This is a genomic window from Clostridium sp. AF34-13, from assembly GCF_003477845.1.
Lineage (GTDB): Bacteria > Bacillota > Clostridia > Lachnospirales > Lachnospiraceae > Butyribacter > Butyribacter intestini.
This window is the reverse complement of sequence record NZ_QUEB01000013.1, coordinates 1155-58825: the sequence shown is the minus strand read 5'-3', so window position 1 is coordinate 58825 and position 57671 is coordinate 1155. Positions and strand designations below refer to the sequence as shown.

At 36.7% G+C, this 57671-nt stretch carries 44 protein-coding genes (1 of these 44 only partly in view); 37 read left to right on the top strand and 7 right to left on the bottom strand.

The annotated features are described in order from the left end of the window. The 3 genes from DWZ63_RS11690 to DWZ63_RS11680 all read right to left on the bottom strand — a co-directional run. Positions 1-141, bottom strand: partial view of an HAD family phosphatase gene (locus DWZ63_RS11690; protein ID WP_118499991.1) — the 5' end (the start) only. The gene continues 516 nt to the left of window position 1, outside the view; the window shows 141 of its 657 coding nt (coding positions 1-141); the start codon lies at positions 139-141; the stop codon falls past the left edge of the window. A gap of 20 nt (positions 142-161) precedes the next feature. Then, a complete protein-coding gene (thiE, locus tag DWZ63_RS11685; RefSeq protein WP_118499990.1) occupies positions 162-800 on the bottom strand; it encodes a thiamine phosphate synthase in 639 nt (212 codons plus the stop codon). 212 nt (positions 801-1012) lie between these two features. Beyond that, the gene (locus DWZ63_RS11680) at positions 1013-1750 is read right to left on the bottom strand and encodes a DUF1653 domain-containing protein (protein ID WP_118499989.1); all 738 of its coding nucleotides are present in this window, start codon (positions 1748-1750) and stop codon (positions 1013-1015) included. A 335-nt stretch (positions 1751-2085) separates the two neighbouring features. Here DWZ63_RS11680 and recA point away from each other — a divergent pair, with 335 nt between their 5' ends. The 6 genes from recA to tuf all read left to right on the top strand — a co-directional run bounded on the left by recA (position 2086) and on the right by tuf (position 8491). Next, positions 2086-3180: a recombinase RecA gene (gene recA / locus DWZ63_RS11675; RefSeq protein ID WP_055944175.1), complete on the top strand. Its 1095-nt coding sequence runs from the start codon at positions 2086-2088 to the stop codon at positions 3178-3180. Between the two features lie 8 nt (positions 3181-3188). Then, positions 3189-3689 (top strand): regulatory protein RecX, encoded by a 501-nt coding sequence (locus tag DWZ63_RS11670; RefSeq protein ID WP_118499988.1) that lies wholly within the window; start codon positions 3189-3191, stop codon positions 3687-3689. 208 nt (positions 3690-3897) lie between these two features. After that, the gene (rpsL, locus tag DWZ63_RS11665) at positions 3898-4311 is read left to right on the top strand and encodes a 30S ribosomal protein S12 (protein ID WP_022015427.1); all 414 of its coding nucleotides are present in this window, start codon (positions 3898-3900) and stop codon (positions 4309-4311) included. A 154-nt stretch (positions 4312-4465) separates the two neighbouring features. Beyond that, positions 4466-4936 (top strand): 30S ribosomal protein S7, encoded by a 471-nt coding sequence (rpsG, locus tag DWZ63_RS11660; RefSeq protein ID WP_022015426.1) that lies wholly within the window; start codon positions 4466-4468, stop codon positions 4934-4936. Positions 4937-4950: 14 nt separating this feature from the next. Next, entirely contained in the window at positions 4951-7071 is a 2121-nt protein-coding gene (gene fusA / locus DWZ63_RS11655) for an elongation factor G (RefSeq protein ID WP_022015425.1), read from the top strand. Between the two features lie 232 nt (positions 7072-7303). Then, positions 7304-8491: an elongation factor Tu gene (gene tuf, locus DWZ63_RS11650; protein ID WP_022015424.1), complete on the top strand. Its 1188-nt coding sequence runs from the start codon at positions 7304-7306 to the stop codon at positions 8489-8491. 237 nt (positions 8492-8728) lie between these two features. On the opposite strand, the gene DWZ63_RS11645 is transcribed toward tuf, so the two are convergent. Continuing rightward, positions 8729-10825 carry a hypothetical protein gene (locus DWZ63_RS11645; protein WP_118499987.1) on the bottom strand — a complete coding sequence of 699 codons (2097 nt, stop codon included), beginning with the start codon at positions 10823-10825 and terminating at the stop codon, positions 8729-8731. Positions 10826-11378: 553 nt separating this feature from the next. On the opposite strand from DWZ63_RS11645, the gene DWZ63_RS16140 reads away from it, so the two are divergent. The 10 genes from DWZ63_RS16140 (at position 11379) to DWZ63_RS11595 (ending at position 20812) form a co-directional block, all read left to right on the top strand. Further along, a complete protein-coding gene (locus tag DWZ63_RS16140) occupies positions 11379-11501 on the top strand; it encodes a hypothetical protein (RefSeq protein WP_279217378.1) in 123 nt (40 codons plus the stop codon). A gap of 15 nt (positions 11502-11516) precedes the next feature. Further along, positions 11517-12098: a LytTR family DNA-binding domain-containing protein gene (locus DWZ63_RS11635; protein WP_118499985.1), complete on the top strand. Its 582-nt coding sequence runs from the start codon at positions 11517-11519 to the stop codon at positions 12096-12098. 52 nt (positions 12099-12150) lie between these two features. Next, positions 12151-12336, top strand: coding sequence for a GHKL domain-containing protein (locus tag DWZ63_RS11630; protein ID WP_118499984.1), 186 nt, complete (start codon positions 12151-12153; stop codon positions 12334-12336). Positions 12337-12435: 99 nt separating this feature from the next. Then, entirely contained in the window at positions 12436-13296 is an 861-nt protein-coding gene (locus DWZ63_RS11625; RefSeq protein WP_182431511.1) for a DUF2705 family protein, read from the top strand. Continuing rightward, the gene (locus tag DWZ63_RS11620; RefSeq protein WP_055944160.1) at positions 13286-13981 is read left to right on the top strand and encodes a hypothetical protein; all 696 of its coding nucleotides are present in this window, start codon (positions 13286-13288) and stop codon (positions 13979-13981) included. The genes DWZ63_RS11625 and DWZ63_RS11620 overlap by 11 nt, the downstream gene beginning before the upstream one ends. 30 nt (positions 13982-14011) lie before the next feature. Further along, the gene (locus DWZ63_RS11615; protein WP_118499982.1) at positions 14012-14650 is read left to right on the top strand and encodes an ATP-binding cassette domain-containing protein; all 639 of its coding nucleotides are present in this window, start codon (positions 14012-14014) and stop codon (positions 14648-14650) included. A 349-nt stretch (positions 14651-14999) separates the two neighbouring features. Next, on the top strand, positions 15000-15698 hold the full coding sequence (locus tag DWZ63_RS11610; protein WP_118499981.1) for a response regulator transcription factor: 699 nt from the start codon (positions 15000-15002) through the stop codon (positions 15696-15698). A gap of 100 nt (positions 15699-15798) precedes the next feature. After that, the gene (locus DWZ63_RS11605) at positions 15799-18267 is read left to right on the top strand and encodes a HAMP domain-containing sensor histidine kinase (protein WP_118499980.1); all 2469 of its coding nucleotides are present in this window, start codon (positions 15799-15801) and stop codon (positions 18265-18267) included. A 1-nt stretch (position 18268) separates the two neighbouring features. Continuing rightward, complete coding sequence (add, locus tag DWZ63_RS11600; protein ID WP_118499979.1) at positions 18269-19255, top strand: adenosine deaminase; 987 nt, start codon at positions 18269-18271, stop codon at positions 19253-19255. 234 nt (positions 19256-19489) lie between these two features. Continuing rightward, a complete protein-coding gene (locus tag DWZ63_RS11595) occupies positions 19490-20812 on the top strand; it encodes an SH3 domain-containing C40 family peptidase (protein ID WP_118499978.1) in 1323 nt (440 codons plus the stop codon). 283 nt (positions 20813-21095) lie between these two features. Here DWZ63_RS11595 and DWZ63_RS11590 read toward each other — a convergent pair whose 3' ends face one another. After that, complete coding sequence (locus DWZ63_RS11590) at positions 21096-21614, bottom strand: ECF transporter S component (RefSeq protein WP_055944149.1); 519 nt, start codon at positions 21612-21614, stop codon at positions 21096-21098. A 387-nt stretch (positions 21615-22001) separates the two neighbouring features. On the opposite strand from DWZ63_RS11590, the gene DWZ63_RS11585 reads away from it, so the two are divergent. The 5 genes from DWZ63_RS11585 to DWZ63_RS11565 all read left to right on the top strand — a co-directional run bounded on the left by DWZ63_RS11585 (position 22002) and on the right by DWZ63_RS11565 (position 28084). Further along, the gene (locus DWZ63_RS11585; RefSeq protein WP_118499977.1) at positions 22002-22634 is read left to right on the top strand and encodes a phosphoribosylanthranilate isomerase; all 633 of its coding nucleotides are present in this window, start codon (positions 22002-22004) and stop codon (positions 22632-22634) included. Between the two features lie 16 nt (positions 22635-22650). Further along, positions 22651-23907, top strand: coding sequence for an extracellular solute-binding protein (locus DWZ63_RS11580; protein WP_055944143.1), 1257 nt, complete (start codon positions 22651-22653; stop codon positions 23905-23907). 48 nt (positions 23908-23955) lie between these two features. Beyond that, positions 23956-25686, top strand: a complete 1731-nt coding sequence (locus DWZ63_RS11575; protein ID WP_182431510.1) for a methyl-accepting chemotaxis protein — start codon at positions 23956-23958, stop codon at positions 25684-25686. Between the two features lie 12 nt (positions 25687-25698). Further along, positions 25699-26997: a M18 family aminopeptidase gene (locus DWZ63_RS11570; protein ID WP_118499975.1), complete on the top strand. Its 1299-nt coding sequence runs from the start codon at positions 25699-25701 to the stop codon at positions 26995-26997. A gap of 211 nt (positions 26998-27208) precedes the next feature. Continuing rightward, positions 27209-28084 (top strand): phosphoribosylaminoimidazolesuccinocarboxamide synthase, encoded by an 876-nt coding sequence (locus DWZ63_RS11565; protein WP_055944134.1) that lies wholly within the window; start codon positions 27209-27211, stop codon positions 28082-28084. 118 nt (positions 28085-28202) lie between these two features. Here DWZ63_RS11565 and DWZ63_RS11560 read toward each other — a convergent pair whose 3' ends face one another. Both DWZ63_RS11560 and DWZ63_RS11555 read right to left on the bottom strand, forming a co-directional pair. Next, a complete protein-coding gene (locus DWZ63_RS11560) occupies positions 28203-29162 on the bottom strand; it encodes a hypothetical protein (protein WP_118499974.1) in 960 nt (319 codons plus the stop codon). A 45-nt stretch (positions 29163-29207) separates the two neighbouring features. Continuing rightward, positions 29208-30275: a GntR family transcriptional regulator gene (locus DWZ63_RS11555; protein ID WP_118500018.1), complete on the bottom strand. Its 1068-nt coding sequence runs from the start codon at positions 30273-30275 to the stop codon at positions 29208-29210. 619 nt (positions 30276-30894) lie between these two features. On the opposite strand from DWZ63_RS11555, the gene DWZ63_RS11550 reads away from it, so the two are divergent. The 16 genes from DWZ63_RS11550 (at position 30895) to aspS (ending at position 57406) form a co-directional block, all read left to right on the top strand. Continuing rightward, a complete protein-coding gene (locus DWZ63_RS11550; protein ID WP_330672355.1) occupies positions 30895-31980 on the top strand; it encodes an ABC transporter substrate-binding protein in 1086 nt (361 codons plus the stop codon). A 268-nt stretch (positions 31981-32248) separates the two neighbouring features. Further along, entirely contained in the window at positions 32249-33763 is a 1515-nt protein-coding gene (locus DWZ63_RS11545) for a sugar ABC transporter ATP-binding protein (protein WP_055944127.1), read from the top strand. Then, positions 33756-34841 carry an ABC transporter permease gene (locus tag DWZ63_RS11540; RefSeq protein ID WP_055944124.1) on the top strand — a complete coding sequence of 362 codons (1086 nt, stop codon included), beginning with the start codon at positions 33756-33758 and terminating at the stop codon, positions 34839-34841. Before DWZ63_RS11545 ends, DWZ63_RS11540 begins: the two co-directional genes overlap by 8 nt. Then, positions 34838-35857 carry a sugar ABC transporter permease YjfF gene (locus tag DWZ63_RS11535; RefSeq protein WP_118499973.1) on the top strand — a complete coding sequence of 340 codons (1020 nt, stop codon included), beginning with the start codon at positions 34838-34840 and terminating at the stop codon, positions 35855-35857. The genes DWZ63_RS11540 and DWZ63_RS11535 overlap by 4 nt, the downstream gene beginning before the upstream one ends. A 236-nt stretch (positions 35858-36093) precedes the next feature. Continuing rightward, positions 36094-37587, top strand: coding sequence for an L-arabinose isomerase (araA, locus tag DWZ63_RS11530; RefSeq protein WP_118499972.1), 1494 nt, complete (start codon positions 36094-36096; stop codon positions 37585-37587). 176 nt (positions 37588-37763) lie between these two features. Further along, on the top strand, positions 37764-39359 hold the full coding sequence (locus DWZ63_RS11525; protein ID WP_055944118.1) for an FGGY-family carbohydrate kinase: 1596 nt from the start codon (positions 37764-37766) through the stop codon (positions 39357-39359). A 368-nt stretch (positions 39360-39727) separates the two neighbouring features. Continuing rightward, positions 39728-40534, top strand: coding sequence for a Cof-type HAD-IIB family hydrolase (locus DWZ63_RS11520; RefSeq protein ID WP_118499971.1), 807 nt, complete (start codon positions 39728-39730; stop codon positions 40532-40534). Positions 40535-40618: 84 nt separating this feature from the next. Continuing rightward, the gene (locus DWZ63_RS11515; RefSeq protein ID WP_118499970.1) at positions 40619-43615 is read left to right on the top strand and encodes a hypothetical protein; all 2997 of its coding nucleotides are present in this window, start codon (positions 40619-40621) and stop codon (positions 43613-43615) included. A 277-nt stretch (positions 43616-43892) separates the two neighbouring features. Further along, positions 43893-44792, top strand: coding sequence for a DegV family protein (locus DWZ63_RS11510; protein WP_118499969.1), 900 nt, complete (start codon positions 43893-43895; stop codon positions 44790-44792). 317 nt (positions 44793-45109) lie between these two features. Continuing rightward, the gene (locus tag DWZ63_RS11505; protein WP_118499968.1) at positions 45110-46837 is read left to right on the top strand and encodes a methyl-accepting chemotaxis protein; all 1728 of its coding nucleotides are present in this window, start codon (positions 45110-45112) and stop codon (positions 46835-46837) included. Between the two features lie 492 nt (positions 46838-47329). After that, positions 47330-48691, top strand: coding sequence for a magnesium transporter (gene mgtE / locus DWZ63_RS11500; protein ID WP_118499967.1), 1362 nt, complete (start codon positions 47330-47332; stop codon positions 48689-48691). 103 nt (positions 48692-48794) lie between these two features. Then, complete coding sequence (locus tag DWZ63_RS11495; protein WP_022015024.1) at positions 48795-49706, top strand: LysR family transcriptional regulator; 912 nt, start codon at positions 48795-48797, stop codon at positions 49704-49706. A gap of 354 nt (positions 49707-50060) precedes the next feature. After that, a complete protein-coding gene (gene metE, locus DWZ63_RS11490) occupies positions 50061-52334 on the top strand; it encodes a 5-methyltetrahydropteroyltriglutamate--homocysteine S-methyltransferase (protein ID WP_118499966.1) in 2274 nt (757 codons plus the stop codon). A gap of 162 nt (positions 52335-52496) precedes the next feature. Continuing rightward, positions 52497-54188, top strand: coding sequence for an AAA family ATPase (locus DWZ63_RS11485; protein ID WP_118499965.1), 1692 nt, complete (start codon positions 52497-52499; stop codon positions 54186-54188). A 7-nt stretch (positions 54189-54195) separates the two neighbouring features. Next, on the top strand, positions 54196-54795 hold the full coding sequence (locus tag DWZ63_RS11480) for a GNAT family N-acetyltransferase (RefSeq protein WP_243020605.1): 600 nt from the start codon (positions 54196-54198) through the stop codon (positions 54793-54795). Positions 54796-55654: 859 nt separating this feature from the next. Further along, positions 55655-57406: an aspartate--tRNA ligase gene (gene aspS / locus DWZ63_RS11475; protein ID WP_118499963.1), complete on the top strand. Its 1752-nt coding sequence runs from the start codon at positions 55655-55657 to the stop codon at positions 57404-57406. Positions 57407-57671 lie beyond the last annotated feature (265 nt).

Here is a 57671-nt window from a genome sequence, read left to right as displayed (position 1 = left end):
CTCTATAAGTTTATTTACATCATCGTCATGTGGAATATCATATGAGTCAAGATAATCCGATGCTATGGTAGACCACATTGGCATTGAGTCGAGTATCGTACCGTCCATATCAAAAATATGCAGCTTATGAGTTGTGTTCATTGCTACCTCCGAAAATTTTTTTATTTAACTACATCTTTCATAATTGAAACAAGTTCTCTAGTGGCTTCGCCAGGGTCATCTGCTCCAAAAAGTGCGGAGATTACGGCAACTCCGTCAATATTGGTTCCCTTAAGTTTTCTGACATTCGAGTGGTCGATACCACCGATTGCGACAACTGGAATGGAAATGCTGCTGCATATTTCCCTAAGTGTGCTAAGTTCAAGTGGTTTGGTGTCTTTTTTTGTGCTTGTGTTAAAGACCGCTCCTGCACCGATATAGTCAGCACCGAGTTTTTCTGCTTTCTTTGCAAGTTCAACACTTGGTGCCGTCATACCTATTATCTTGTCATCACCGAGAAGTTTTCTTGCTTCAATATAATCCATATCTTTCTGACCGATATGCACACCGTCAACACCTGACTCGATAACGGCATAAATGTCATCGTCTATTACAACGGGAACATTATATTTTTTTGCAATCTCTTTAATAAGGACAGCCTCTTTTACAAGTTCATCATGTGGCATATTTTTCTCGCGTATTTGCAAAAAAGTGGCACCGTTTTTAAGAACTTCATCAACCTGCTGTTCAAGCGTTTTTTCACCTGTCCAATGTCTGTCTGTTATTGCATATACAAGCATACTTTCTTTATTTACTTTCATTTATTTATCCTCATTTCTTATTTAATGTACTCGCAGTATCTTCTCAAAACGAGTTGTTTCGGCTGTATTCCCGATAAACTGTTTCTATTTTCTCGTCGTACACACCGTGTACGCATACATACTTTGTATGTATTGCGAAAATGTCATTATATATCAAAAATCCATTTCAAAATTCTTCGTTCAGAAGATTCCGAGAGTACATTTTATCATTTTTAGCGAAGCCTGTTACATTCATAATGTTCATGGGTTTCGAGGCAGTTTAAAATCGTATCAAAATGCTGTTCGGGACTGCCTTCATCAAGAACAAGGTCGAGAGTGACTGCAATATTATTCAACATGGTATCGTTTAAATATTGCCTGAGACTAAGGAATATCAGCCGCTTGTCATGGTAGCTGTCGGCATCAAGAAATATCATAAAGCCTTTGGCAGCTATCTGTTTATCGGAAAGTCTGTCGGTTAATTTTCGCTCAACCTGTCCGGATAAAAGAATATCAGTCATTTCTTCATCTGATATGGAAATATCATCAGATATAAAATCGTCCTCACTTACCTGTGGTGCATCTGTGTTTGAAACGACATTTGGTGAAGATATTTTGATGTCATTTTCACTATTATGTAAAAATGTCGTGGTATTTTTTATATCGTTGTGCACAGATTTGATAGTTTCGGTTTTATTCTTATTATATGTGTTGATGTCAATATCAGGACTGTCATCAAAATTTATCTTTTCAAAACGGTAAGTCTGCCCGGCATCAGGATATTTTGAAGTGTCAAGTTTTTCGGTAAACATTGACAGTGGGCGTACCCAGACTTTAAAAGGAGGGTACATTGCCTGATAAACCACCATAAGACTTTCGTCTTCACTGTTTGTTGCAATGGTGCGTATCTGGTATATCTGTCCTTTAAAGTGTCTGTAGAAATCTCCTTCGTGTATATTTATATCTGTCATTTTAAACACGACCTTTCAAAATAATTAACTATAGAATGTAATTTTTATTTTATCACAAAATTCATGTCAGGTGAAACGAAAAATAAATTAAAAAAAATCCATATTTTGTGAATGTTTTTGAAATCTTATGAAAAATCATTAAATCACAATTTTTGTTATAAGAAGTGCACAGAAAACTTAGGAATGATTTGTGAAAATATTACATAGAAATGTATTTGCAAAAACAATATAATACATTACACTTATAGCATTGCTGAAAAAAATGATTGACAAGTATTGAAAAACAATATAATATAGATGTTAGGAACATCTGTTCGTAAAAGGAGGATTAGAAGATGGCAAAACCAAATATTGATGAAAATAAGTTAAAAGCGTTAGAGTCAGCTATGGCACAGATAGAGAGAAACTACGGAAAGGGTGCGGTCATGAAGCTCGGAGACAATGCACATCTTAATGTGGAAACTGTACCGTCAGGTTCCCTTTCACTTGACATAGCTCTTGGAGTAGGCGGTGTTCCAAAGGGCAGAGTAGTTGAGGTATATGGACCTGAGTCAGGTGGTAAGACTACGGTTGCACTTCATATGGTCGCAGAAGTACAAAAAAGAGGCGGTATAGCAGGATTTATAGATGCAGAGCACGCACTTGACCCGGTATATGCAAAAAAGATAGGTGTCGATATTGACAATTTATATATATCACAGCCTGATACAGGTGAGCAGGCTCTTGAGATTACGGAGACTATGGTTCGTTCGGGTGCGATAGACATAGTTATTGTGGATTCAGTTGCGGCACTTGTTCCAAAGGCTGAGATAGAGGGAGATATGGGAGACAGTCATGTAGGTCTTCAGGCAAGACTTATGTCACAGGCACTTAGAAAACTTACGGCTATCATAGGAAAGACGAGTTGTACGGTTATATTTATAAACCAGCTTCGTGAAAAAGTAGGTGTAATGTTTGGAAATCCTGAGACTACTACAGGTGGCCGTGCACTTAAGTATTATTCATCGATCAGGCTTGAGGTAAGGCGCGGTGAACAGATAAAGAAAGATGGTGAAGCCATCGGAAACCGTACACGCATAAAAGTTGTTAAAAATAAAGTTGCACCTCCATTCCGTGAGGCAGAAGTTGACATTATCTACGGTGAGGGTATATCAAGAGAGGGTGATATACTTGACCTTGCTGCAAAAGAAGACATAGTAAACAAGAGTGGTGCGTGGTATGCATACGGCGGCAGCAAGATAGGTCAGGGCAGGGAAAATGCCAAGACATACCTTAAAGAACATCCTGATGTTATGGCAGAGATAGAAGAAAAGGTAAGAGAAAAATTCTCAAAAGAAACCAAGACAGAGGATGAGGAAAGTGTATTTGCTGATGAGCAGGCAGATGTTACGGCAGAAGCAGATAATAATGCCGGTGAGACAGAAGCTTAGGATATATCATGGCGATGATAGAAGATAATAAAGACAACAGACAAAAAAGTGATGAGATATTAAAGGCTAAAAAAAGAGCAATGCTTATATTACAGCATAATGACAGGACAGAGTGGGAGCTTACTGACAAACTTAATAAGGCAGGTTTTTCAGAAGAAGCCGTGGAAAGTGCGGTTGAGTATGTCAGAAGTTTTCATTATATAGATGATGAGCGTTATGCGAAAAGATTTGTTGAGATATATCATGAGAGCCGAAGTATAAAGAGAATGAAACAGGATCTTTATAAAAGGCATATAGCAGACGAGTATATAGAGCTTGCACTTGAAAATATAGATTATGATGACAGTACGGCACTTAGAAGACAGATAGAAAAACTCGGCATAGATGCAGATATGCTCGCTTCATTATCATATGAAGAAAGTCAAAAGATTATTGCAAAGCTTTACCGCAAAGGATTTTCATTATGCAGCATAAAAGATGTTTTATCTGAGCTGAAAGAAGAAATATAGTAGTTCCGTCTTGAATTTCATATATTTATAAATTAGCAAACAAGCTAATTGTATTGCAAATTATCTTTTTATGGCTGAACTGTTACAAAAAAACAGATAAAAAATCCCAAAAAACACTTGACAAGCGCATACTTGCTTATTATACTAAGTGAGTGTGCGTTTTTTGCATACATGAACTTTTTAACTATAAACATAGGAGGTGAAATTAATGCCAACATTTAACCAGTTAGTAAGAAAAGGAAGAAAGGCCTCAACAAAGAAGTCTAATTCTCCTGCACTTCAGTACACTTACAATTCTTTGAACAAGAAAACAGTAGCACAGAGCTCTCCACAGAAGAGAGGTGTTTGTACTGCAGTTCGTACTGCTACACCTAAGAAACCTAACTCAGCTCTTAGAAAAACAGCCAGAGTTCGTCTCTCAAACGGTATCGAAGTAACTAGCTACATTCCGGGTGAAGGACATAACCTTCAGGAGCATAGCGTAGTTCTTATCCGTGGTGGTAGAGTAAAGGATTTACCTGGTACAAGATACCATATCGTTCGTGGTACACTTGATACAGCAGGTGTTGCAAACAGAAAGCAGGGTCGTTCTAAGTATGGAGCAAAGAGACCTAAGAAGTAAGATTCACTAATTTGGAGAAGTGCCGGATTAATTTCACATAATTAACCTGGTGCGGACACTTAAAAATTGTGAGTACCGATGAATTAATGATAGTGATACGAGAATGCAGTGTCGGCTGTTAGTATCGCTAAATAATGTTAAGGAGGGAAGTAACGTGCCACGTAAAGGACATATACAGAAAAGAGACGTGTTAGCAGATCCAGTTTACAAGAACAAGGTTGTTACTAAGCTTGTAAACAACATCATGTTAGATGGTAAAAAGGGTGTTGCTCAGAAAATCGTTTATGGTGCATTTGATGAAGTTGCAGAGAAGTCTGGTAAGGACGCTATTGAAGTATTCGAGGAGGCTATGAACAATATCATGCCACAGCTCGAAGTTAAAGCTAGACGTATCGGTGGTGCAACATATCAGGTGCCTATCGAAGTTAGACCTGACAGAAGACAGGCTTTAGCTCTTCGTTGGCTTACACTCTACTCTCGTAAGAGAAGTGAGAAAACAATGAAAGAAAGACTTGCTAACGAGATTTTAGATGCTTCTAACAATACAGGCGCATCTGTAAAGAAGAAAGAAGACATGCATAAGATGGCTGAAGCTAATAAGGCTTTTGCACATTATCGTTGGTAAGGAGGTAAAGAGTCTTGGCTGGAAGAGAATATCCACTTGATAGAACTAGAAATATCGGTATCATGGCTCATATCGATGCCGGTAAGACTACATTAACAGAGCGTATCTTATATTACACAGGTGTAAACTATAAGATCGGTGAGACACATGACGGTGCCTCAACAATGGACTGGATGGAGCAGGAAAAAGAAAGAGGTATCACAATCACTTCTGCTGCTACAACATGCCATTGGACACTTGAAGATCATCATAAGAAGAAAAAAGGTGCTTTAGAGCATCGTATCAACATCATTGATACACCGGGTCACGTAGACTTCACAGTTGAGGTTGAGCGTTCACTCCGTGTACTTGATGGTGCTGTAGGTGTATTTGATGCTAAGGCTGGTGTTGAGCCTCAGTCAGAGAATGTATGGCGTCAGGCTGACACATACAATGTACCTCGTATGGCATTCATCAACAAGATGGATAAAATGGGTGCTGATTTCTTCATGTCAGTACAGACAATCATTGATCGTCTTGGAAAAAATGCTATCCCTGTTCAGATTCCAATCGGTAAGGAAGACAGCTTTATCGGACTTATCGACCTTTTTGAAATGGATGCATATTACTATAAAAATGATGAGGGAACAGATATCGAGATTACAGATATTCCTGATGACCTCAAAGACCTCGCTGATGAGTGGCACAACAACCTTATCGAGAAAGTCTGTGAGTTAGATGATGACTTATTAGAGAAATATCTCGAAGGTGAAGAGCCAACTATCGATGAGTTAAAGAAAGCACTTCGTAAAGGAACAATCGCTTGTGAAGCAGTACCTGTATATTGTGGTTCTGCATATAAGAACAAGGGTGTTCAGAAGTTACTTGATGGCGTAGTTGAATTCATGCCTGCACCAACAGATATCCCTGATATCACAGGTACAGATGAAGAAGGAAACGAAGTAGTTCGTAAATCTTCTGATGACGAGCCATTCGCAGCACTTGCATTCAAGATTATGACTGATCCATTCGTTGGAAAGCTTGCATTCTTCCGTGTGTATTCAGGAACATTAAACTCAGGTTCATATGTTCTTAATGCAACAAAGCAGAAGAAAGAGCGTGTAGGTCGTATCGTGCAGATGCATGCTAACAGCCGTAGTGAAATCGACAAAGTTTACTCTGGTGATATCGCAGCGGCAGTAGGATTTAAGATTACAACAACAGGTGATACAATCTGTGATGAGCAGCATCCTGTTATTCTTGAATCTATGGAATTCCCTGAGCCTGTTATCGAGCTCGCTATTGAGCCTAAGACAAAGAATGACCAGGGTAAGATGGGTGAAGCTTTAGCAAAACTTGCTGAAGAAGATCCAACATTCAAAGCTCATACAGATCAGGAGACTGGTCAGACAATCATCGCAGGTATGGGTGAGCTTCATCTTGAAGTTATCGTAGACAGACTTCTTCGTGAGTTCAATGTAGAAGCTAATGTAGGTGCTCCACAGGTTGCTTACAAAGAGACATTTACAACTGCTGTTGATATTGATAGCAAATATGCTAAGCAGTCAGGTGGACGTGGTCAGTACGGACATTGTAAAGTTAAGTTTGAGCCTATGGATCCTAACGGTGAAGAACCATTTAAGTTTGAGTCAACAGTAGTAGGTGGCGCTATTCCTAAGGAATACATCCCAGCCGTTGGTGAAGGTATCGAAGAAGCAGCTCAGGCTGGTATCCTCGGTGGATTCCCTGTACTCGGTGTTCATGCTACTGTATGGGATGGTTCATACCATGAAGTCGATTCATCAGAAATGGCATTCCATATCGCAGGTTCTATGGCATTCAAGGATGCTATGAAGAAAGGTAACGCAGTATTACTTGAGCCTATCATGAAGGTTGAAGTTACTATGCCTGAGGAATACATGGGTGATGTTATCGGAAGTCTTAACGCTAAGCGTGGACAGATTGAAGGAATGGATGACATCGGTGGTGGAAAGATAGTTAAAGCTTTCGTTCCACTTGCTGAAATGTTCGGATATTCTACAGAGCTTCGTTCTGCAACACAGGGACGTGGTAACTACTCAATGTTCTTTGAGAGATACCAGCAGTGTCCTAAGAATGTTCAGGACAAGGTTCTTGCAGGTAAGAATGCAGAATAATTCTTAACAGTTGAAGTCAGAATATAGTTGACAACAACATTATATATAAATTCTTATGGAAAAGATTTTTAAAAGGTGATTTTAAAAGTCTTTTCCATGTAAAAGTCATCAAAAAGACTTGAAAAATATATTGATTTGCAATATAATACTTTTTATAGTGTTATAATAACGCGAAAATCGAAAATGAAAATTAGTTAGGCAAAGCCTATGAATTTAAGGAGGACAATTAAAAATGGCTAAAGAAAAGTTTGAAAGAACTAAACCTCATTGTAACATTGGTACTATCGGTCACGTAGATCATGGTAAGACAACACTTACTGCTGCTATCACAAAGACACTTGCAGCTAGAGTTGCTGGTAACGCAGCAGTAGATTTCGAGAACATTGATAAGGCTCCAGAAGAGAGAGAAAGAGGTATCACAATCTCTACAGCTCATGTTGAGTATGAGACAGAAAAGAGACATTACGCTCATGTTGACTGCCCAGGTCATGCTGATTATGTAAAGAACATGATCACAGGTGCTGCTCAGATGGACGGTGCTATCCTTGTTGTTGCTGCTACTGACGGTGTTATGGCTCAGACAAAAGAGCATATCTTACTTTCTCGTCAGGTAAACGTTCCTTATATCGTAGTATTCCTTAACAAGTGCGATATGGTTGACGATCCTGAACTTATCGAGTTAGTAGAGATGGAAGTAACAGAAGCTCTTGAAGAGTACGGATTTGAAGATTGTCCAATCATCAAAGGTTCAGCTCTTAAAGCTCTTGAAGATCCTAACAGCGAGTGGGGAGACAAGATTATGGAACTCATGGACACAGTTGATGAGTACATCCCTAACCCAGAGCGTGATACAGATAAGCCATTCCTTATGCCAGTAGAGGATGTATTCACAATCACAGGTCGTGGTACAGTTGCTACAGGTAGAGTAGAGCGTGGTACACTTCACCTCAACGACGAACTTGAAATCCTTGGTGTTAAGGAAGAAGTTGGTAAGACAGTTGTAACAGGTATCGAAATGTTCCGTAAGATGCTTGACGAAGCACAGGCTGGTGATAACATCGGTGCACTTCTTCGTGGTATCAACAGAGATCAGATCGTTCGTGGACAGGTTCTTGCTAAGCCAGGTACAGTAACTTGCCATAAGAAATTTACAGCTCAGGTTTATGTTCTTACAAAGGACGAAGGTGGACGTCATACTCCATTCTTCAACAACTATCGTCCACAGTTCTACTTCAGAACAACAGACGTAACAGGTGTTTGTGAGTTACCTGCAGGTACAGAAATGTGTATGCCTGGTGATAATGTAGAGATGACAATCGAGCTCATCCATCCAGTAGCTATGGAGCAGGGTCTTAACTTCGCTATCCGTGAAGGTGGACGTACAGTAGGTTCTGGAAAGGTTGCTACAATCGTAGAGTAATCTTATATTACAGCATCAAATTAGAGTTTTATATAGAGAACAGCCTTGTTGTGCGTTGCATGACAAGGCTGTTTTTTTAATAAAAAAGCTACTGAGGATAGCCAATCAGTATGATGTGGTATGTGTTGATACACTAGACAAAGTATGAAGTACAACAAAAAGCCCATAAAATAAGGCTTTTTGTTAATATAATATATATAATTGAATGAAAATGTCAATATATTTCTTAAGTTAAGATTATCCGAACTTTCGCATATTGCTCAGATCAGAAAAATCAATCATTTTGATTTCTTCGATGTCTCCGGTTGAACCCATTGGGCAAACGGCATAGTTTTGAGTCTCATTTCCTATAGTAAGCTTTACCACATAATGCCATATGGACCATGATGGAGAGCCAACCGGATAATCACCAAAGCAATAATGAATATCATCAAATTCACCTACTAATTCAGCGAACTCACCGAGAATTGCCGGTGATGTGCTAGAGTCCCAACGGTAAGTTACAAAAAATGGTTGAATAGGATCTGCTGCCAGAGAGACTACATCATTGTTATACCTGGTTAAATATTTAAAACGGCCTGGTTCTTTGAGGTAGGCACTTATAGCATCCATCTTTTCAAAAGGAGTCATATCAGCAGTTGTAGTTCTGTTAATAATGTCAATCATCCATGCGTTTTTTGCCTGTTCATAATCCAGAACATTTAATGTCACTGTATTTGCAACCGTATAACCTGATAATGAATATTCCCTGAATTCTACAGTGTAGGTTCCTGCTTCGGAAAAATGCATATATCCGATATAACCGCCTTTTACTTTATCAAATAAAGTAGTTTCTGAGTCATTGTCTTCTAAAGGAATATCTCTATAGAAACGAGATATTCCACTTCTGTATGCACTAATCCGAGAGTCATTTCCATTAAAAATCCAGGAAAAAGAGTTAGGATCCGGATTGTCTGTCTTTATAAAAAGAGGTTTGGAACAATCGGTGTAAATATCTGCCTTCTGTTTGTCAAGACCATAAATTTCATATGTATATTTAGCTGGTGTAGTTCCTTTTTTGTCGTATGTAGGCAGATCAGCTTTGCGGATTTCACTCCATGGTCCAACTATTTTTACATTGTTGTGGATGGTGTATGAACGAACTTTAATATAATAGCTGTAACCTGTATCTAAAGAAGAGAAACACACATTTCCTGCACCATCAACCACATTAACAGCTTGTGAAACCTGAATGCTATACTTAAATTGGTTGTTGTAGGATAGATAACCTTCATAACCAATATATGAATCAGATTGAGAAAGAGTTCCACGGCAGTGTACATCCATCCATCCATCCCCATAATCTATCGATTTAATCGTTGGGACCGGAAGAGCACTGTCAACAGTTTCAGATGTAGCTGTATAAGATGTCTGGGTATGTGGATCATCAAGTTTTTGAGTTACTGAAACTGTGGATGTTAATTTTTGTCCATAAATGTCTGTGATAGTGATCACACATTCTCCAGGTTCAAGTGTTTTTAACAAACAGCTGTTGCCATTAATAGATTCATCTGTAGAATATGCTACTGTTGGATTAGAAATATCAATATTTTTGATATTGTTGGATACCTGGATATTATAGGGATTCCCATTTTCCAATGTAACATTTTCGGCACCATATTTGAATGTTAATTTCGGAATCGGTACGGATGTGGGCGTAGGCGTTGCAACTTGGTGGGTGCTGTTTGTTGTGCAATGGCCTGTAGAAGACCATTTAGAATAGTATTTTTTTCCTTTAACGGTCATATAAGTGCGGATTTTCAGATAATATGTAGTTCTGGCACAGAGATCATTAAGAAAAATTGTGTTGTTTTTGTTACCTTTGACTGTTATAGTTTTTGCATTTTTTAGTTTGGAATTAGTGGCATAGCACAGCTGATAACCTCTGGTTTGGGTAGTTTGCCTTTTTATTATTACAGTTGCAGTTGATATTTTGGCATAGATATTCATTATCTGGGCTTTTGGTGGTAAAATGATAAACTGTTTTTGGGCAGTACCGGTATAAATGCCTTTTCCAATAATCTGAACCGTGTAAGTTCCTACTTTTTTGCAGCCTTTAGAGTAATTTATAATATAGTTTTTCTTTTCCTTTAAGACTTTTCTATTATAAGTTACTCTTATTTTAGGACGCTGTACCTTTTTATTATAGGTAAGCTTTATGGCTGATAATTTAATCCTGGTATTTTTTAAATTTATTTTTGTAGCAGCAGATACCTGGCTTGAACTGCAAAAAAGAAGCAGTAAAATGATGAGACAGAGGTGAATCTGCCAGTGTAGATGATAATTTTTTTTCATAGTTATAATCCGCCTTTCTGCGAAAGCCACCAATGCGTCATGAAACACCTTGGCTGATTTTCGCTTTTCTTCCTTTACGAAAGGGTTGAACGAGTTGTGTGACTGGCTTGCTAAATACAACAGCAACGATGTCTGCATGGAATCTAGCGGCAAAATATCAACAGGTCAGTACACTAGAGCACAGCAGTCATTTCTAATCGTTTTTTTCTCATCATCTGCAAATCGAATATGCAGCCGGACAGAGTTAGACAGCTGTACGATTTCCTTTACAGTGCTATTATAATTTGACTAATCAGGGGTGTCAAGCAATGCAGGAAGAAATATGGTTTAGTGCCGGGGCAGCAGGATTTTGATATTCCTGCCTACTCGATTAATAAAAACATTATCACGGTTTTTATTGGATAATATAGAATTAATATGGTATAATATTTACATTGAAGAAAAATTACACTATACATATATTCAGGTGTCGTAGATAAAGCAGACAACCGAAAAACTTTATGCGTTAGTATAAGATGTGTATATGAGTCATTGTGTAGAAATGAGGATAAAAATGTATATAAAAATTGCGATATGTGATGATATAAATGAAATGTGTGTTTGTATTGAAAATAAAGTTGAGGGTATTTTAAAAAATAAAAGCATAGGATATGAAATTGACATTTTTAATTCATGAGAAGAACTATGCCGTATGCTTGATGAAATAAGGTATGACCTTATATTTTTGGATATTGAGTTTCCTAAAATGGATGGGATAGAAATAGGTAAATACATAAGGGAAATAAAAAAAGATAATATTACACAGATAGTATATGTATCGGGAAGAAAAAAGTATGCAATGGAACTGTTCCAGGTAAGACCTATTGACTTTATAGTAAAACCTTTAGAAGACAAGCAATTAGAAAGAGTAATAGATATTTATATAGACATAATGGGAGGAATGAAAAATTTTTTTGAGTATAGGAAGAGCTATTCACATAAAAAAGTAGAATTGTACAAGATAATGTATTTTATAAGAGATAACAGAAAAGTAACAGTGGTTACTTCAGAGGAAAAAGATGCATTTTATGAATCACTGGAAAAGGTGTATGAAAGAGTAAAACGATATGATTTCTTATTTATACACAAATCATATCTAATAAATTACAGATACATTGAAACTATTAGATATGACAGTGTTACAATGACAGATGGGACAGAGTTCTCGATAAGTCAATCTAGGAGAAAAGAAATAAGGAAAAGGTATATGGAAATAATGTCAAGTCAAATATGAAAAAATGAGCCAAAGAAAATGTGAGTAATGGTAAGAGCAGACATTAAAGAATATAAAAAATTCTTATAATGGAGAATTGAATTATAAAAATGGCAGGATAATTACAAAGAAACAGGATAAGGGTATGCGTGGTATCGGTTTAAGGAGTGTGAAGGCAACAGTAGAAAAGCATACTGAGACAGTGGATATAGAGCACAATGATACGGATTTTTTTATGAAAATAATGATGTACCTTTAAATTTCGACAAAAGCACTACTATTTTGTACATAAGTCGAAAAATGTGAAAATTTTGTGTTAGTATATATTTACTAAAAGAAAGATGGAGGAAATATAAAAGTGTTAAAGAAAGAGATAATAGGAATTTTGAAAGATAAGCGTACATTTTTGATTATTTTGCTTGTTTTAATAATACCAATAATTGACTTGTCTGTAGAATATAAACAGATGAATGTTGCATATGCAAGAAAACATGAAAAAGAAATAATTGCCAGAGATTTAATGATGAAAAAAGAATGTGAAAAAGATGGGTCAAAATATTTTACTAATTGGATAAGTCATCCGGCAAATGCATCATTTTTAGCGAGAAATACACAAGGGCATGCATCACAGATGCTGTTATTATGGTTACTTCCGTTTTTTGTATTAAATATGATAAGTGACAGATATATTTCGGAGGAAAAAAGAGGATATGTAAATATTTTATTGTCTAGGGGATCAAAAAAGAAATATTATATGACAAAATATATTTCATCATTTTTAATACCGTTTTGTGTGTTGGCAATCAGTTTGCTGGTGAATTTTATTTTAAGTCAAATTGTTTTTAGGGGAGGATACAGCTTTTTAGGAATAGAAACATTATTTGAGGATAAAAATGAGTTGTGGTTTAGGTTAGAGGGAAAATACCCTAATCAGATGTATTTGTTATATATCTTTGTTACATCAGTTTTAGCCGGAATGTGTGGAATGATAACTCAGTCATTAGCATTTATAAGCAAAAGATATACTATCACATATATTTTGGGATTTTTTATATGGATGTGGCTTCAGACAACACCGTATAATCTTACATATGCCACACAGCCGTTTATAGAGTATGGTTTTGAGGATTTTATAAAATCAGTAATGCTTTATGTCGGTGTAGGTTTGGGAATAAGTTTAATTACATTTATATTTAAGGTGAAACAGGATGAATTATAGAAGTGTTGCGTATGGATATCTGGGTGTATTGATAGTATTTGCGGGATTTTGGTATGAACAGGAAAACTATCTGATACATACAGAAAAAAAAGAAGAATTATTTAAGATGATAGTCGGAACTCAAGGCGGTTATGGACATTATATGTATATTGCACTTATATACATGGCATTATTTCTGATGTTTGTTTTTAAAGAGGTTGATCCTTTTTTGACATCATCGGTATCACGGATAGGTCGGCGAGCCGCTATGAAAAGATGTTTTTTAAATATGCTTGCATTAAGTGCAGGTTTTACATTTATATATGTTTTGGTACAGCTTGTCGGAGTAAGTGTTTTTGTAGATATGGATATTCTTATAAGTAAGCATTTTTATCAGAACATGATATTTTATTATATCGCGGTATTTATTATTTTTAGCTTTGGGGGAGTCTGTTATCTGTTGTTTTATGTTATCACAAGGTTAAAGATAGTATCATTGTTAATGGCGGTGGCTGTCAATCTGTATATGGTTTATTATCTTAAGATTGACAATCTGTATTTTGGATTAACGGTGATAGATACAATGTCACTTGGAGGAAGCGTACAAGCTGTGATATGGTTCTCAAAAAGGGTGAGAGATATTGCGATAACAACAGGTATATATATGCTTGCAGATGTCGTTTATGAAAAGAGGGATATTGTCTGAAAGTATGCAGATGAAAGGGAGGAAAAGCAGATGGTAGTCGATGTAAGAAATTATACAAAAAAATTAAAGGGCAGAAATGTTCTTGATGGTGTTTCATATAAGTTTGAAGGTGGTAATATATATGGTCTTTATGGCAGGAATGGTTCAGGAAAGACAATGCTCATGCGTGCTATAGCAGGTCTTATATTTCCGACAGATGGAAGAGTGTTGATAGACGGCAGGATATTACATAAAGAAATAAGTTTTCCAAATGATATGGGGGTAATAATAGAAAACATGGAGCTTATGCCACAATATGATGCTTTTGATAATCTGAAAATCTTATCAAAGGTAAGAAAGACGGCAACGGACGAAGATATAAACGAGGCACTTGAAAAAGTAGGACTTCATGATGTCAGAAAGAAGAAAGTGAAAACATATTCATTAGGAATGAAACAAAAACTTGCCATAGCACAGGCAATATTTGAGCATCCAAAACTTTTACTTCTTGATGAGCCGACAAATGCACTGGATGAAGAAAGTATAGGGAATGTAAGAAAACTGTTATTGGAGTTAAAAGAAAAAGGAGTATTAATTATAATAGCGAGTCATAACAAAGAAGATATTGAACTTCTGTCAGATGTAAAAATACATATGGTTGATGGATGTATAAAAGATGAAAAAAGGTAAAATTTGATAATTAAATAATAATCATTGACGGTTTAGTGCCGGGGCAGCAGGCTTTTAATAGGTTTGCTGTCTTTTTGTTATCTTAAAGTGGTTAATGGATTTACAAGATGAACAAAAAGGTTGCTAAATAATTATCATAGGGATAAAATAATAAGTGCAAAAGAATAGAGGTTTTTATAAATAATATTTTAAACAAATCTTAAACATTTTCCAGCTTTTTTCTTAATAATTTTTTTGAGATAATATGAATGTACCGGAGATAAATGTTTTTGATGTTTGTTGTTGCTGCACCATTTGGATAAGCAGTAATTGATATTTTGCAAAATAAAAAACAGGAGCGTATAAAGAAATGTATAATATAGTTATTTGCGATGATGAAAAGGATATAGTGGACGCCATAGCAATTTATCTTACAAGTCAGGGTTATAATATTTTTAAAGCGTATAATGGGAAAGAAGCAGTCGAGCTTGTAGGGAGTATGAAAGTTCACCTGGTTGTGATGGACATTATGATGCCTGTCATGGATGGTATTTCAGCTATGAGCAAGATTAGGGAAAATTCAAATATCCCTGTTATTTTACTGACGGCAAAGAGTGAGGATACGGACAAGATACTTGGACTTAATGTCGGAGCAGATGACTATGTTACAAAACCTTTTAATCCGGTAGAGCTTATAGCAAGGGTGAAGGCTCAGCTTAGGCGTTATATGACATTAGGTGGCGGAGAGGTAGAAAGTAAAAATGATGAGTCTGAGTTTGTTCTGGGTGGGATAGAACTTAATGACTCGTCAAAGAAAGTCTTTGTGGACGGTGAGGAAAAAGAACTTACTCCGACTGAATTTGAGATACTTAAACTATTTTTAAAACAGCCGGGGAAAGTTATCCCACCAAAGGAAATATACAGAAAAGTATGGAATGACGCACCTATCGGGAGTGAAGGTACGGTTGCGGTACATATCAGACATTTAAGGGAAAAAATAGAGATAAATCCGTCAGAGCCACGATATTTAAAAGTAGTGTGGGGACAGGGATATAAATGTGAGATTTAGAGATATAGTTTGATTATAAGGCTGCTTATGGATTGGCGGGTTATGTGTAAAAAGTCTTATAAGATGTTGTATGGGAAGATAAGGGAGGGCAGGAATCTTTATGAAGAAAGATATTTTTGCTAAGAGGAAAATCAACAGAAGAATTTTAAGGGCATTTTTTAATGTAGTTCAAGCTGTATCGCTGGCTGTTTTTATTGTGATGGGGACAGTTTATCTTGTAGGCATCGGGCAATATGGTTTTGGACAAAGCAGCATAAAAAGTGAGATAAAAAGCAGGGTGAACAGTATGACAAAGATAGCCGGGCGATATGCTGCACTTATGCAAAATAAAGAAGCTTTAAAAAAGATGAATTATGTTAATAAATTAAGTGAGATGTCAAGATTAAAGAAAAAATATTTTAGTGATAAAAATTCAAATTTTATGTTTTTATATGACGGATATGTAGGAAGCATCAAATACAATATGACAAAAGAAGTTATGAACGGATATTGTGTTGATATGTCTGAACAGACAAATAGATATATAATAAATGATTATGGGGATTTTAAATTTAAATTTGACGGCAAAAAACTTTATAATGATGCAATTAAATATACTTATGAATTGGGGGTGTCAGGCGGAGAGTATATACCTAAGTACAAGAATACAATAATAAATAAATTAAAAAAGTTATACCCATATGACAGAATAAGCATAAAGTTTCAAATTTACAATGGAAATCTTATATGCAGAGTTTTGTATGACAGTGTTTATGCAGAGGATGTTTGTGATCGTGGAGAAGTGAAAAATGATGTTGAGGGGGCTGAGGTTGAAAATGATTGGAAAGGAACAGATTTTGCAACATATTTTGGAAAAAACAGTGAGGATATTTTTATAGGAGAATTTAGGGAAGCAGTGTTACTGGGATGTTATGGCAGAAGTGTAAATGCATATGAGATAGCGAATGGAAAATTTAAAATAGGTTCCTGTAGTGTCTATAGAAAAAATAGATTTTATTATGTTAAAGCAACGCAGTATCATGTAAAAACAAGCGATTATAGTATTGAGGGAAATATACGCAGTCAATTAAAGACAGGGGATAGTTTTTATTATATTTTTTGGTATAAAGAGCATGAGCATTTTATTTCATTTATGACATATTTTTCTGGGATTCTGCTTATTATATCGTCAATATTTATCGCATTTTTTGCAAATGCTGAACAAAATGAAGAGGGTAAGGTAAGGAGATTTTACAGAATGCCTGCAGATATCTTAGTCGTTGTACTTATTGCAGCAATAGCGGCAGGTTTTAGTTTATTTGTAAGCAGTGAAATAGACATAGAAAAAATAAAGAGTATTTTAAAATATGGCATTTCAAATATTATAATCGGAGGTCTAATCGCAGGCACTATCGCAGGAATCTTTATCACTTTGTTTTATACTGTTTTTTGTGCCCAGGTAAAGGCAGGCATACTTATTGATAATATGTTTATAACGAGGGTGATACTTAGTTTTGCAAAGATAATAAAAGCAGTCTTATCAATGGTAAAATTGAGTGTTATAGTATTTGGGGTATATTGGGTGGCTGGTATTACAGAAGGTGTTCTCACTGTTGTCAGTGGTTCAGAGATTGCATTTTTAACGGTACTTATATCAAAAATATTAGGAACCATTATTATAGCGAGGGTAATTAGGGATATTTCTAAATTACATATGGGTATAGAACAAATGTCAACCGGCGGTGTTGATGGAAAGATAAATACAAAGGGAATGATGCTTCCAATTAAAATGGAGGCAGATTCTCTCAATAATATCAGCGATGGAATGAAAAAAGCTGTAGAGTCGCAGATGAAAAGTGAGAGAATGAAAACGGAGCTTATAACAAATGTTTCACACGATATAAAAACTCCTGTTACGGCGATAATAAGTTATGTAGACCTTTTAAAAAAAGAGGATTTGCAAAACAAAACAGCGGCAGGATATATAGATGTGTTAGACAGGCAGTCATTGAGACTTAAAAATCTTATATATGACCTGCTTGATTTGTCAAAATCATCAACAGGTAATGTCGAGGTGAATATGGAAAAACTTGGGATTGCGGTATTTATTGAGCAAAGTCTCGGAGAATATATATCTAAATTTGAAAAGAAAAATCTCATGCCTATAGTTAATTTTAGAATGGATGATGAGGTTAAAAACGAGCTTGAGATAAATGCGGATGGCAGGCATCTGTCGAGGGTTTTTGATAATATATTCCAAAATATAAACAAATACGCAATGCCTGATACAAGGGTTTATATTGATGTGGAGCTATCAGAAAAAGAGCAGGACAGCGAAACAAAAATATTGTCAGATAAAGTGCTTATAACCGTAAAAAATATGTCTGAAACGCCGCTTAACCTCTCAGGTGATGAACTTATGGAGAGATTTGTGAGAGGTGATAAGTCAAGAAATACGGAGGGAAGTGGACTTGGACTTTCAATAGCACAAAATCTCATGCAGCTTCAAAATGGAAATCTTGAGGTGTTTGTAGATGGGGATTTGTTTAAAGTTGTGGTTACGCTTAGCAGGGTAAAGGAGGAAAAGTAGTGTGAAAAATGTAAACTTAGATAATATAGGACTTGTTGACCTTCATCTTCATCTGGATGGCTCATTATCTCTTGAGACGGTTAAAGAGCTCATGTGTATGCAGGGGATTAAAAATGAGAATACGGATGAAGAACTTTTAAAAAGGCTGCAGGTGTCACATGAGTGCAAAGATCTCAATGAATATCTTGAAAAATTTGAATATCCGCTGACGCTTTTACAGACTGGAGAGGCTCTGAGTTTTGCCGTATATAAACTTATGGAGGAACTTAAAAGTAAAGGAATTATATATGCAGAGATAAGATTTGCACCGCAGCTTCATACGAAAAAAGGGATGTCACAGAAAATGGCAGTTGAAGCCGCTGTCCGTGGTCTAAACCGGTCATCTTTGGATGCGTGTCTTATTTTGTGCTGTATGCGTGGAAATGATAATCATGCTGAAAATATGGAAACTGTTGAGACAGCCGAAAAATATCTTGGCAAAGGGGTTGTTGCGATAGACCTGGCAGGAGCAGAGGGACTTTTTCCTACAAAAGATTTTAGGGATATATTTGAACTTGCTCGCGAAAAACATATTCCATTTACAATACACGCAGGAGAAGCAGATAATCCTACAAGTGTAGAATATGCCCTTGAATTTGGAGCAAAAAGGATAGGTCATGGTGTGCGTTCAGTGGAAAATGCGGATACATTGAAGAAACTTTCATACGGTGGTATCACTTTAGAACTATGTCCGACCAGCAATCTCAATACAAACATATATGAAAATATCAATGAATATCCTATTAAAAAGCTTATGGATGCAGGTGTTAAAGTTACGATAAATACGGACAATATGATGGTATCCGGAACAGACATAAAAAAAGAACTTACCATGCTTGCAGATACTTTTGGATTTGATGAAGATGATATAATAGATTTTGAGAGAAATGCCATAATGGCAGCTTTTACTTCTGCATCACATAAAGAAAAACTTTTACGACTGCTGTAGATTAAAACTGTTTTTTCTTTGGAACTAAAGTTGTATAATTTTTATAATGATTGAAAATAATATAATCAAAGTAAATGTAAAAAAACACAATTTTGACAAAAAATAACAAAAATAATTTAGAAAAACATAAAAAATACACAATTGTTTTGTTGACATACAAAGATTACGGTGCTATACTTTTTAACATATTGTAATAGTTTTGTAATAAAAGTGAAGAGAGGTTTTAGAATTAAAATGAACAGAACACATTGGGTAAAAACAGCGGCTGGTTTAGGGGCAGCCTGTTTTATTACAATAGGTATGGGTTTTTCGGGAACAGATGCATCGGCTATGACAAATGCCGGTGTTTTAGATAATTATTATGATGCCGGTGTGTCAGTTGGTGCGGGTACATCATCTGACAGCACGGTATTAGGTATGGCAGGTGCAGATAATGCACAGGTAAATGTGACAGCGGCTACACAGGCAGCGATAAGCACGGGTGCGGCAGTGAGCACGGGTGCAGCAGTCGGCACACAGGCAGCGATAAGCACAGGCACAGCAGTAAGTACATCTCAGGCAGTGACAATGCAGTCTGGTACAGAAAAGACTTCAAAGGAAGATGCTTTGGCAAAAAAAGCTGCTAATAAAGAAAAGGCTGAAAAGAAGAAAAAGGCACTTGATAAAAAGTGGAAGAATACAGCCGTGGCAGTTTCAAAGGATGATGTTATAAATATAAGAAAGTCTCCATCAGGAAACGGTAAAAAGATTGCGAAAATGGAAAATGGAGATGCAGTTAATATTATCGGAAATTCTAAAGACGGCAACTGGGTTAAGGTTAAGTCAGGCAAAGCAAAGGGTTATGTGTGGAAAAAGTCACTCGTTAAGGGTGGTGTAAAAGTTGAAAAACTAGCGGATAAATATGCGACAACTTATGCGGAGTTAAAAGATAGCGTTGATGTTCTTAACCTGAGAAAAAAGAAAAGTTTATCAGCATCTATCGTAACACAGCTTAAAGATGACGATGTATGCACCGTTATAAAAGAAGGTGAAAAGTGGCTTAAAGTCAGGGTAAATGGACGCAAAGGCTATGTTGCCAGGAAATATACCGACACTTACCGTAAGTTTGACACAGCGACAATATTAGATACAAAGAAAAAACAGGCGGCTTCAGAGGATGCGGCAGAGGAGACATTAAGTTTTTCAAAATCAGACGAAAAGCTTGGAAATCAGATAGTAAACTATGCACTTAAATTTGTTGGAAACCCATATGTTTGGGGAGGCACAAGTCTGACAAAGGGTGCAGACTGCTCAGGATTTGTTATGAGCGTATATCAGAAGTTTGGATATAGTCTGCCGCACAGTTCGGCAAGTCAGGCAAATTGTGGAAAGAAAGTTGATATAAAAGATCTTCAGCCCGGTGACCTTGTATTTTATCGTCATGGCAGCAGAATAGGTCATGTCGTTATGTATATAGGTGACGGAAAGGCAGTTGAGGCTATGGGTAAGAAGTGGGGAATCGTAAAATCAAACCTTAATTATTCCAGAGCATATTGTGCAAGACGCATCATAAGATGAACTCTGACGAGTTCATCTTAGAAGATTTGTGCTTCGCACAAACTTCACTATCGAAGTTTAAGACGAGTTTATCTTAGAAGATTTGTGCTTTGTACAAACTTCACTATCGAAGTTTAAGACGAGTTCATCTTAGAAGATTTGTGCTTCGCACAAACTTCACTATCGAAGTTTAAGACGAGTTTATCTTAGAAGATAAATTTCTTATTAAAAAACATCATTTACAACATACCGTAATGGTAATCGTAAATGATGTTTTTGATTGTATTAAATTTCTGTTATATTCTTAACGCTCGTTATATAAGAGTGGCTTGAGTGCAGGGTTGAGTAACGGATAGAGAATACTTGCGATTATAAGACCGCTTACACCCTGAATGATGTTTGACGGTATGCTTGCAGCGGCTCCTATTCCGTACATTGGCAGTTCACAGATGAAATATCCGCCTGCTACTAAAATGATATCAGCAACACCACCGAATGCTACGGCTAAATGTTTTGAATGATTGTTTGCTGCAGCTTTCTGGAAAATATAGCCGGCTATAAATGCAATGAGTCCTTTTATAACAAAAGTTATAGGTACATATACGAAATAACCACCGATGAAATCAGAGAGTGCTGAACCAATACCGCCTGCGAAAAGTCCGTAGACAGGTCCTAAGAATACTCCGGATAAGATTACGATTGCATCACCGGGGTGAATATATCCACCTGTTCCTGGTGTGGGAATACGGATTATTGATGTTGCAACGCATGATAAGGCGGCAAATAAAGCTGCCATAACCAGATTTTTAAGCGATTTATTCATTTTTTCCTCTTTTCTGCAATGCTTTAAGCTTTTGTGTAGTAGAGATTTAAGATTAGCATTGCGAATCTAAAACCTAAAAAATCATAATATAATTTTTGTGGTTTCTAAAGGGTCAGATTTAAAAAAAATAAAAATATCAGATTATCTATAGTAATAGTTAATGCATTGATTGTAATCTTCATAAAATCAAAACTGTTCTCTAAAGAAAATTATCAAGTTGAATTATAAATGAAAGGCTGAACTGTTTAATTATAAATATACTGTTTTTGTTAATAAAAATTGCTTTTATTGGTAAAATCGGGTATAATTTTATTAAATTAACATATCGTTCACTTTAAATTATCTATATAATATAGATAAATATGAGTTTTTAGGGGGAGTATTGTTTTGAAAGATAATAGAGCTGTTTTGGTAAAAGTTTGTGGCCTTACAGATACAGTAGAAGCAGACTATCTAAATAAAAACAAGGTTGATTTTGCCGGATTTGTTTTGTTTTTTCCAAAGAGCAAAAGAAATATAAGTATAGAAAAAGCGGAACAGATAATGGCAGAACTTGATGAAAATATAAAAAAGGTAGCTGTTATTGTATCACCGGATGAAAGCGAGATACAGCAGATAAATGGGTCAGGATTTGACTATGTCCAGATACATGGTGAGATTAAAGACAGGCTGTTGGAACAAATAAGCAAACCGGTTTTTAAGGCATTTAATATAAAGGACATAAAAAATATACACAAATATCAAAATAATGCCAAAATAGTGGGTTATGTGTTCGATGCAGCAGTTCCCGGAAGTGGAAAAGTTTTTGACTGGAGTATTCTTAATGACATAAAGCGTGATGCCAAAACTTTTATACTTGCCGGAGGTTTAAATGATTCAAATGTTAGAGAAGCTGTAAAACTGGTTAATCCGGATGTGGTTGATGTATCTTCAGGTGTTGAATATGACAGTGGCAGCGGCAAAGATCCGGAAAAGATTAAACAATTCATCAGGCTGCTTGAAATAAATAATAAGATTTAGCAGGAGGAAATATTTTATGAGAAAAAAAATATTAGCTGGAATGCTTGCAGCATTGATGGCTGTTAGTATGCTTACAGGATGTTCGGGCAGACCGGACAATGCAAAGAACAATAGTGCAGCAGATGACAGTAAGAAAAAAACTGAAAAGGTTGAATTAACTGTATGGGCAGGAGCAGAGGACAGGGAGTATTTAAAGAAAGTAGCAGACAACTTTATAAAAGAACACAGTTCAGAAGCGGATATTTCCATTATACATAAAGATATGGTCGAGGGTGAGTGCAGATCAAATCTTCTTGGAAATGTACTTAAAGGTGCAGATGTATATACAACTACGGATGGTGATATAAGTGCGATAGCAGCAGGCGGAGCCGCTGACCCGGTTAAAAATGCAGATACTGTAAAAAATGAAAATCTTGCATCAGCAGTAAAGGCAGTTACAGTCAATAATACCATATATGGATATCCTATAACTGCAGATAATGGATATTTTTTGTATTATAATAAGAAATATTTAAAAGCCTCTGATGTAAAAAGTCTTGACAGGATATTGTCTATTGCGGCAAAAAATAATAAAAAATTTGCAATGGATTGGACATCAGGCTGGTATCTTTATGCGTTTTATGGTCAGACCGGACTTAAGGTTAAATTAAATAAAGATGGAGTTACAAATTCATGTAACTGGAATTCAACGCAAAATCAAATTAAAGGAACGGATGTTGCTAATTCACTTATAAGAATTGGAAAAAACAAGGGATTTGAAAATACAACCGACTGGCTTACCGGTATAAAGAAAGGCAAAGTTATTGCGTGTGTCAGCGGTATCTGGGATGAAGCGGCTATAAAGAAGATGTATGGTAAAAATTATGCAGCGGCAATGCTTCCTGCATACAACTGTAACGGAAAAAAAGTACAGATGTCTACATATTTTGGGTATAAGATGCTTGGTGTAAATCCATATTCAAAAAATAAAGAGTGGGCACATAAGCTTGCACAATACATATCAAATGAGGATAATCAGAAGCTGAGATTTGAGATGAGAGGACAGGGACCTTCAAATATAAAGGCAGGTAAGGCGGATGAGATAAAAAAATCCCAGGCAGTTCAGGCGATACTTGCACAGCAGACATATTCAGAATTGCAAAGACTTGGGGGAAATTTCTGGACGCCTTCCTCAAATCTTGGAAAAGCATTAGCAAACAATTCAATAAGTGGAAATCTTCAAAATTATCTTGATAAGATTGTAAAACAGATAAATGCATCGACTGTACAATAAGCAAATATGGATGCGTTTTGCAGCGTGAAAAAAAGGAGGAATTGTTTTATGAAAAGTAAAATTAGGTCAAGTATCAGATTCTGGGTATATCTTCCTATTATAATACTGGGATTGATAGCAGTTATATCCAATATTGCATCTGAACACAATATAAGACAGGTTAATAAAAAAGCAACAGTTATATCGGATACATATCTTGTAGGTATTACAGAACTATCCGATATTGAGGCGATTGCAAAGGATATTCATGCAGCCGGATTGTCGCACATTGTTGCAACGGATTCAAATTCTATGATAAACTATGTTAAAATTATAAATACAAAAAAAACACAGCTTGATAAGAAGATAAATGAATTGAAAAAATATTCAACAGGTCAGGAAAGTGTATATAATAATATAGTTAAAAAATATACTGTATTTAAGGATTCGATATCTACAATGATAGCACTCAGTGCAGACACTAAAAATGAAGCTGCCTTTGCTATAGCAAACGGCAAACTAAAAGATTCTTCAGAGGCAATGTATTCCGGGATAAACAGGATGATAGAAAATGCAAAGAAGTCATCTCAGGAAGCTAAAACTACATTGCAAAAAGGTTATATGTCAGCATTGGTGACAAGTATTGTCAGTATTACAATATGTGTTGTTGCATTTTTGTTTGCAGCAGTTGTTGTACAGAGGAAGATAATATCACCTATTGTTAAGAGTAAAAAAGAAATTGATGATATTATCAATGATATAGATGAAAGAAAAGGTGACCTTACAAAGAGGATTACAGTACAGTCTGATGATGAGATTTCAGCTCTTGGAATGGGTATCAATACTTTTATAGAGAGATTGCAGGGCATACTTGGTATGGTTTCGGGAAGTTCAAAAAATATGGATAAGATTGCAGGTGAGGTTTCAGAGAGAGTACACCGTTCTAATAATAGTGTGTCAGACCTTTCATCACTTACGGAAGAACTTGCTGCAACGATGACACAGATAGGAAGTGACACAGCAAGGATTAATGATAATGCAGCATCAGTAAATCAGGATGTTATTGTTATTGCTGACAGATCTTCAGAGATAAACAACTATTCAGTTGAAATGAAAGAGCACGCTGAAAATATGGAAAAAATGGCTCAGACAAATATGGATGTGACAAAAGAAAAAGTAGAACTTATATTGTCAGAACTTAATAAAGCTATAGAAGACAGCAAGAGTATTGACAAGATAAATGATTTGACGGGAGATATTTTGAATATTGCTCAACAGACAAATCTGCTTGCACTCAATGCATCGATAGAGGCAGCCAGAGCAGGAGAAGTCGGAAGAGGATTTGCAGTGGTTGCACACGAGATAGGTGATCTTGCTGATGCGAGCAGAAACACCGCAAGTCATATTCAGGAAATAAATACTGTTATAGTTGAAGCTGTACACAGCCTTGCGGGACATTCGCAGGATCTTATAGAGTATCTGAATGAGTCTATCATGGAAGATTTTTCGACATTTGTTAAAGCAGGTACGGAATATCGTGATAATGCTACATATATCGAAGAAGCTATGGGCGAATTTAACAAAAAAACGGAGACGCTTAAAGATACGGTGGAACAGATAGCAACAGCTATTGATTCAATAAGTAATGCTATTGACGAAGGTGCACAGGGAGTAAATGGAACAGCAGACAGTGTTCAGGATCTTGCTGCCGACATAGAGATTATTTCAAATGAAATGAATGAAAATCAGGCGATAGCTGAAGATCTGAAAAAAGAAACTGAGATTTTTGTCAGGCTTTAGGAGGAAAGCACAGTGGATAATAAAACAGCGGATGAGCTAAAAAGACGCATTGAGTCATCGGTATCACCTTTTCATACAGTATTGTATGTTATGAAAGAACTTGACGAAGCAGGCTTTGAAAGGCTTTTTCTTGATAGAAAATGGAAGCTTAAAAAAGGCGGAAAGTATTATGTAAATGTCTACGATTCTACTATTGCCGCTTTTTGTGTCGGAGAAAACTGGCAGGGTGAAAATTTCAGATTTGCGGCGGCACATTCAGATTTTCCATGTCTTAAAGTAAAGCCTGACTGTCAGATGGAATCAAATGGTTACATAAAGATGAATGTTGAAGTTTATGGAGGTGCAATTTTAAATACCTGGCTTGACAGACCGTTATCTGCAGCGGGCAGGGTTATAATAAAGACGGATGACATTATGAAGCCGGAAGTCAGATTCGTAGATTTCAAACAACCATTGTTTATTATTCCAAATCTTGCCATTCATATGAACCGCGAGATAAACAAAGGAGTGGAGTTAAACAGACAGAAAGATATGATTCCGGTTATGGCTTTGTCTGAAACGACAGATATAAAAGATACAAAAAATATCTGGGAGACATACCTTGCGGATAAGACTGGAGTTGGAGCTGAAAATATTCTTGACTATGATATGTTTTTATATCCTGTTGAGACACCATGTGTTCTCGGCTTAAACGGAGAGTTATTTTCAGCAGGAAGACTTGATAATATGACATCAGTTCAGGCTTGTGTGAAAGGCATAAAAAGCAATGTACCGGATGATGGGTTCAACATGGTTGTGATATATGACAGCGAAGAAGTTGGCAGTGGTACAAAACAGGGGGCAGGTTCTGTCATAATAAGGAATATTATAGACAGGATATTTAGAAAATTCGGATATGATGAGGAAACTGCAGAGTTTGCACTGGCAGATGCCGTAGGATTGTCGGTAGATGTAGCACATGGAATACATCCGAACATACCGGAAAAGAATGACCCTACCAACAAACTTTTGCTCAATCATGGATTTGGAATAAAGACTTCGGCAGGAGAACGCTATGCAAGTGATCCGGTTGTCATAGGAATTGTTAAAGGCTTGTGTGACAGATATGATATAAAGTGCCAGAGGTTTGTGAACCGTTCAGACATTCCGGGAGGAAGTACATTAGGTACAATAACGGTTGCAAATATTCCGATGAGGATGCTTGATGTGGGTGTACCTGTTCTTGCGATGCATTCTTCAAGGGAGACTATGGGAATAAATGACCAAATATATCTGGAGAAAATTTTAGAAAAATTTTTCAGTTATGCGTGATAATAGCTGACAGCCTGTTTGATGATTTTGTCTCTTTACAAAGTGGAGTTTGTATTCTAAAATAGAAATAAGTTATTTCTAATGACAAAATGTTTTTAAACATAAGCTGTTGTTGCAAAAACTTATATTTGATAACAGGTTGTTAAGAATAATTAAATCGTTGAAAAGCAATTTTTACAAATAATCACAAAACAAATGGAGGACATACACAATGAAGGAATTTTCACCGATCAAAGAAGGTAAAGTACGCGAGGTTTATGACAATGGCGACAGTCTTATTATTGTTGCTACAGACAGAATATCAGCATTTGATGTTATCTTGAAGAATAAAGTGACAAAAAAGGGCGCAATACTTACACAGATGTCAAAGTTTTGGTTTGATTTCACAAAGGACATTCTTCCAAACCATATGATTTCAGTTGATGTAAAAGATATGCCTGAGTTTTTCCAGAACGAAAAATATGACGGAAACAGCATGATGTGCAAGAAACTCGATATGCTTCCTATAGAGTGTATTGTTCGTGGATATATTACGGGAAGTGGCTGGGAGAGTTACAAAGAAAATGGTACGGTATGCGGTATCAAGCTTCCTGAGGGTCTTGTAGAGTCAGATAAACTTCCTGAGCCTATCTATACACCGACAACAAAGGCAGACCTTGGAGACCATGATGAGCATATTACATTTGAGCAGTCAGTAGAAATACTTGAAAAGCTTTATCCCGGAAAAGGTGCAGATTATGCAAAACAGATTAAGGATTGCACTATCAGCCTTTATAAGAAATGTGCAGATTATGCGGCAGAAAAAGGTATCATCATAGCTGATACAAAATTTGAGTTTGGTCTTGATGAGAACGGAAATGTAGTTCTCGGTGATGAGATGCTCACACCTGACAGTTCAAGATTCTGGCCGGTAGAGGGTTATAAGCCGGGACAGGGACAGCCATCATTTGACAAGCAGTTTGTAAGGGACTGGCTTAAGAAAAATCCTGACAGCGATTATAAGCTTCCTGACGAGGTTGTTGAAAAGACAGTTGACAAGTACAAAGAAGCATATCTTCTTCTTACCGGAAAAGAGTTTGATAAATAAGTATATCAGAAGATTCTTTAAAACACATAATAAAAATAACGGTTCACATCTTGATTTTAAGTGTGAACCGTTATTTTGTTTAAAGTATAGGAAAATGCCCGTAAAGTAGTGGGATGTTTTATTCAGAAATATGGTTTAAAACCCAGTCACCGTACCAGAAATTATCATTATGTACTTTTATGGAAGTATATTTGATATTTATATGTTTTTCAAGTTTGTTTTTGGGGTCATAACGATATTCGTCAGTTTTTAGACCTTTTTTGTTGTATTTATATTTTGTGATTGAAACAGGTTTTTTACATTTTTTATTGTCGTAGTTTGTAATTGAAATGAGCTGTCCTTTTTTATTGTAACCGTATTTATATATATAATATATCTTACCTTCTTTTGAAGAATATTTTTCAAATATAATCCTGCCTTTGTGATATTTGTATCTTACATATGATGATGCATTTCCTTTTACTGAATAGTTAGTCTGCTGGATAAGATTACCTTTTTGGTCATATGTATATCCGGATTTGCCCGACTCTTTTGTTCCGTTTGAATATCCGGTTTTTGTATCGATTTGTTTATTGTCATTGTAAGTATAATCGTATTTATACAATTCTTCATCGGTTGGGGAATAATGGTGTTCGCATTTTAACATACCATTGTCAAAAAGTATCATTTTATAATAATCTGATTTTGCACCTTTTGCGTTAAAACTTGAAAAAGAAGTGAGATTGTCGTTAGCATCAATTTCGGCTTTGTATGTGATGCCGAGTCCCTCTTTATCATAGCCTTCAATTTTTTTTAACTTGTTGTTTTCGTAATCAAAATTATAATAATGGTCGAGTGTATTTTTTTCATTATATACATTATAACTTTTTACTGTATAAACTTTCTTTGCGGGTACATCTGATACCGGTGAAGAAGTGTCTGGTGCGGGAGTGGCTGTCTCAGATTTTTTATCTGAAACTTTTGCCGTTGTATCTTTTTGAGAGTTATCTGAATTGCCGCATCCTGCGAGTAATGCAACAGACAGGGTACAGGAAACAGAAAGTGCCGTGATTTTCTTTATAATATTATTTTTTATCATAATAAGTGTTCTCCATTTCTGTAGTAGTATTTGCTTTTTTGGGTTTTAACTTGTTTCTTTTTCAACCAGTGTCCATGAGACGCTTTCGGAGAGGACTTCCTTTTTGTCTATAAGATTTAGAAGCTGCATTGCCGCTTTCTGTCCGACTCTTCTTGTACCGTGTGCAAGAGAGGTTATCTTTATCGGTGACAGGTCGCTTAACTGGCTGTTATCAAAACTGACTACGGCAATATCATTTGGGACATTTATACCATTTTGCATAAGCAGTTGTATGAGATAATAAGCTATCTCGTCATTGTAGCACACAACAGCACTGCATTTTGGAACTACGGTTTTTACAAATCCCTCAAGAAAATTATTTTCATTTCTTAAAAGCCGTTCTCTCGAAACAGTGTCAAACCATAGGATATTGTCATCGGAAAAACGAAGATTTGCTTCGGTAAGAGCTTTTAAATAGCCACTGTATCTGCCGTGTCCCTGAAGGTCATCAATTTTAAAAATTCCCGCAATGTCTGTATGGCCTTTATTTATGAGATAATTGGTAAGCTGGTATCCGCCGCCGATATTATCATCTGTTATGGAAACATGGTCTGATAATGCAGGGTAGTTTCCATATATAAATATGATGGGAATGTCACGCTGTTCAAATTGCTGATAAAGATCAAGATTTGGCGATGGCAGAGCGGTCTTTGACCCTTCCATGATAAGACCGTCAATGTTTAATTGTAAAAGTTTTTGTAAAATCTTTCGTTCCTCGTCAACTCTGTTTTGTGTCGCATACACATAAACAGCATAATTTTTTTTGCTTAGACTGTGCTGTATATCTTTTAACACATTTGGAAAGATATAATCATTTATATAAGTAGTAACGACGGCAACGCTGTTGCTTTTTGGATTTTTCTTTTGCTTTACTATGCGTGAACCACTGCCCTGACGACGCTCTATAAGACCATTGGATACAAGGACGGCAAGAGCGTTTCTGGCAGTCTGTCTGCTGACATTATTACTTGCTGCAATTTCCAGTTCGGTAGGAAGAAAACCGGTTTCATTGTAAAGACCCTGAAAAATATCTTCCTGAAGTTTGTTTGCTATTTTTAAATATTTGGCTGGCATATCTGCCTCCTCCTGTTTAGTGCTTGATGCTCCGGATTGCTTCATTGCTACGCAATTTTCGCGATCCTGCAAACACCTCCATTCTTATTGTCGATGTTTGGTGGGGCAAGCCGGTAGATAGCAATTTGCATATAAACATGCATTGCTATCTGCTTTTGACCCTGACATCATTGTACTACATATTATAGAGTTTTGCAATTTATTTGTATTTTTTATGTGGAAAGAAGAATACAAATAAATAACAAAATATGATATATAAAATTTGAATTTTAAGATTTAATAATCGAGATTGTATTATGTTAGAAAAAGTGTGAGAAATTCATATAAAATGAGTGTAAAAAAATATATTATTTATTCAAAATGCATAAATAGGTTATAACGAAAACGAAAAATGAAAATCAGATAAAATTTAAAAGTGCACAAAATAAAAGTGAAAATATGTGCAAAATAGTGAATATGTATCTTAAAAAACAATGCCAAAAATAATTTGTTATCAAAAAAATGCACAAAAGTGTACAAAAAAGTAAAAAAAGGTTGACTTTTATGTTAATATTGACTAATATATGATATATAAAATAAATCGTTGATAAAAACGATCGAAATAAAGGAGGAGTAAGCTATGAGAATGAAGAAAGTTTTAGTAGCAACACTTACAGCAGCAATGGTATTTTCACTTACAGCGTGCGGATCATCAGGAGAGTCAGCAGGAGGTTCAAGTTCAGGATCAAAAGATGCAAGTTCAAGTTCATCAAAATCAGACGACCTTATCTCTATCGGTTTTGCACAGGTTGGTCATGAGTCAGACTGGCGTACAGCAAGTACAGAGTCTTGTCGTTCAACATTTTCTAAAGAAAATGGATATGATCTTTCATTTGTTGATTGTGACAACAAATCAGCAGACCAGCTTGAGGCAGTCAGAAACTTCGTTGAGCAGGAAGTTGACTACATAATCATTGATCCTATTGTTGAGACCGGTTGGGATACGGTATTAAAAGAAGCAAAAGATGCAGGTATCCCGGTACTCGTTATTGACCGTAACATCAAAGCTGATGAAAGTCTTTACACGGCTTGGGTAGGTTCAGACTTCACAGCAGAGGGTGAGTCAGCAGGTGCTTGGCTTAAAGCATATCTTGAAGCTAAGAAGAAGACAGACAAAGTAAACATTGTAACTATCGCAGGTACAAATGGTTCTTCAGCACAGATTGGTCGTACAAAAGGTTTCAACAAATATGTTAAGGCAAACGGCTGGAATCTTCTTGATGAGCAGGACGGTGACTTCACACAGGATGGTGGTCAGAAGATCATGGAGTCTTATCTTAAGTCATACAAAGATATTGATGTAGTTGTATGCCAGAATGATAACGAAGCATTCGGTGCTATCGATGCATTAAAGGCAGCAGGTAAGACATATGGCAAGGATGGAGACATCATCATTATCTCATTTGATGCTACAAACGCAGGTCTTAAGGATGTAAAAGAAGGCTCTATCAATGCAGACTTTGAGTGTAACCCACTTGCAGCTCCATATGTAGAGGACATCATCAAAAAGATTAAGGACGGTGGAAAACCTGACAGCCAGAAAGTATATGTTGATGAAGCATGCTTCGCTTGTGATGACACAGTTTCATCATTCAAGACAGATGAAGGAAAAGACATTACTATGACGGTTGTTGATGATAAAGTTCTCAAAGAGCGTGCATATTAAAATATGTTTGCGATTTGAATGTGTTGACTATGTAAACAGATGCTTGAACAATACGGTGCAGGTATAGGAACTGATTTAAGCATATAAAACAAAATGTAAGAGAATCCGAACAGCATTCATGACGGTATAATATTACCAGTTTAGACAAAATTAAGGTGCTAAAACCGGATTCTCTTATTATTTTGAAAATATATGAAAATTTTTAAGAAGATATGAATATTGAAATTTTCATATGTTCTCAAAAAAGACATGAAAGGAGACGGTGTAGATGAAGGAAAATGAAGTTTTAACCATGCGTGGCATAAACAAGACATTTCCCGGAGTAAAAGCTTTAAACGGTGTTGATTTTACACTTAGAAAAGGAGAGATACACGCCCTTATGGGTGAGAATGGTGCAGGTAAATCGACATTGATAAAGGTACTTACAGGTGTATATGACTTTGAAGCCGGTGAGATACGAGTTGACGGGATAGATGGACCTGTCGTAAATCATTCAACGCAGGAGGCACAGGAAAAAGGAATCGCAACAGTTTATCAGGAAGTAAACCTCTGTCCTAACCTTACGGTTGCAGAAAATCTTTTTATAGGAAGAGAGCCAAGAAATGCTCTTGGACTTATCCAATGGAAAAAGATGAACAAGATGGCACAGAAGATAGTAGATGATCTTAATATAGACATTGATGTTACTGTTGCTCTTGAAAATTATTCGGTTGCATTGCAACAGATGGTAGCCATTGCGAGAGCCGTGGATATGGATTCAAAGGTTCTTATTCTTGATGAGCCTACATCTTCGCTTGATGACAGCGAGGTTGAGAAGCTGTTCAAGATGATGCTTAGGTTGAAAAAAGAAGGTGTAGGAATTGTCTTTGTAACACATTTCCTTGAACAGGTTTATGCAGTATGTGACATGATAACCGTTCTGAGAAATGGTGAGCTGGTCGGAGAATATCCGGTTGCAGAGCTTCCAAGAGTAGAACTTGTTGCAAAGATGATGGGTAAGAACTTTGATGATTTAGCTTCTATTAAAGAGGCGGAGAGTTCGGTACAGGATGAGATTATCATTGATGCAAAAGGACTTGGACACAAAGGAAAGATAAAACCTTTCGATCTTGTGATACACAAAGGAGAAGTTATCGGTCTTACCGGACTTTTAGGTTCAGGACGAAGCGAACTTGCCAGAGTTATCTATGGTGCCGACAAATCGCAGAGTGGTACTCTTAAAGTAAAAGGAAAAGAAGCTAAAATAAATTCACCTATAGATGCCATGAAGCTTGGCATGGGATTTTTGCCGGATGACAGAAAGGCTGAAGGTGTTATTGCAGATCTTTCAATTAGGGAAAATATGATACTTGCAGTTCAGGCAAAGCGTGGAATGTTCAGACTTCTGCCAAGATCAGAGCAGGAAAAGATTGCTGACAAATATATAAAGGAAATACAGGTTAAAACACCTAGTATGGAAGTTCCTATAAGCCAGTTGTCAGGTGGTAACCAGCAGAAAGTAATCCTCGGTAGATGGCTTGCCACAAATCCTGATTTTCTTATTCTCGATGAGCCTACAAGAGGTATTGATATAGGAACAAAAACAGAGATACAGAAACTTATAATCAAACTTGCCAAAGAAGGCAAGGCTGTAATATTTATCTCATCTGAGATTGAAGAAATGCTTAGAACATGTGATAGAATGGTCGTTTTAAGAGACGGTGTCAAAGTTGGAGAGATTGATGATGAAATGACACAGAATTCTATCATGAAAGCTATTGCGGGAGGTGACAAGGATGAGTAAGGAGAAGAACTCGTTTTGGAAAAAATGCACGGGAAGTAAATTGTTTTTTCCTGCCGTGTGTCTGCTGGTGGTGATACTTGTGAATGTTATCAAATCACCAAGTTTTTTACAGATTTCAATAAACAACGGAGTATTGTATGGAAGACTTATAGATATTGCAAACAGAGGTAGTGAGATTGCGATACTTGCAATAGGAATGACACTTACCATTGCTGTTTCAGCGGGTACTGATATATCGGTAGGTTCGGTAATGGCACTTGTTGCATCCTGCTGTTGTACATCGCTTGTAGGATATGGAGTAAACTCAGCTTCATCTGTTAAGATGCCTATCATCTTCGGTGTACTGTTTGGAATCTTTATCGGTGGTGTCTGCGGATGCTTCAACGGTTTTATGGTTTCAAATCTTAAGGTTCAGCCGATGGTAGCGACGCTTGTACTCTATACGGCTGCAAGAGCCATAGGTCTTGTTGTAAGCAACAACCAGAATACATATGTACATGTAAAACAGTATAAATATCTTGGAAACTTCTGGCATATAGGAGGCTGGGAGTGCCCGATACCTACACCTATATTTGTAGCGGTTATATGTGTTATACTTGCAACGCTTCTTCTTAAAAAGACGGCACTGGGAATGTATATACAGGCTGTTGGTATAAATCCAAAGGCTGCAAGGATTATGGGTATAAATTCAGGACTTATCATTTTCTTATGTTATGTAATATGTGGTCTTGGTGCAGGTATTGCCGGAACTGTTGCATCATCGAGAATTTATTCGGCTGACTCAAACAACATAGGTCTTAATTTTGAAATGGATGCTATCCTTGCCGTAGCACTTGGTGGTAACAGTCTTGCGGGTGGTAAATTCTCACTTGCCGGTTCTATCATCGGAGCATATACGATACAGGCACTTTCTACAACGCTTCTTGCTTTCGGTGTAAAGACTGAGCAGGCTCCTGTTATTAAAGCTATTGTTATTGTTATAATCGTTGTTATACAGGCTCCTGCAATCCAGAGTTATATGAAGAATAGAAAAGCACGCAAAGCTGGTGCTACCGGAGGGGAGGCTGTTGCGAAATGAAAAATAAATTAAAAATTGGAGGCAATAATCTTTTATTGCTCATTACGATAGTTCTTTTTATTGTTATGTACGGAATAGGTTGTGTTATATATGAAGATAAAGGTTTCGGACATTTCCAGACATTGTTAAATCTTCTTATAACAAATGCAGGTCTTATATGTGTAGCCTGCGGTATGACCTGTGTAATGCTTACCGGAGGTATCGACATTTCGGTAGGTTCACTTGTTGGACTTGACTGTATGGTAATGGCATACGGCATGACAAATCTTAAATGGAGTCCGTCTGTTGCTATAGCGGTTGTATTGATAATCGGTCTTGTGTTTGGTGCCGTTCAGGGATTTCTTATCGGTGTGCTTGGCATCCAGCCATTTATTATAACAATGGCAGGTATGTTCTTTGCAAGAGGTATGATAGCCGTTATCACAACTGATATGGTAAACATTAATAATGAAACATTTGCAAAATGGGCAGACTGGAAACTTCAGCTTCCATTTGGCGGTTACACTAACAGACACGGTGTCATGATGAACCCTTTCATCAGAATGCCTGTTATCATCGCACTGCTTGTAGTTGTCATAACATTCATAATCCTTAAATTCACAAAGTTTGGCCGTTCTCTTTACGCTGTAGGTGGAAGTGAATCATCAGCAAAACTTATGGGATTAAATGTTAAAAAGACAAAGATGAAAGCGTATATGTTATCTTCATTGCTTTGCTCTATCGGTGGAATATTATATTGTCTGAACAGTATGTGTGGATTCGTTGCACAGGCAAAATTCATGGAGATGGATGCCATCGCTTCATCAGTAATCGGTGGAACGCTTCTTACAGGTGGTGTCGGAAATGTTATCGGTACATTGTTCGGTGTACTTATCAAAGGTACTATTGATACACTTGTAAATACAAACGGAAAACTTCTTTCATCATGGTCAAGTATCGCAATATCAGCACTGCTTTGCTTCTTCATAGTTCTTCAGGCTGTATTTGCACTTGTTAAAGAGAAAAAGAAAGAGTGATGAATTTACAAACAGTAACAGAATAGTCTTTTTATAGCTGAACTGTTACTAAAAAACCATATTTTACTTGATTAAATGTTTATTTTAAGGTATTATTAGTATGGTGTTAAGAAAAAACTAAATTATTTTAGGAAAAAATATCATCTGATGTTTTTGGCAGACTTAACAGCCAGAAACATCAGATGTTGTTGCATTAAAACAAATTAAAAAATATCGAGAGGAAAAGGAGAAGTAGAATGGAAGTAAGAAATTATAAATTTTGGTTTTGTACCGGTTCACAGGATTTATATGGTGATGAGTGTCTCGCAAATGTAGCAGCTCACTCAAAACAGATTGTGGAGGCTTTAAATGCTTCAGGAAAACTTCCTTTTGAGGTTGTGTTAAAACCAACTCTTATTACAAATGAACTTATAAGAAAAACATTTAACGATGCAAATAATGACCCTGATTGTGCAGGTGTTATCACATGGATGCACACATTCTCACCTGCAAAATCATGGATATTAGGACTTCAGGAGTACAGAAAACCTTTACTTCATCTGCATACACAGTTCAATATGGAAATCCCATATGACACGATAGACATGGATTTCATGAATGAAAATCAGGCAGCACATGGTGATAGAGAGTACGGTCATATCGTATCACGCATGAAGATTGAGCGTAAGGTTGTTGTCGGACATTGGTCAGATGAGAAAGTACAGGAAAAGATTGGTTCATGGATGAGAATGGCAGTCGGTGTTGTTGAGAGCAGCCATATCAGAGTTATGCGTGTAGCTGACAACATGAGAAATGTTGCTGTTACAGAGGGTGACAAGGTAGAGGCTCAGCTTAAATTTGGCTGGGAAGTAGATGCTTATCCGGTAAATGAGATCGCAGATGCGGTAGCAGCAGTTTCAGAGTCAGATACAAATGCACTCGTCGATGAATATTATGATAAGTATGATATTCTTCTTGAGGGCAGAGATCCTGCAGAATTTAGAAAACATGTGGCAGTACAGGCTCAGATAGAAATCGGTTTTGAGAGATTTTTAAAAGAAAAAAATTATCAGGCAATCGTAACACATTTTGGAGACCTCGGTGCACTTAAGCAGCTTCCGGGACTTGCTATCCAGAGACTTATGGAAAAAGGTTACGGATTTGGAGCAGAGGGTGACTGGAAAGTTGCAGCAATGGTTCGCCTTATGAAAGTCATGACAGCAGGCATGAAAGATGCAAAAGGAACATCGATGCTTGAAGATTATACATATAATCTCGTACCGGGTAAAGAGGGAATACTTGAAGCTCATATGCTTGAGATTTGTCCGTCAATCTCAGAGGGTCCTATCCAGATTAAGTGCCAGCCTCTTTCAATGGGCGACAGAGAAGATCCGGCAAGACTTGTATTTACATCGAAGAACGGTCACGGTATCGCAACATCACTTATCGACCTCGGAAACCGTTTCAGACTTATCATAAACGATGTAGAGTGCAAGCAGACAGAGAAGCCTATGCCTAAGCTTCCTACTGCAACAAACTTCTGGACACCTGAACCGGACCTTTATACAGGAGCAGAAGCATGGATACTTGCAGGTGGTGCACATCACACGGCATTTACATATGACCTTACTGCTGAGCAGATGTGTGACTGGGCAGCAATGATGGGAATAGAAGCAGTCGTTATAAATAAAGATACAAATATCAGAGATTTCAAGAGAGATCTTATGCTCGGTGATATTGTTTACCGTTAGAGAGCAGATAGTGTGAAATATATTATAATACACGCTATGCACATAAAATGTGTGCAGAAGTAAAAATAATGTGCTGCAGTACAAAAAAAGCAATACGCAGCATCAGTAGGTAAATACCATATAAATTATGACAAACAGACAAATAAAACATCATAAAAGCAGGAGGAGAAAAGTTAATGAAAGATATAATTGAAAGTGGAAAGACAGCTCTTGGTATTGAGTTTGGTTCAACAAAGATAAAGGCAGTTCTTATCGACGAAAACAACAATCTCATTGCTACAAGCGGACACAAATGGGAAAACAAATATGAGAACGGTGTATGGACATACAGCCTTGATGACATCTGGTCAGGACTTCAGGACTGCTACAGCAAACTTGCCGCAACAGTTAAAGAAAAATATGACGCAGAGATAACAAAAATCGGTGCTATGGGATTTAGTGCAATGATGCACGGATATATGGCATTTGATAAAGATGATACTCTTTTAGTACCATTTAGAACATGGAGAAATACTATCACTTCTGAAGCTAGTGACAAGCTTACTGAGGTATTTGATTTCAATATTCCACAGAGATGGAGTATTGCACATCTTTATCAGGCAGTCTTAAATAAAGAAGCTCATGTTAAAGATGTAAATTTCTTTACAACGCTGGCAGGATATATCCACTGGCAGCTTACAGGAAAGAAAGTCCTCGGTGTAGGTGATGCATCAGGAATGTTCCCTATCGACAGCACAACAGGTGATTATGACGAGAAGATGCTTGGTCAGTTTGATGAACTTGTTGCTCCGGAAGGATTTGCATGGAAAATTAAAGATATTCTTCCGGGTGTTCTCTCAGCCGGTGAAGATGCAGGTGTCCTTACGGAAGAGGGAGCAAAGAAACTTGATGTTTCAGGAAAACTTCAGGCTGGTACAAGAGTTTGCCCTCCGGAAGGTGATGCCGGAACAGGAATGGTGGCAACAAATAGTATTGAGGTAAGAACAGGTAATGTTTCAGCAGGAACATCAGTATTTGCAATGATAGTTCTTGAAAACAGACTTAAAAAAGCTTACAGACAGATTGATATGGTTACAACTCCTGTAGGAGATGCAGTAGCAATGGTACATTGTAACAACTGTACATCAGAGATAAACGCATGGGTTGACCTCTTTAGCGAGTATTCAAAACTCATGGGAATAGAAGTAGCTCCTGAGGAAATCTTTGATAAGTTATTTAAACAGGCATTACTTGCAGAAAAAGACGGCGGTGGAATCGTTGCTTATAACTACTTCTCAGGTGAGCATGTAACAGGATTTGAAGAAGGTCGTCCGTTACTCGTAAGAGAGACAAATGCAAAATTCAATCTTCCAAACCTTATGAGAGTTCAGCTCTACACGGCACTCGGTGCATTAAAGACAGGTCTTGACATTCTCTTTAAAGAGGAAAAAGTTGAGGTTGACTCCATCTTTGGTCATGGCGGATACTTTACTATAAAAGGTGTAGGTCAGAAAATTCTTGCAGGTGCCATCAACACTCCTGTATCTGTAATGGAGACAGCAGGCGAAGGTGGAGCATGGGGAATTGCAATTCTTGCATCATATATGGTAAACAAGAAAGACGGACAGTCACTTCAGGATTATTTAAGCAATGAAGTATTTGCAAACCAGCACGGTGAGGTTGTAGAACCTGACCCTGAGGATGTAAAAGGATTTGATGAATTTATCGAGAAATATACAAAGTGTCTTGCAATCGAGAGGGCAGCAGTAGAAAATCTCGAAAATACAAGATAGCAAAACCTTATAAAATATAATCTTAAATTTACTAACAGGCATGGCGGCAGATGTCAGGTTTGTGAGTGAATAGTGATAAGAGCTGTATATTGATATTAAAGTCGTGATATTATATTATAATATTGGACAGTTTGATATTGATATTGCAGCTCTTATTTTTGTGAGCTGGTATGTACTCTCGGTTTCTCCTCAAAACGAGTAATTTCGGCTGGACTTTTGATATACTGTTTCCATTTTCTCATTGTAATACCGTGTACGCATACATACTTTGTATGTATTGCGAAAATGTCATTGTATATCAAAAATCCGTCTCGAAATTCTTCGTTCAGAAGATTTAGAGAGCACATTGTTAAAAAACGGAGGATAAAATGAAAGTTATAGTTATGGATATGGACGGGACACTTTTAAATGATGATAAGAAAGTGACCGAATATACAAAAAATGTTTTGCGTGATATGAAAAAGAGAGGTATGCGTATCGGGATTGCGTCGGGCCGGCCGATAATAGGTGTAAAGAGAACAGTTGAAAACCTCGGTATCTCTGACATAATTCAGTTTATGATCGCATCAAACGGTGCAGAACTTTTTGATGTGGGGGACAAAGAGAAAAAGGACTTTTATAAACTTGATGTTGATACGATATTTGAGATAATCGATGAGTATGAGCAGTTTGACTTAAATCCGTATGTGTATCAGGGGGAGGACTGTTATGCGGCAAGAAATGACTCGACAATAGAGAGAGCCGCAAGAAACAATCATCTTGGCATACATTTATGTGATATGAAAAAAGAAGTTACGACACCTCAGAGTAAATTAGTGTTAAGCACTCCACCTGAAAAAATGGAGTCAGTTGAAAAGTTTTATGAGGAGCATAAATCTGAAAAATACCGTGCATTTAAATCGCAGGCTGATATGTTTGAATTTGTCCACCCTAAGCTGTCAAAAGTTTACGGTATCAGATATTATTGTGAAAAATACGGATATGATATATCACAGGTTGTGGCTTTTGGTGATACAACAAATGACCTTGAAATGGTGAGAGATTGTGGAACCGGTGTGTGTATGTGCAATGGAACAGATGATGTAAAAGCAGTTGCGGATATTATCACAACAGACAGCAATGACGAGGACGGGCTTGCAAAGACACTTAAGGAAATAATAAATAATGTTAATTAGATGTAAAGGAATTTGAGAAAAAAACCGAAATTTTAAATAGTATAAATATATAGATTGCAGGATGGAAGAGAAAGGGGTATAGATATGGTTTACATTAAAGCAAATAATGAGATAATAAAGGTTTATCAGAGCGTGATAACATCTAAGAAAGAGCGTGTGGAGTGGAATGGTGATATTGTAATAAGAAAAAATGCGATGATACTTGTCGGCAGACTTCGTTCTATGTATTTTGAACTCAGCTCAAGGAGGGTTTATTCAGATATTGAGGAATTTTCTCTTGACTCTGCCAAAGCATTTGAGATAAAAGATAATATACTTCTCACAAACATAATAAATATGATGTTATATCCTTTCGTAAAATGGGGAGCAATAAAGGGAATTAATGTTGAGAAGGACTATATGGTGCTCGCTGCTTTGTTTTCGCAGATTTTTAAGGAGATAGATGTTCAAACATATTTTACTAAGACGAGCATGAAATTTTTCAACGACGAAATTCAGATTACTTTTGAAGATGCGATGGAAAAATGTATTGAACATATTGAAGAACAGCGTGAAGATAGAGAGTTTTTGGAAAAGTTAGAAGGAAGTATTGAAGATAAAGACACGGGGAAAAATATTTTGCAAGATGACGGAGGTTCAGAAATATATAAGGGGTATACGAAGGATGGGCGTATAGTTAATATAAATCCGGAAAGAGGTATAAGGACAAAAGCAGGTCTTTGGCACAGTATTAGATGGATTATCGGAAGTTACGATTTTAAAAAGGAAAAATTTGATGAAGAATATGCAAATTCGCACAGGATAGGAAATAATTTTTACATGGTTCCATATAAGTGTCCGAAATGTGGGGAATTTCTTCATATGGTTGTTTTCCCTAGCGGAAAAGAGTATGTTATAGATACTGAAGAGGGAAAGGTCTATATTGCGAGAGCATATACCTGTGATAATTGCAAAACATTTTATACGCCAAGCCCGGACAGACTTCTTAAAGAGGGGGATATATACATACTTGATTTTGATAACGATGAGTATGCGGCGAGAGATTATGCACTGCTTTTAGGAAGAAAAGGTGCAAAGACGGCAAATTGCCACTTCAATGTGTATCAATCTGATTATAAAAGGGAGCTTTCCAGGGGTGAGAAAAGACTTAGTGAGGTATGCCAAGATATTGAACATCTCGCTAATTATGAACTTGAGACGCTAATCACAAAGATGGATGAGGGGTTCTTTTCTGACTATGAGAAAGAGAAATTTTATGCGACAATAGAGCAGGAACTTGAATATCGTGAGAAGATAAGAAAAAAGAAAATTAACGAGATTAGGAAAGAAGCAGAAGAAAGAAGAAAACTGGAAGCGAGTTTACGAGCCAAAGAGGCAGGAAATAATAAATATGATGGAGATGACAATATTAGTGATAATATTAAAGATGTGTTACAGGTTTACCAAAACATCAGTGAATATTACAATTTTTTGGAGGCGGCAGTAAACGAACAGGAGGAGAAAAATAAAGTATCCGAAAGAGATTATGGAGTCGAATATAATACAAATAGTGGTTTAAATTTAGAAGACGGATTACAGAAAAATAAGGCAGAATCAGACAATAAAAAAGATGGAAGTAATTTAGGCAAAAGCGATATAGCCGGCGAAAATATTACTGCGGGAGATGGTTGTTACGATGAGAATATAAGTGATGGCACAAAAAAAGACATATTAAACGGCGGTTTGGAAAATAGTATTGAAAGTGGAGAGGACAGGGTAGTTTCTAATAGTGACGGAGAAAAAGCTAATTATGCTGCAAATTCAGAAAACGGTATTGAAAAAGAAAAAGCAGGGGATAATACCGGAACTGTAGAACAAAGATTTAATGAGGGTGGCACTGACAAGGTGATAAGGTGCCCGTCACTCTATGATGTGCTTATAGATATGGGCAGGACGGCAAAATATTCAGAGATAATTGAGTATATAAAAAAGGTTAAAAGGTCAGAAGGTGAGGAGCAGAAAAAACTTCATTGTTTGGATGTACTTACAAAAATGTGTAAAACGGCGGCAAAAAAAGAGGTAGAGTATATAGTATCTCATCTTCCGGAAAATATAAACTTTGACAGATATAAAAGAACAAAAGAAAAACTGATGACTTACATGGAGATAGATGTTAGTCCGTATATCAAGATTGTTGATACAAAGCGTGATAAAGTTGAGTTTGATGAATTAAATAAGCTTGTAGAGGGTGTTGACAGAAATAACAGAAATGAATTGCTCGATGTGATGGAAAAGATAAAGAACGGAGAGTATGAGAAACGAAATTCGGACAGATTTGTCGAGGGACTGAGAAAGCGTGTATATGCTATGGATGAGGCAAAACTCAGAGGTATATGTCCAAATCCTGAGTACATAACATTTGACGAGGGACTCAAGGCGATAAAAGAGATAGAGGAGGGAATTTTTCTGCCTGAACTTAAATCAAATATGCTGCAGCTTATAGACAAGAAACTTACAGCATTAAAGACGGAGGAATGTGAACTTCTTGTAAGAAAACTGAAGCGTGAACTTGACGGAAAAATATCCAATACATCAAAAATTCATTTTTATGATATAAGAAAAATGAGAGATGGAGAAAGTAATGACAAAGAATCTTCATTTGTTAAAGTTGCAATAAATACATACGCATATGCGGCAGAAAAATATGAGTATCCCATCATAATATGTGATTCTTCGCTGTTTGGCAGTGGAAAAGAGGGCTTTATAGTCACACCTGATCATATATTCTACAAGGGTTTTATAAAATCAGGCTCAGTAGATGTAAAAAAAATAAACGGCATATTTTCTCAAAAAAATGGACTTGTGATGCTACATATGGAGAAAGGCTGTATAAAGATACCGTGTACTCTCAGTAAAAATGATGAAAAAAATCTGGCGGAAGTGCTGACATCATTTGTTGATTATCTTAAATTAAAGCCGGAGTCAAGAAGTATTAAGTATATGTCAAAACAGGAACACAAGGTAAAGTGCTGCTATCGCTGTGGTCATGTATTTAGGGACGGAAATATTTGTCCAAAATGCGGCAGCAGCTTTAACAGCTAGTGTACTTACCTGCCGGCTTAAAGCTAAATAACATAGGGTAAGTTTTCAGTCAGCAGGACGGGAAATGAGTTGTATCGGTAAATAGGTAAAAAAGCCTGCAATCGGTTGACAATCGTCATGAATATGGTACAATGTAGTAATGAAAACTACATAAGATAGAGGTTGGCACAAAGATATTTAGAAATAGAAAATACTGACCGGTATCATAGAAAGATATATTTGTTACTGTTTGAGTCTGAAATTAAACAGCAGCAGATTAAAAGACGGAGGATTTGCCATGGATTATCAGTTAATCAGCGACAGCTCATGTGATCTTGAGCAGAGTTTAAGAGAAAAATATGACATAGAGGTAGTACCTTTTTATATATCATTTGATGAGGAAAATTATCAGAAAGAAGTTGAGGAGATAGCGATAGATGATGTTTACAGGAAAATGGTGGATTTCCCTAAGCAGTATCCTAAAACATCACTTCCTTCGGTTCAGAATTATGTGGATGCATTTACTCCTCATGCAAGGGAGGGCAGAGCGGTTATCTGTATATGTATTACTACTTCATTAAGCGGCTCGTACAATTCAGCTTGCAATGCAAAAGAGATTGTCTGCGAAGAGTATCCTGAGGCAAAGATAACCGTTATCAATTCACTTGGGGCAACCGTACTTCAGGGACTTTATGTAATTCAGGCAGCAAAACTGAAACAGTCCGGAGCTTCTTATGATGAAGCAGTAGAGAAACTTACATCAAAGGAGTATCTTTCAACAGGACGGATATTCTTTACTGTGGGAAATACAGATTATCTTAAACATGGTGGAAGAATAGGAAAAGTGGCAAGCGTTGCTTCGAGTGCACTTAACTTAAAACCGATAATAACGCTTAAAGACGGCTCGATAGATGCATCAGGAATTGCCAGAAGCCGTAAAAAATCAATAGCAAAAACTTATGAGCTGTTAAAAAATTATTTTGCTGAAAATGGTGAAGATCCTAATAACTATGTTTATAGGGTGGGATATGGATATGACAGAGAGGAAGGACTTGAATATAAAAAAGAGTTTGACGAGGTTATGCGAGGGCTTGGCTATAAAGGAGAAACAGATATCGCCCACATAGGAGCTACGATATGTGTACACACAGGCCCTTATGCGATAGGTGCGGGGCTTATAAAGAAGATCCGGTTATAATATTTTTTTGCGTTATTAACAGATATATCAGTATATAGTGCAGTGACTTGAATACCTTGTAAATTTTCTTCTGCTAAATTGATTTTTAATCAATTTTATAGTCATATGCTGTAAATTAACGGTATTCGGGAGATTAGCAGGATTGATATTTTTGTTCTGTGTGGTATAATAAAAATATCAAAAAAGCTGTTACTTAAGTGTTAAGGAAACAACTTAAGTAACAGCTTTTTCCTACACAGAAAAATACTCGTATAGTAGCACGGGCGTTGCACTTTTTATGATTAAAGAGCAAAATAAAATACAAGGAGTGAATATTTATGGAAGAAAAAAACAGTCAGAACACAAATGAAATTAATGAAAAACAGAGCGTAAAGTACAGATTAAAGAAAAATGTAACTTACGCAACTAACCTAACAAGCATTGCAGCGATTGTTGCAATAATTGCTTTACTGATAGTAGGTACACAGTATAGCAATGCATTACAAAGTTATGGTTTTATACAGGGTGATATAGGAAAAGCCCTGACGGTACTTGCAGGTTCACAAAGCTCGGTAAGGGCAACTATCGGTTATCTGGATGAGAGTGCTATTAAAGATCAGCAGGATATGTATAAGCAGAGAAAAGAAAAATTTGATACATACTTTAAATCAATCGAGAGTAATCTTCACACAAATAAGGAAAAAAGTCTGTATGAGTCAGCGTCATCTCTTTCACAGGAGTATTGGACATTGGCAGATAAGATAGTTTCAGAGGGTGCTACGACGGATTCAAAGCTTTCAGCAGATGCACAGAAGCGTGAAATAAATGAACTTTCACCTAAGTATGATGAGATATACAAAGAAATGGTATCTCTCATGGATCATGAGGTTACACAGGGAAACAGCACAAAGGTAATGCTTACTTTTCTTGAGATAGCTTCAGTGGTTATTGTTATCATCGTTATGGTAGTTGCAAGAATCCAGTCAACAAGAAGAAGCGAAAAGTTTGCCGAGGGTATGCAGGTAATTCTTCGTTCAACATCTGAGCGTCTTACAAAGCTTACTGAAGGAGATTTTGATTCACCATTTCCAAAGAGTGATTATGATGATGAATTTAATCAGATGATAAATGATTCTGAAGGAATGTCAGAAGACCTTAAAAAGATAATAAAAGATATAGAAAATATTCTTGGAAGTATGTCAAGAGGAAACTTTATGGTTCAGTCAGGATGCAGAGAGCTTTATCAGGGAACATTTAATGATATCCTTGTAGCCATGAGAGATCTTCGTGACCAGATGATAGATACACTTCAAAATGTTGATGATGCATCAATACAGGTATCAGCAGGTTCAGACAACCTTGCACAGTCGGCACAGGCACTTGCAGAAGGTGCTACAGATCAGGCAGGAGCAGTTGAGGAGCTTACATCAACTATTGCCAATATCACAGCAAGTGCAGAGCAGAGTTCAAAGAATCTTGATGAGTCACATCAGCAGGCAAAGGAATATGCAAGACAGGCAGATGAAGGTCGTCAGCAGATGAAAGACCTTGCAGTTGCAATGAAACGCATCACAGATACATCAAAACAGATTGAAAATATTACAGCACAGATAGAGGATATTGCATCACAGACAAACCTTCTTTCATTGAATGCATCTATTGAAGCTGCAAGAGCAGGTGAGGCAGGTAAAGGTTTTGCAGTAGTGGCTGATGAGATAAGAACACTTGCAGAGCAGAGTGCGGCATCAGCGGTAAGTACGCGTGAGCTTATTGAGGGAGCATTGAAAGAAATTGATGAAGGTAATACAGCAAGCAAAAATGCAGAAGAGACACTTAAGATTGTTATAGATGGTATCGAGAGTATAGCAGAAACTTCAAAGCAGCTTAGTGAGGATTCTAAAATGCAGGCAGAAGCTATGGAACAGGCAGAGCTTGGTGTAAACCAGATATCAGAAGTTGTTCAGTCAAACTCAGCGGCAGCAGAGGAAACATCAGCAACAAGCGAGGAGCTTTCTGCACAGGCTGATACATTGAAAGGACTTATCGGTAAATTTATCCTTAAATAGAATAATGCAAGCCATTGTAATATACGGCAGGTTTTAATTAAAAATTAAATAACAGATAAAAGCAGGACTTGTGTTTCGATATAAATTTTATGTTTATGATAAGATTATAAATATATGATTTTAAATAGCGGATACAAGTTCTGTTTTTGTATAATAATTTACATATACATAAATGTAAAATTATTGTAAAAAATGTCTTTTTTGAAATAAAAGGGTTGCAAAAATAATTTTATGGTGTTATAGTGTGTTGGAAAATTTGAGAAAAATGATTTTAAGAAAATATATGGAGGTGAGTTTCATGGACAGTAATGACAGTTTTGGACGAAGTAGTAACAACAGTGTTTTATATCGTGAACAAGTGGCATGGCTGTTACATGAAAAATTCAGCCATGTTTATAAATGATGCATTTAATATTATTATTAAAATAGTCTGTTCCGTTAAAAGCACTGTTTAGAGGTGCTTTTTTTGTATAGCAAACGGAGGTAACAGACATGAAAAGAAGATATTCAGATATAATAAAACTTATAAGAGATCACAAAAATGACAATGATATTTTAGAATTATTGTCAAATTACCATGAAAATGATATAGCAGATATAATATCATTGCTTACAACAGAGGAACGAAAGAAAATATATAAGCTGTTCGGATTTCAGAAGGTTGCTGAAGTATTTGCGTATTTTGAAGAACCGGAAAAGTATCTGGATGAAATTTCTATAGAAAATGCAGCAAGCATAATTTCTTTTATGGATTCGGATGATGCAGTCGAAATTCTTGAAAAACTTGACACAAAGAAAAAGAGTGAAGTTGTAAAAAGGCTTGATGCAGATGCTGTTGCAGATGTAAAAATGCTTCTTTCCTATGATGAGGAAGAAATCGGCAGATATATGACGACAAATTATGTTTGTATAAAGAAGGGTCTTTCCATAAGACAGGCAATGAGCGAGCTTGTCCGTCAGGCAGGTGATAACGATAATATCATGACTATATATGTTGAGGATGAGTCAGAGAGGTTTGCCGGAGCAATAGATTTAAAAGACCTTATCATAGCGAGAGAAAATGATGACCTTGAAGATATAGTTATACATTCTTATCCGTATGTGACAGACCACGAACTGCTTGATAATTGTATAGAAAATATTGTCGATTATTCGGAGGATTCTATCCCGGTATTGTCGGAGGATAAAAGGCTGCTAGGTGTAATAACATCAGAAGATATAGTAGATATTGTAGACGATGAGATGGGTGAAGATTATGCTAAGCTGGCAGGTCTTACCGCTGAGGAGGACTTAAAAGAAACAACTGTGCAGAGTATGAAAAAGAGACTGCCGTGGCTTGTTATACTTTTGTTTTTGGGTGTTTTAGTATCATCGGTCGTTGGGATGTTTGAAAGCGTGGTAGCGGTACTTCCGATAGTTATATGTTTCCAGTCACTTGTGCTTGATATGGCAGGAAATGTTGGAACACAGTCACTAGCCGTTACAATCCGTGTATTGATGGATGAAAATCTTACGGGCAGACAGAAATTGTTTTTACTTGTAAAAGAAATGAAAGTAGGACTTGTAAACGGTGGAATACTTGGCATAATGGCACTTACGCTGCTCGGTGCATACATCCATTTCTTTAAAGGATATGGCTGGATTGGAGCATTTGCAATATCAGGCTGTGTCGGAGTTTCACTTTTGGCTGCGATGGTAATATCAAGCATGGTCGGAACGGTGATTCCGATGTTCTTCCATAAAATAAAGATTGACCCGGCAGTAGCATCAGGACCACTTATCACAACGGTAAATGATCTTGTGGCAGTTGTAACTTATTATGGTCTTGCGTATATTTTTCTGATACAATTATGATATAGTGTAATAAAGAACATAATTATTGTTTATAGTTAAAGTGCGACCAATAGCAGAATAGATAAGATACCGAGAGTACCTTTAAATTGAGAGAGGGAAAAAATTGACATTACAGCAGTTAAAATATGTGACAATAGTGGCCGAGACCGGTACGATTACCGAGGCAGCAAACAGATTGTATATCTCGCAGCCAAGTCTCACAAGTGCGATACATGAACTTGAAAAAGAAATGAACATTGTTATTTTTAACAGAACTAATAAAGGCATAAATATCACAAAAGAGGGCGGGGACTTTTTGGGATATGCCAGACAGGTATTGGAGCAGGCGGCAATACTTGAGGATAAATATAAGAAAAATGCAGGCGGTAAAAAACAGTTCTGTGTATCAACCCAGCATTATTCATTTGCAGTAAATGCATTCGTAGACCTTATCAAAAAGTATGGTCAGGATGAGTATGATTTTTCATTGAGGGAGACACAGACCTATGAGATAATCGAGGATGTTGCCAAAATGAGGAGTGAGCTTGGAATTTTATTTTTAAATGATTTTAATGAAACGGTCATAAATAAGATACTGAAATCGAATGAACTTAAATTTACGCAGTTGTTTATTGCAAAGCCTCATGTATTTATAAGCAGAAAGCATCCGCTCGCAGAAAAAACGATAATAACAAATGATGAGCTTGAGATGTATCCGTATCTCTCATTTGAACAGGGTGAGCACAATTCATTTTATTTTTCAGAGGAAATCTTTTCAGCATCGGAGAGAAAGAAAAATATACGGGTAAGAGACCGGGCAACGCTTTTTAACCTGCTGATAGGACTAAACGGATATACCGTTTGCAGTGGCGTGATAGACAAGAAGCTAAATGGTAAGGATATTATAGCTGTTCCGCTTGCGGATGAGGGAGATATGCGTATCGGTTATATTATGCATAAGAAAGGGATGTTAAGCAGACTTGGGGAAACTTATCTGGAGTCGCTTGGGAAATACTTAACAATGTCAGGAAAGTAACAGAACCGATTATGACTATTGTTTGCTGTTAAAATTAAGAGCTTTATTCTATTTTGAAAATAGAGTAGGGCTTTTTTGATGCAGCTATTTGAAAAAAATATGATTATATCTATCATGTTTATATTTGTAAAATGTTATTTATATTGATATTTAAAAATTTTAGTGGAATGGAGTAAGATTTTTTTGATATAGTTTTAAACTATGGCTAACCTGTTTTTTTATGTATTATACGATTGGCGGAAATTTAATTATAATGAATTTGTTTTTGAAATAAGAAATAGTAAAAATTAGTTTTTATTAAAATTAGGAAAAGTTGAAAAGCAAAAAACATTAATACAAAAATGGAGGGTTGAGATGAAAACATCAGTTATAGGTTTCCCGAGAATCGGAACATTAAGAGAACTTAAATTTGCTTCGGAAAAATATTTTAGAAAAGAGATTAGTGAGGAGCAGCTTAAAGAAACAGCAAAAGAACTTAGAAAAACACATTGGAATATGCAGAAAAATGCAGGAATTGATTTTATTTCAAGCAATGATTTTTCGTTTTATGACACCGTGCTGGACACGACAGTATTGTTAAATATAATTCCTAAAAGATACAAAGAACTTGATTTGTCGGAAATTGATACATATTTTGCAATGGCAAGAGGTTATCAGGGAGAACACGGTGATGTTAAAGCACTTGCGATGAAAAAATGGTTTAACACAAATTATCATTATATAGTGCCTGAGACAGAGGATGACACGAAGATAAAATTGTCGGGTGACAAACTTTGGAATGAGTATGCAGAGGCAGATGAAATTGGCATCAAAACAAAGCCGATGCTCACAGGTGCGTACACAATGTTAAAACTTTGCAGATATACGGGAAATAAATCTGAAAAAGATTATGTAGGTGACATCATAGCGGCATATAAAGAACTGTTACAGATTTGCGGTAAAAAGCAGATAGCATGGGTACAGTTTGACGAGCCGGCACTTGTACTTGATATGAATGATAGTGACAAGGCATTATTCCATCAGATTTATGATGAACTGCTTGCAGTTGATACAGATACGAAAGTTTTATTGCAAACTTATTTTGGGGATATTCGTGATATTTATGAGGAAGTCATAAAGATGCCGTTTGCGGGAATAGGTCTTGATTTCATTGAGGGAAAGCAGACTTGTGACCTTGTTTCTAAATACGGTTTTCCAAAAGATAAGGTACTTTTTGCCGGAGTTGTAAACGGCAAGAATATCTGGAAAAATCATTATGATAAGACATTAAAAGTGTTAAGTGGGCTGAGAGAAAAGGGCATCGATACGATAATATCAACTTCATGTTCACTTCTTCATGTGCCATATACATTGGAAAATGAAGAAAAACTTTCAAAAGAATATACGGCTTATTTTTCATTTGCAAAGGAGAAACTTGTTGAACTTAGTGAACTTGGAAAACTTGCTGACAGTAAAAATTATGCTGAATATGAGATATTTAAGAAAAATCATAAGCTTTTCAGTGGCAGCAGGGATTGCACAAATAAAGATGTAAGAAATCGTCTTTCTAAAGTATGTGAGTCCGATTATGTAAGACTTCCAAAGAGAAGTGAGCGTCAGAAAATTCAGAAAGAAGAATTTAAACTTCCGAAGTTCCCGACAACCACGATAGGATCATTTCCTCAGACAAAAGATGTGAAAGCAAACCGTTCAGCATTTAAGAGAGGGGAAAAGACAGAGCAGGAATATGTTGATTTTAATAAGAAAAAAATTGCCGAATGTGTAAAATGGCAGGAAGAAATAGGCATTGATGTACTTGTTCACGGTGAGTATGAGCGAAATGACATGGTAGAATATTTTGGTGAGTCACTCGGCGGATTTTTGTTCACACAGAAAGCGTGGGTGCAGTCCTATGGTACAAGATGCGTGAAACCACCTATTATATGGGGAGATGTATATAGAAATAAACCTATAACAGTAGAATGGTCGGTTTATGCACAGTCACTCACAAAGAAGATTATGAAAGGTATGCTCACGGGACCTGTTACGATACTTAACTGGTCATTCCCAAGAGAAGATATTTCAATAAAAGACTCAATATCACAGATTGCATTAGCAATAAGAGATGAAGTGCTCGACCTTGAAGCAAATGGCATCAAAGTTATACAGATAGATGAAGCAGCTTTAAGAGAAAAACTTCCGCTTAGAAAAACTGACTGGTATAAGGAATATCTCGATTTTGCGATACCTGCATTCCGTCTTACCCACAGTGGTGTAAAGCCTGAAACACAGATACATACTCATATGTGTTATAGTGAGTTTACGGACATAATCCCGGCAATTGACGATATGGATGCGGATGTTATAACATTTGAGGCATCACGCTCAGACCTTTTGATACTCGACTCGCTCAGAGAAAACAATTTTGAGACGGAAGTAGGACCGGGAGTATATGACATTCATTCACCGAGAGTTCCGTCAGTTGAGGAGATAACCAATGTATTAAAGATAATGCTTACAAAAATAGACAGTGATAAACTCTGGGTAAATCCTGACTGCGGATTAAAGACAAGAGGAATGAAAGAGTCGGACGCAAGCCTTAGAAATATGGTTTGTGCGGCGAAGAAGATAAGGGAAAAAGCACAATAATTGATTGCAATGGCATAGTGTATGTGAGGTCGAAGATAAAACTAACAGAGAGTTCCGCTTGCGGAACTCTCTGCTGGTGTTTATAATAAAAGATAGTTACAGTTAAAAATCCGACGCATCGTATTGGGTGTTTGTTTTTTATTATATTGAGGGGGAAAGTTTATGCGCAAAGTAAGTATAGGAAAACAGGATTATGAATCGTTAATAAAATCAGGCTGTTTTTATGTAGACAAAACATATTTTATAAAAGAATGGTGGGAGTCACAGGATGATGTAACACTTATCACCCGTCCGAGAAGATTTGGAAAAACATTGAATATGAGTATGTTAGAATGTTTTTTCTCAAACAAATATGCAGGCAGAGGTGATTTGTTTGAGGGATTGTCGATATGGAACGATGAAAAATACAGGCAGCTTCAGGGGACATATCCGGTGATATTTATTAGTTTTGCATCTGTAAAAGAAACAAAATTAGAAAATGCAAAATATCGTATATGTAGTCTTGTTTCAGAAATATATGAGGCTAATCGTTATCTTCTTAAAGGAGATTTGCTTAGTGACAATGAGAAAGAGCAATTTGTCAATGTGAAAGCAAATATGAACTCTATAGGAGTTGTGGATGCCATAAAACTTTTAGCTGGATATATGGAAAGATACTATGGAAAAAAAGTTATCATTCTTATAGATGAATATGATACGCCTTTACAAGAAGCGTATGTTGGTGGATATTGGAATGATATGGTTGGATTTATACGAAGTTTTTTTAACTCAACTTTTAAAACAAATCCGTATCTTGACAGGGCAATAATGACAGGAATTACAAGGGTATCCAAGGAGAGTATTTTTTCAGATTTAAACAATCTTAATGTGATTACAACTACAAATGACGAATATAATACAAGTTTTGGTTTCACGGAAAATGAAGTTTTTGCGGCATTGGATGAGGCAGGTTTGTCGGAGAAAAAGGATGATGTGAAGCTGTGGTATGACGGTTTTACATTTGGAAAGCACAAGGATATATATAATCCGTGGTCGATTACAAATTATCTTGACAAGAAAGAGTTTAAGACATATTGGGCGGACACAAGTTCTAATAGTCTTGTCGGCAAACTTATTCAAAGAGGTTCACCGAAAATAAAGAAAGCCATGGAAAAACTTTTAAATGGAGAATATATAACAGTTGGAATTGATGAACAGATAGTGTTTGACCAATTAGATAACGACGAGGATGCGATATGGAGTCTTTTATTGGCAAGTGGTTATCTGAAAGTAGACAGCATGGACATTTGTGTAAGCACAGGAGAGCAGAAATATGAACTGAGTCTTACAAACTTAGAAGTCCGTGTTATGTTTCAGAAATTGATAAAAGGCTGGTTTGGAAGAACGAATGGGGCATCAGATGAATTTGTTGATGCTTTATTGAATGGTGATATAAAAGCAATGAATTATTATATGAATAAAATCGCTTTGGCGACATTTAGTTATTTTGATGTTGGAAATAAACCGTCAGAATATATCGAGCCGGAAAGATTTTACCATGGCTTTGTATTAGGGCTGATGGTCGGTCAGAGAGAGGATTATGCGATAAAATCAAACAGGGAAAGTGGATTTGGAAGATATGACATAATAATGCTGCCATGCAATATTGAGAATAAAAGATTGCCGGCAATTGTTATTGAATTTAAAGTGCATGACAGTGATGAAGAAAAAAGTCTTGCAGATACTGTTGCGGTAGCACATAAGCAGATAGAAGAAAAAAGATATGATGAAGAAATCTTAGCACTTGGTATAGAAAAAGAAAGAATAAGGCATTATGGATTTGCATTTGAGGGGAAAAAAGTGCTTATAGGGTGATGGGCATATGGAGAAAAGAAAAATGAACTCACAGATAAATATAAGAGCAGCTAAGATAGAAGATGCTGCAAGATTACTTGAGATATACAGTTATTATGTAAAAGAAACAGCAATCACTTATGAGTATGAAGTGCCGTTGCTTGATGAATTTAAACAAAGAATTTCGCACACGCTTGAAACACATCCCTATATTGTTGCTGAGTCAGATGGAGAAATCATCGGATATGCTTATGCAGGCAAGTACCATCCGAGAGCTGCATATAGCTGGGATGCGGAGACGACTATATATCTTGACAATAATTTTAGGGGAAACGGTGTTGGCAGAAAACTGTATTCATATCTTGAGGAAATCTTAAAGGCACAGGGGTTTGTAAAAGCAATCGCACTTATCACACCGCCTATGACAGAAGCGGACAACGATGTTTACAGAAGTGTGCATTTTCATGAAAATATGGGATATAAACTTTCGGGCAGACTCACATACAGTGGTTATAAATTTGGCAGGTGGTTTGATACGGTAACTATGGATAAGATGTTGTGTGAGCCACATGAAAATATGGAGTCTGTAAAAACTTTTGATGAGGTCAGGGGACAGTTTGGGATATAAGATGAAAGATAGGAAGTAACAGTTCAGCCCCAAAAAAGATAAGTCAATAATACATGAGCTTGCTCAATGTATTATTGACTTGTTTTTCGGGGCTGAACTGTTACGATAGGAAATGGTATAAACGAAAAAATCATTGACAATCCCCCAGCCACCATTATATAATCAACTTAGTTATGCAAATGCGACGACGGAGAGAAGTAGCATGATTTATCGTTCAAAGCGAGTGAAGGACGGTGAGAGCTTCGCAAAGTGAATTCATGTGAATAACACTCTATCAGCAGCGAACTGAACACAGCCTGCCGTATGCAGCAGATTGAAATCATTATCGGACATAAGTATTGTATTGATATGGTTTCATACTGTATATAAAGTTTGTCAGTAGGGGAGCCGTAAGCTGCACGACAGACAGCATAAGAGTGACTGACAAGACAGTAATTCGGGTGGTACCGCGGACAATAATATGTTCGTCCTGAACTTTTTAGTTTGGGGCGGACTTTTTTATGTTATAGGAAACTTTTCGTTTCCTATAACATAAAAAACACTCCGTGAGGATGTGCATTCCGCTCAAGTACGAAAGAGTCGCAAGCGGCTCTTTATCCCTGTCTGATTTATATACTGTCTGAACTATTTAGTTATTTGCAAAACTATTTTTTAAATTTAATCTGCCTGTACAGATACAATAAATAATGTTAGACGGCATTTTGTCGCCGTCAGCACTTAGTCAGCGTTTTTGGCTGACTTATGTACTGCTACCGGTGACAATATAGCGGGAGCGTGCCGGCGGTATTATATATTGTATCTGTACAGGCATCAAAGAGTAAAGTAAGTTTTGCAAAGACCTGTTTTTTAGGAGGTAAAAATGAACGTAGGAAACATTTATCGTGACAAAACATTAAACGACATTGGCGAGAGCAATGTCGGTGAAACATTAAGACTTGCCGGATGGGTAGAAAATATTCGTGACCACGGCGGTGTATCATTTGTTGACCTTAGGGATATGTACGGTGTTATGCAGGTTGTTATGCGTGACACAAAACTTCTCGATGGTATAAGCAAAGAGGACTGTATCTCAGTTGAGGGTGTCGTAGAGCACAGAGATGAGGAGACATACAATCCAAAGATACCTACAGGAACTATCGAGCTTGAAGCACACAAGGTAGAAGTTCTTGGCAGAGTTTACAGACAGCTTCCTTTTGAGATTATGACATCAAAAGAGACAAGAGAGGATGTTCGTCTTAAATACCGTTATCTTGACCTTAGAAATGCAAAGGTTCGTGACAATATGATTTTTAGATCAAAAGTTATAAGTTTTCTTCGTCAGAAGATGACAGACATGGGATTTTTAGAAATTCAGACACCTATCCTTTGTGCTTCATCACCTGAGGGTGCAAGAGATTATATCGTGCCATCACGCAAATTCAAAGGTAAATTTTATGCATTGCCACAGGCACCACAGCAGTACAAGCAGCTTCTTATGGTGTCAGGTTTTGACAAGTATTTCCAGATAGCACCTTGTTTCAGAGATGAGGATGCGAGAGCAGACCGTTCACCGGGAGAGTTCTACCAGCTCGATTTTGAGATGAGCTTTGCAACACAGGAAGATGTATTTAAGGTTGGTGAGGAAGTCCTCACGGCAGCATTTGAGAAATTTGCACCTGAGGGATATGAAGTTACACAGGCACCATATCCTATCATCAGCTACAAACAGGCAATGCTTGAGTTTGGTTCAGACAAGCCTGACCTTAGAAATCCGCTTCGCATTGTCGATGTTACAGATTTCTTCCAGAGATGCACATTTAAGCCGTTCCATGGAAAGACAGTCCGTGCGATAAATGTCCATGCAAAACTTTCAAAGGGACAGCATGAGAAACTTCTCAAATTTGCACAGTCTATCGGAATGGGCGGACTTGGTTATCTTGAAGTTCTTGAAGATAAGTCATATAAGGGACCTATCGACAAATTTATTCCTGATGACATGAAACAGGAAATTGCTGATATAGCAGGACTTACACCGGGAGATACAATCTTCTTTATCGCAGACAGAGAAGTACAGGCAGCTCTTTATGCAGGACAGATTCGTACAGAGCTTGGAAACAGACTTGACCTTATCGAGAAGAACAGCTACAGATTTTGCTATATAAACGACTTCCCAATGTATGAGTATGACAATGAGGAGAAGAAATATATCTTTACTCACAATCCATTCTCAATGCCACAGGGCGGACTTGAAGCATTAAACACAAAAGAGCCGTCAGAAATCCTTGCATACCAGTATGACATTGTATGTAACGGTATCGAGCTTTCATCAGGAGCAGTCCGCAACCATGACCTCGACATAATGGTTAAGGCATTTGAAATCGCAGGCTATACAGAGGAAGACTTAAAGGAAAAATTCGGAGCACTCTACAATGCATTCCAGTTTGGAGCACCACCACACGCAGGAATGGCACCGGGAGTAGACCGTATGATAATGCTTCTTCGCAACGAGGAAAACATCCGTGAGATAATACCATTCCCGATGAACGGAAATGCACAGGATCTTATGTGTGGTGCACCAAACGAAGTAAGCGAGCAGCAGCTTAGAGAAGTGCATATAAAAGTAAGACAGTAAATATGATTATGCAGTTATGCAATTTTGAGTAAAATAACTGGTTTCTAAAAAAATATTTATTACACTCTTGTTTTGTGTTGTGCAGAAGCATAGCAGCATGGAATGTGTAAAGTAAAGAAACAGAAAAAAGCCATATTGTAAATATAATTTTTATATTTGCAATGTGGCTTTTTTTGTTACTGGGATTATCTGTAAGTGTGCTATAATTTAAAAAGTAGAGAACTGTGTATGAATATTGAAAATAAAAAATGTAACACAATGGATA

Excerpts from the sequence above, each read along its gene's own strand:
- DWZ63_RS11520 (WP_118499971.1), top strand. The coding sequence starts at position 39,728 with ATGAAAGTTATAGTTATGGATATGGACGGGACACTTTTAAATGATGAT.
- DWZ63_RS11550 (WP_330672355.1), top strand. The coding sequence starts at position 30,895 with ATGAGAATGAAGAAAGTTTTAGTAGCAACACTTACAGCAGCAATGGTA.
- DWZ63_RS11545 (WP_055944127.1), top strand. The coding sequence starts at position 32,249 with ATGAAGGAAAATGAAGTTTTAACCATGCGTGGCATAAACAAGACATTT.
- DWZ63_RS11635 (WP_118499985.1), top strand. The coding sequence starts at position 11,517 with ATGCTTGATGAAATAAGGTATGACCTTATATTTTTGGATATTGAGTTT.
- DWZ63_RS11555 (WP_118500018.1), bottom strand. The coding sequence starts at position 30,275 with ATGCCAGCCAAATATTTAAAAATAGCAAACAAACTTCAGGAAGATATT.
- DWZ63_RS11575 (WP_182431510.1), top strand. The coding sequence starts at position 23,956 with ATGAAAAGTAAAATTAGGTCAAGTATCAGATTCTGGGTATATCTTCCT.
- DWZ63_RS11580 (WP_055944143.1), top strand. The coding sequence starts at position 22,651 with ATGAGAAAAAAAATATTAGCTGGAATGCTTGCAGCATTGATGGCTGTT.
- araA (WP_118499972.1), top strand. The coding sequence starts at position 36,094 with ATGGAAGTAAGAAATTATAAATTTTGGTTTTGTACCGGTTCACAGGAT.
- DWZ63_RS11480 (WP_243020605.1), top strand. The coding sequence starts at position 54,196 with ATGGAGAAAAGAAAAATGAACTCACAGATAAATATAAGAGCAGCTAAG.
- DWZ63_RS11510 (WP_118499969.1), top strand. The coding sequence starts at position 43,893 with ATGGATTATCAGTTAATCAGCGACAGCTCATGTGATCTTGAGCAGAGT.
- DWZ63_RS11595 (WP_118499978.1), top strand. The coding sequence starts at position 19,490 with ATGAACAGAACACATTGGGTAAAAACAGCGGCTGGTTTAGGGGCAGCC.
- DWZ63_RS11565 (WP_055944134.1), top strand. The coding sequence starts at position 27,209 with ATGAAGGAATTTTCACCGATCAAAGAAGGTAAAGTACGCGAGGTTTAT.
- DWZ63_RS11590 (WP_055944149.1), bottom strand. The coding sequence starts at position 21,614 with ATGAATAAATCGCTTAAAAATCTGGTTATGGCAGCTTTATTTGCCGCC.
- aspS (WP_118499963.1), top strand. The coding sequence starts at position 55,655 with ATGAACGTAGGAAACATTTATCGTGACAAAACATTAAACGACATTGGC.
- DWZ63_RS11670 (WP_118499988.1), top strand. The coding sequence starts at position 3,189 with ATGGCGATGATAGAAGATAATAAAGACAACAGACAAAAAAGTGATGAG.
- DWZ63_RS11540 (WP_055944124.1), top strand. The coding sequence starts at position 33,756 with ATGAGTAAGGAGAAGAACTCGTTTTGGAAAAAATGCACGGGAAGTAAA.
- mgtE (WP_118499967.1), top strand. The coding sequence starts at position 47,330 with ATGAAAAGAAGATATTCAGATATAATAAAACTTATAAGAGATCACAAA.
- DWZ63_RS11505 (WP_118499968.1), top strand. The coding sequence starts at position 45,110 with ATGGAAGAAAAAAACAGTCAGAACACAAATGAAATTAATGAAAAACAG.
- DWZ63_RS11615 (WP_118499982.1), top strand. The coding sequence starts at position 14,012 with ATGGTAGTCGATGTAAGAAATTATACAAAAAAATTAAAGGGCAGAAAT.
- recA (WP_055944175.1), top strand. The coding sequence starts at position 2,086 with ATGGCAAAACCAAATATTGATGAAAATAAGTTAAAAGCGTTAGAGTCA.
- DWZ63_RS11605 (WP_118499980.1), top strand. The coding sequence starts at position 15,799 with ATGAAGAAAGATATTTTTGCTAAGAGGAAAATCAACAGAAGAATTTTA.
- DWZ63_RS11610 (WP_118499981.1), top strand. The coding sequence starts at position 15,000 with ATGTATAATATAGTTATTTGCGATGATGAAAAGGATATAGTGGACGCC.
- DWZ63_RS11680 (WP_118499989.1), bottom strand. The coding sequence starts at position 1,750 with ATGACAGATATAAATATACACGAAGGAGATTTCTACAGACACTTTAAA.
- DWZ63_RS11515 (WP_118499970.1), top strand. The coding sequence starts at position 40,619 with ATGGTTTACATTAAAGCAAATAATGAGATAATAAAGGTTTATCAGAGC.
- rpsL (WP_022015427.1), top strand. The coding sequence starts at position 3,898 with ATGCCAACATTTAACCAGTTAGTAAGAAAAGGAAGAAAGGCCTCAACA.
- thiE (WP_118499990.1), bottom strand. The coding sequence starts at position 800 with ATGAAAGTAAATAAAGAAAGTATGCTTGTATATGCAATAACAGACAGA.
- DWZ63_RS11645 (WP_118499987.1), bottom strand. The coding sequence starts at position 10,825 with ATGAAAAAAAATTATCATCTACACTGGCAGATTCACCTCTGTCTCATC.
- DWZ63_RS16140 (WP_279217378.1), top strand. The coding sequence starts at position 11,379 with ATGTATATAAAAATTGCGATATGTGATGATATAAATGAAATGTGTGTT.
- metE (WP_118499966.1), top strand. The coding sequence starts at position 50,061 with ATGAAAACATCAGTTATAGGTTTCCCGAGAATCGGAACATTAAGAGAA.
- DWZ63_RS11535 (WP_118499973.1), top strand. The coding sequence starts at position 34,838 with ATGAAAAATAAATTAAAAATTGGAGGCAATAATCTTTTATTGCTCATT.
- tuf (WP_022015424.1), top strand. The coding sequence starts at position 7,304 with ATGGCTAAAGAAAAGTTTGAAAGAACTAAACCTCATTGTAACATTGGT.
- DWZ63_RS11560 (WP_118499974.1), bottom strand. The coding sequence starts at position 29,162 with ATGATAAAAAATAATATTATAAAGAAAATCACGGCACTTTCTGTTTCC.
- DWZ63_RS11620 (WP_055944160.1), top strand. The coding sequence starts at position 13,286 with ATGAATTATAGAAGTGTTGCGTATGGATATCTGGGTGTATTGATAGTA.
- DWZ63_RS11485 (WP_118499965.1), top strand. The coding sequence starts at position 52,497 with ATGCGCAAAGTAAGTATAGGAAAACAGGATTATGAATCGTTAATAAAA.
- DWZ63_RS11525 (WP_055944118.1), top strand. The coding sequence starts at position 37,764 with ATGAAAGATATAATTGAAAGTGGAAAGACAGCTCTTGGTATTGAGTTT.